The sequence below is a fragment of the Streptomyces sp. JHA26 genome (genome assembly GCF_002005565.1).
Classification (GTDB): Bacteria; Actinomycetota; Actinomycetes; order Streptomycetales; family Streptomycetaceae; genus Streptomyces.
The window spans coordinates 56,474-114,144 of record NZ_BDJC01000008.1; the positions used below are offsets into that span (position 1 = coordinate 56,474).

The 57,671-nt window shown below is 73.6% G+C and carries 49 protein-coding genes (2 of these 49 running past the window's edge); 30 read left to right on the forward strand and 19 right to left on the reverse strand.

Features of this window, described 5'->3' with window-relative positions; genetic code table 11:
• The 5 genes from JHAT_RS07230 to JHAT_RS07250 all read left to right on the forward strand — a co-directional run.
• On the forward strand, positions 1-606 hold the 3' portion of the coding sequence (locus tag JHAT_RS07230; protein WP_077797200.1) for an MBL fold metallo-hydrolase. The gene continues 24 nt to the left of window position 1, outside the view; the window shows 606 of its 630 coding nt (coding positions 25-630); its start codon lies off the left edge, out of view; the stop codon is at positions 604-606.
• Between the two features lie 148 nt (positions 607-754).
• Positions 755-1,669, forward strand: a complete 915-nt coding sequence (locus tag JHAT_RS07235) for an SDR family oxidoreductase (protein WP_077797201.1) — start codon at positions 755-757, stop codon at positions 1,667-1,669.
• Positions 1,670-1,724: 55 nt separating this feature from the next.
• Positions 1,725-2,525 (forward strand): SDR family NAD(P)-dependent oxidoreductase, encoded by an 801-nt coding sequence (locus JHAT_RS07240; RefSeq protein WP_077797202.1) that lies wholly within the window; start codon positions 1,725-1,727, stop codon positions 2,523-2,525.
• A gap of 162 nt (positions 2,526-2,687) precedes the next feature.
• On the forward strand, positions 2,688-3,383 hold the full coding sequence (locus JHAT_RS07245) for a L,D-transpeptidase (protein WP_077797203.1): 696 nt from the start codon (positions 2,688-2,690) through the stop codon (positions 3,381-3,383).
• Between the two features lie 231 nt (positions 3,384-3,614).
• On the forward strand, positions 3,615-3,800 hold the full coding sequence (locus tag JHAT_RS07250; protein WP_077797204.1) for a hypothetical protein: 186 nt from the start codon (positions 3,615-3,617) through the stop codon (positions 3,798-3,800).
• 126 nt (positions 3,801-3,926) lie between these two features.
• Here JHAT_RS07250 and JHAT_RS07255 read toward each other — a convergent pair whose 3' ends face one another.
• Positions 3,927-5,288 carry a S1 family peptidase gene (locus tag JHAT_RS07255; RefSeq protein WP_077797205.1) on the reverse strand — a complete coding sequence of 454 codons (1,362 nt, stop codon included), beginning with the start codon at positions 5,286-5,288 and terminating at the stop codon, positions 3,927-3,929.
• A 180-nt stretch (positions 5,289-5,468) separates the two neighbouring features.
• On the opposite strand from JHAT_RS07255, the gene JHAT_RS07260 reads away from it, so the two are divergent.
• Positions 5,469-6,647 (forward strand): MalY/PatB family protein, encoded by a 1,179-nt coding sequence (locus JHAT_RS07260; protein WP_077797206.1) that lies wholly within the window; start codon positions 5,469-5,471, stop codon positions 6,645-6,647.
• 68 nt (positions 6,648-6,715) lie between these two features.
• Entirely contained in the window at positions 6,716-7,102 is a 387-nt protein-coding gene (locus JHAT_RS07265) for a PPOX class F420-dependent oxidoreductase (RefSeq protein ID WP_077797207.1), read from the forward strand.
• A 9-nt stretch (positions 7,103-7,111) separates the two neighbouring features.
• Here the strand turns inward: JHAT_RS07265 and JHAT_RS07270 are convergent, their stop codons facing one another.
• Complete coding sequence (locus JHAT_RS07270) at positions 7,112-7,525, reverse strand: Zn-ribbon domain-containing OB-fold protein (RefSeq protein WP_077797208.1); 414 nt, start codon at positions 7,523-7,525, stop codon at positions 7,112-7,114.
• Positions 7,526-7,805: 280 nt separating this feature from the next.
• Here JHAT_RS07270 and JHAT_RS07275 point away from each other — a divergent pair, with 280 nt between their 5' ends.
• Positions 7,806-8,642 (forward strand): hypothetical protein, encoded by an 837-nt coding sequence (locus JHAT_RS07275; RefSeq protein ID WP_107481853.1) that lies wholly within the window; start codon positions 7,806-7,808, stop codon positions 8,640-8,642.
• Between the two features lie 22 nt (positions 8,643-8,664).
• Entirely contained in the window at positions 8,665-9,156 is a 492-nt protein-coding gene (locus JHAT_RS07280) for a flavin reductase family protein (protein WP_077797210.1), read from the forward strand.
• Positions 9,157-9,166: 10 nt separating this feature from the next.
• Here JHAT_RS07280 and JHAT_RS07285 read toward each other — a convergent pair whose 3' ends face one another.
• The 3 genes from JHAT_RS07285 to JHAT_RS07295 form a co-directional block, all read right to left on the reverse strand.
• The gene (locus tag JHAT_RS07285) at positions 9,167-11,605 is read right to left on the reverse strand and encodes a GAF domain-containing SpoIIE family protein phosphatase (RefSeq protein ID WP_077797211.1); all 2,439 of its coding nucleotides are present in this window, start codon (positions 11,603-11,605) and stop codon (positions 9,167-9,169) included.
• Between the two features lie 146 nt (positions 11,606-11,751).
• Positions 11,752-12,129: a hypothetical protein gene (locus JHAT_RS07290; protein ID WP_077797284.1), complete on the reverse strand. Its 378-nt coding sequence runs from the start codon at positions 12,127-12,129 to the stop codon at positions 11,752-11,754.
• Positions 12,130-12,426: 297 nt separating this feature from the next.
• Complete coding sequence (locus tag JHAT_RS07295; RefSeq protein ID WP_171990785.1) at positions 12,427-13,344, reverse strand: MurR/RpiR family transcriptional regulator; 918 nt, start codon at positions 13,342-13,344, stop codon at positions 12,427-12,429.
• 184 nt (positions 13,345-13,528) lie between these two features.
• Here JHAT_RS07295 and JHAT_RS34595 point away from each other — a divergent pair, with 184 nt between their 5' ends.
• Together JHAT_RS34595 and JHAT_RS07300 are read left to right on the forward strand one after the other, a co-directional pair.
• Positions 13,529-13,690, forward strand: a complete 162-nt coding sequence (locus JHAT_RS34595) for a hypothetical protein (protein WP_171990786.1) — start codon at positions 13,529-13,531, stop codon at positions 13,688-13,690.
• Positions 13,691-13,778: 88 nt separating this feature from the next.
• A complete protein-coding gene (locus JHAT_RS07300) occupies positions 13,779-14,180 on the forward strand; it encodes a DUF3662 domain-containing protein (RefSeq protein ID WP_077797212.1) in 402 nt (133 codons plus the stop codon).
• Between the two features lie 125 nt (positions 14,181-14,305).
• On the opposite strand, the gene JHAT_RS07305 is transcribed toward JHAT_RS07300, so the two are convergent.
• The 3 genes from JHAT_RS07305 to JHAT_RS07315 form a co-directional block, all read right to left on the reverse strand.
• Positions 14,306-14,986 carry a nucleoside/nucleotide kinase family protein gene (locus JHAT_RS07305; protein WP_077797213.1) on the reverse strand — a complete coding sequence of 227 codons (681 nt, stop codon included), beginning with the start codon at positions 14,984-14,986 and terminating at the stop codon, positions 14,306-14,308.
• A gap of 105 nt (positions 14,987-15,091) precedes the next feature.
• Complete coding sequence (locus tag JHAT_RS35200; RefSeq protein ID WP_253195431.1) at positions 15,092-17,203, reverse strand: TerD family protein; 2,112 nt, start codon at positions 17,201-17,203, stop codon at positions 15,092-15,094.
• 179 nt (positions 17,204-17,382) lie between these two features.
• On the reverse strand, positions 17,383-17,916 hold the full coding sequence (locus JHAT_RS07315) for a GNAT family N-acetyltransferase (protein WP_077797214.1): 534 nt from the start codon (positions 17,914-17,916) through the stop codon (positions 17,383-17,385).
• Positions 17,917-18,186: 270 nt separating this feature from the next.
• Between JHAT_RS07315 and JHAT_RS07320 the strand changes: the two genes are divergently transcribed.
• Positions 18,187-19,674: a serine/threonine-protein kinase gene (locus JHAT_RS07320; protein ID WP_307718347.1), complete on the forward strand. Its 1,488-nt coding sequence runs from the start codon at positions 18,187-18,189 to the stop codon at positions 19,672-19,674.
• 162 nt (positions 19,675-19,836) lie between these two features.
• Here the strand turns inward: JHAT_RS07320 and JHAT_RS07325 are convergent, their stop codons facing one another.
• Together JHAT_RS07325 and JHAT_RS07330 are read right to left on the reverse strand one after the other, a co-directional pair.
• Positions 19,837-21,090 (reverse strand): SLC13 family permease, encoded by a 1,254-nt coding sequence (locus tag JHAT_RS07325; protein ID WP_216353426.1) that lies wholly within the window; start codon positions 21,088-21,090, stop codon positions 19,837-19,839.
• 129 nt (positions 21,091-21,219) lie between these two features.
• Positions 21,220-22,341, reverse strand: a complete 1,122-nt coding sequence (locus tag JHAT_RS07330; RefSeq protein WP_077797216.1) for a PrpF domain-containing protein — start codon at positions 22,339-22,341, stop codon at positions 21,220-21,222.
• Between the two features lie 162 nt (positions 22,342-22,503).
• On the opposite strand from JHAT_RS07330, the gene JHAT_RS07335 reads away from it, so the two are divergent.
• Entirely contained in the window at positions 22,504-23,457 is a 954-nt protein-coding gene (locus JHAT_RS07335; RefSeq protein WP_077797217.1) for a LysR family transcriptional regulator, read from the forward strand.
• Positions 23,458-24,170: 713 nt separating this feature from the next.
• Here the strand turns inward: JHAT_RS07335 and JHAT_RS07340 are convergent.
• From JHAT_RS07340 to JHAT_RS07360, 5 genes are all read right to left on the reverse strand, one after another.
• Positions 24,171-25,604: a cellulose binding domain-containing protein gene (locus tag JHAT_RS07340; protein ID WP_077797218.1), complete on the reverse strand. Its 1,434-nt coding sequence runs from the start codon at positions 25,602-25,604 to the stop codon at positions 24,171-24,173.
• Between the two features lie 129 nt (positions 25,605-25,733).
• Positions 25,734-27,311 carry a beta-N-acetylhexosaminidase gene (locus JHAT_RS07345; RefSeq protein ID WP_077797219.1) on the reverse strand — a complete coding sequence of 526 codons (1,578 nt, stop codon included), beginning with the start codon at positions 27,309-27,311 and terminating at the stop codon, positions 25,734-25,736.
• Between the two features lie 76 nt (positions 27,312-27,387).
• Positions 27,388-28,254 carry a carbohydrate ABC transporter permease gene (locus JHAT_RS07350; protein WP_077797220.1) on the reverse strand — a complete coding sequence of 289 codons (867 nt, stop codon included), beginning with the start codon at positions 28,252-28,254 and terminating at the stop codon, positions 27,388-27,390.
• Complete coding sequence (locus tag JHAT_RS07355) at positions 28,251-29,237, reverse strand: carbohydrate ABC transporter permease (RefSeq protein ID WP_171990787.1); 987 nt, start codon at positions 29,235-29,237, stop codon at positions 28,251-28,253. Before JHAT_RS07355 ends, JHAT_RS07350 begins: the two co-directional genes overlap by 4 nt.
• An 89-nt stretch (positions 29,238-29,326) precedes the next feature.
• A complete protein-coding gene (locus tag JHAT_RS07360; RefSeq protein ID WP_077797221.1) occupies positions 29,327-30,595 on the reverse strand; it encodes an extracellular solute-binding protein in 1,269 nt (422 codons plus the stop codon).
• A 322-nt stretch (positions 30,596-30,917) separates the two neighbouring features.
• Between JHAT_RS07360 and JHAT_RS07365 the strand changes: the two genes are divergently transcribed.
• The 5 genes from JHAT_RS07365 (at position 30,918) to JHAT_RS07385 (ending at position 37,787) form a co-directional block, all read left to right on the forward strand.
• Positions 30,918-31,763: a GntR family transcriptional regulator gene (locus tag JHAT_RS07365; RefSeq protein WP_077797222.1), complete on the forward strand. Its 846-nt coding sequence runs from the start codon at positions 30,918-30,920 to the stop codon at positions 31,761-31,763.
• A gap of 468 nt (positions 31,764-32,231) precedes the next feature.
• A complete protein-coding gene (locus tag JHAT_RS07370; RefSeq protein WP_077797223.1) occupies positions 32,232-33,881 on the forward strand; it encodes a TlrC/CarA/OleB/SrmB family ABC-F type ribosomal protection protein in 1,650 nt (549 codons plus the stop codon).
• A 143-nt stretch (positions 33,882-34,024) separates the two neighbouring features.
• On the forward strand, positions 34,025-34,765 hold the full coding sequence (locus tag JHAT_RS07375; protein WP_077797224.1) for a beta-phosphoglucomutase family hydrolase: 741 nt from the start codon (positions 34,025-34,027) through the stop codon (positions 34,763-34,765).
• Positions 34,762-37,116, forward strand: a complete 2,355-nt coding sequence (locus JHAT_RS07380; protein WP_077797225.1) for a glycoside hydrolase family 65 protein — start codon at positions 34,762-34,764, stop codon at positions 37,114-37,116. Before JHAT_RS07375 ends, JHAT_RS07380 begins: the two co-directional genes overlap by 4 nt.
• 185 nt (positions 37,117-37,301) lie before the next feature.
• Positions 37,302-37,787, forward strand: a complete 486-nt coding sequence (locus tag JHAT_RS07385; protein ID WP_077797226.1) for a DUF5709 domain-containing protein — start codon at positions 37,302-37,304, stop codon at positions 37,785-37,787.
• Positions 37,788-37,852: 65 nt separating this feature from the next.
• On the opposite strand, the gene JHAT_RS07390 is transcribed toward JHAT_RS07385, so the two are convergent.
• Positions 37,853-38,074, reverse strand: a complete 222-nt coding sequence (locus tag JHAT_RS07390; RefSeq protein WP_077797227.1) for a hypothetical protein — start codon at positions 38,072-38,074, stop codon at positions 37,853-37,855.
• A gap of 203 nt (positions 38,075-38,277) precedes the next feature.
• On the opposite strand from JHAT_RS07390, the gene JHAT_RS07395 reads away from it, so the two are divergent.
• Entirely contained in the window at positions 38,278-40,569 is a 2,292-nt protein-coding gene (locus JHAT_RS07395; protein ID WP_077797228.1) for an MMPL family transporter, read from the forward strand.
• Here JHAT_RS07395 and JHAT_RS07400 read toward each other — a convergent pair.
• Entirely contained in the window at positions 40,541-41,650 is a 1,110-nt protein-coding gene (locus tag JHAT_RS07400) for a PP2C family protein-serine/threonine phosphatase (RefSeq protein ID WP_077797229.1), read from the reverse strand. The two genes, JHAT_RS07395 and JHAT_RS07400, sit on opposite strands and share 29 nt — an antisense overlap.
• A 76-nt stretch (positions 41,651-41,726) precedes the next feature.
• On the reverse strand, positions 41,727-42,929 hold the full coding sequence (locus JHAT_RS07405; RefSeq protein ID WP_077797230.1) for a glycoside hydrolase family 64 protein: 1,203 nt from the start codon (positions 42,927-42,929) through the stop codon (positions 41,727-41,729).
• Between the two features lie 457 nt (positions 42,930-43,386).
• On the opposite strand from JHAT_RS07405, the gene JHAT_RS07410 reads away from it, so the two are divergent.
• From JHAT_RS07410 to JHAT_RS07420, 3 genes are all read left to right on the forward strand, one after another.
• Positions 43,387-44,145, forward strand: coding sequence for an SDR family NAD(P)-dependent oxidoreductase (locus JHAT_RS07410; protein WP_375603552.1), 759 nt, complete (start codon positions 43,387-43,389; stop codon positions 44,143-44,145).
• 26 nt (positions 44,146-44,171) lie between these two features.
• Complete coding sequence (locus JHAT_RS07415) at positions 44,172-44,534, forward strand: MerR family transcriptional regulator (RefSeq protein WP_077797288.1); 363 nt, start codon at positions 44,172-44,174, stop codon at positions 44,532-44,534.
• Between the two features lie 289 nt (positions 44,535-44,823).
• Positions 44,824-45,765 (forward strand): hypothetical protein, encoded by a 942-nt coding sequence (locus tag JHAT_RS07420; RefSeq protein WP_077797232.1) that lies wholly within the window; start codon positions 44,824-44,826, stop codon positions 45,763-45,765.
• A gap of 383 nt (positions 45,766-46,148) precedes the next feature.
• Here JHAT_RS07420 and JHAT_RS07425 read toward each other — a convergent pair whose 3' ends face one another.
• A complete protein-coding gene (locus JHAT_RS07425; RefSeq protein WP_077797233.1) occupies positions 46,149-47,033 on the reverse strand; it encodes a Gfo/Idh/MocA family protein in 885 nt (294 codons plus the stop codon).
• 341 nt (positions 47,034-47,374) lie between these two features.
• Between JHAT_RS07425 and JHAT_RS07430 the strand changes: the two genes are divergently transcribed.
• The 8 genes from JHAT_RS07430 to JHAT_RS07465 all read left to right on the forward strand — a co-directional run.
• Positions 47,375-48,286: a dienelactone hydrolase family protein gene (locus JHAT_RS07430; RefSeq protein ID WP_077797234.1), complete on the forward strand. Its 912-nt coding sequence runs from the start codon at positions 47,375-47,377 to the stop codon at positions 48,284-48,286.
• Between the two features lie 228 nt (positions 48,287-48,514).
• Entirely contained in the window at positions 48,515-51,301 is a 2,787-nt protein-coding gene (locus JHAT_RS07435; protein WP_077797289.1) for a helix-turn-helix transcriptional regulator, read from the forward strand.
• 116 nt (positions 51,302-51,417) lie between these two features.
• Positions 51,418-52,683 carry a helix-turn-helix domain-containing protein gene (locus tag JHAT_RS07440; protein ID WP_077797235.1) on the forward strand — a complete coding sequence of 422 codons (1,266 nt, stop codon included), beginning with the start codon at positions 51,418-51,420 and terminating at the stop codon, positions 52,681-52,683.
• Positions 52,684-53,118: 435 nt separating this feature from the next.
• Complete coding sequence (locus JHAT_RS07445) at positions 53,119-53,901, forward strand: ABC transporter ATP-binding protein (RefSeq protein WP_077797236.1); 783 nt, start codon at positions 53,119-53,121, stop codon at positions 53,899-53,901.
• A complete protein-coding gene (locus JHAT_RS07450) occupies positions 53,898-54,698 on the forward strand; it encodes an ABC transporter ATP-binding protein (RefSeq protein WP_077797237.1) in 801 nt (266 codons plus the stop codon). Before JHAT_RS07445 ends, JHAT_RS07450 begins: the two co-directional genes overlap by 4 nt.
• Positions 54,695-55,591: a branched-chain amino acid ABC transporter permease gene (locus tag JHAT_RS07455; RefSeq protein WP_077797238.1), complete on the forward strand. Its 897-nt coding sequence runs from the start codon at positions 54,695-54,697 to the stop codon at positions 55,589-55,591. Before JHAT_RS07450 ends, JHAT_RS07455 begins: the two co-directional genes overlap by 4 nt.
• On the forward strand, positions 55,584-56,729 hold the full coding sequence (locus tag JHAT_RS07460) for a branched-chain amino acid ABC transporter permease (protein ID WP_077797239.1): 1,146 nt from the start codon (positions 55,584-55,586) through the stop codon (positions 56,727-56,729). The genes JHAT_RS07455 and JHAT_RS07460 overlap by 8 nt, the downstream gene beginning before the upstream one ends.
• A protein-coding gene (locus JHAT_RS07465) for an ABC transporter substrate-binding protein (protein ID WP_077797240.1) crosses the window boundary here: on the forward strand, positions 56,726-57,671 show its 5' portion. 335 nt of this gene lie beyond the right edge of the window; 946 of the gene's 1,281 nt are visible here — the first part of the coding sequence; it begins with the start codon at positions 56,726-56,728; its stop codon lies off the right edge, out of view. Before JHAT_RS07460 ends, JHAT_RS07465 begins: the two co-directional genes overlap by 4 nt.

Consider the following 57,671-nt stretch of genomic DNA (forward strand, 5'->3'; position numbering starts at 1 on the left):
GTCACCTCCGGCACGTTCAGCCTCGACGGCGGCACCTGGGACGTCGACAACAACGTCTGGCTCGTCGGCGACGACCACGAGGTCGTCGTCATCGACGCCGCCCACGACGCCGACGCCATCGCCGAGGCCGTCGGGGACCGGCGCCTGACCGCCATCGTGTGCACCCACGCCCACAACGACCACGTGAACGCCGCTCCCGCCCTCGCCGAGCGCACCGGCGCCACCATCTGGCTGCACCGCGACGACATGCCGCTGTGGCAGCAGACCCACCCCGACCGGGAACCGGACGCCTGGCTGACCGACGGCCAGGTCATCGAGGCCGCCGGCGCCGACCTGACGGTCCTGCACACCCCCGGACACGCCCCCGGCGCCGTCTGCCTGTACGACCCGGGCCTCGGCACCGTCTTCACCGGCGACACGCTCTTCCAGGGCGGCCCCGGCGCCACCGGACGCTCCTACTCCCACTTCCCGACGATCATCGACTCGATCCGCGACCGGCTCCTCGTGCTGCCGCCCGGCACGGAGGTCCGCACCGGCCACGGCGACCCGACCACGATCGGCGCCGAGGCCCCGCACCTGGAGGAGTGGATCCGGCGCGGCCACTGACACCGGGCCGCGTGGCATACCCGGCACCAAGCCGGGAGACACGCGGAAAAGGTGACAGAAGATGTCCGGTTTCCCGGGCAGTCTCGATCACGACATCGCTCATCCGCGGTCGGGATGGGCTCGTGAAGAGAAGGAACGGGAACCGGACATGACACATTCACTCGAGGGCAAGGTCGCACTGGTCGCCGGAGCGACCCGCGGCGCCGGACGCGGCATCGCCGTCGAACTGGGCGCGGCCGGCGCCACCGTCTACGTCACCGGCCGCACCACCCGCGCCCGGCGCTCGGAGTACGACCGCCCCGAGACCATCGAGGACACCGCCGACCTGGTCACCGAGGCCGGCGGCAAGGGCATCGCCGTCCCCACCGACCACCTCGAGAAGGCCGAGGTCGCCGCGCTCGTCGACCGCATCGCCCGCGAGCAGGGCCGCCTCGACGTCCTGGTCAACGACATCTGGGGCGGCGAGAGCCTCTTCGAGTGGGACAAGCCCGTCTGGGAGCACGACCTCGACAAGGGCCTCAAGCTCCTGCGGCTCGCCGTGGAGACCCACGCGATCACCAGCCACCACGCCCTGCCCCTGCTGCTGCGCAACCCCGGCGGGCTCGTGGTCGAGGTCACCGACGGCACCGCCGACTACAACCGCGACCGCTACCGGGTCTCCTTCTTCTACGACCTCGCCAAGTCCTCGGTGCTGCGCATGGCCTTCGCCCTCGGCCACGAACTCGGATCGCGCGGCGCCACCGCCGTCGCGCTGACACCGGGCTGGATGCGCTCGGAGATCATGCTCGACGAATTCGGCGTGCGGGAGGACAACTGGCGCGACGCCCTCGACCGCGTCCCCCACTTCGCCATCTCCGAGACCCCCCGCTACGTCGGCCGCGCCGTGGCCGCACTGGCCGCCGACCCGGGAGTGGCACGCTTCAACGGCCTCTCCCTCTCCAGCGGCGGTGTCGCACAGGAGTACGGCTTCACCGACCTCGACGGCAGCCGTCCCGACGCCTGGCGCTACCTCGTCGAGGTCCAGGACGCGGGGAAGCCGGCGGACGTGACCGGTTACCGCTGACCACCGGGCGCCCGCGCCCTACCGCCGGTCCCGTGACCGGCATACGGTCGGTCCCATGACCGACCGTATGCGTTTCGAGGGACACGGCGTGCTCGTCACCGGCGCCGCGCGCGGCATCGGCGCCGCCACCGCCGCACGGCTCGCCGAGGAGGGGGCCGGGGTGCTGGTGACCGACGCGGACCGGCCCGCAGCCGAGGAGACCGCGGCGGCGCTGCGTGAACGGGGACTCGCAGCCGAGGCCCTCGGCTGCGACGTCTCCGACCGGGCGTCCGTCGAGGCGGCCGTCGCCCGTGCCGTCGACGTCTTCGGCTCCCTCGACGTGCTGGTCAACAACGCCTACGCCTGCACCCCCGACGCCCCGCTCTTCGAGGACGAACCGGACGAGGCGTGGGCGCGTGACCTCGACGTCACCCTCACCGGCGCCTACCGCTGCTGCCGCGCCGCCCTGCCCCGCCTGGCGGCCTCCGGTCGCGGCGCGATCGTGAGCATCGGATCGGTCAACGGCGCCCAGGACTTCGGCAACCACGCCTACAGTGCCGCCAAGGCGGGTCTGGCCTCCCTGACCCGCACCCTCGCCGGACACGCCGCCGCGCGGGGCGTCCGCGTCAACCTGGTGGCGCCGGGCACCGTGCGCACCACGGCCTGGGAGGGCCGGGACGAGGAACTGGCGGCGCTGAGGGGGCTGTATCCTCTGGGGCGGGTCGGAGAGCCCGGGGACATCGCGGCGGCCGTCGCCTTCCTCGCCTCGCGCGACGCGTCCTGGATCACCGGGACCACTCTGACCGTCGACGGCGGCCTGACCGCGGTCAACACCGGATTCCGGCAGGCTCTGAAGGGACGGGGCGGCACGGACTGACGGGGCCGCCGACGCGGGCCCCCGTTGTCGTTCGTCACTGTTTCGTCGCGATGCGGCGCGACGGGCAACCGAGGCCACCGGCCGGCTGTCTAGCACGCGGGGATCGCACCACGGGCGACCTTCCGCCCACTCCACCGCTTCGACGCGAAAGGCTGACCGGCCATGGGGGACATACGCAGACGGGGTGCCGTCGCACTCGGACTCACCGCACTGGTGGCGCCGCTCACACTCGCGCTCGGTGCCGCACCGGCGCAGGCCGCGAGCTGCACCACGCAGACGGGCCCGTACCAGAAGAAGGTCGAGAAGTTCCTCGGCCGCCCGGCCGACGGCAAGCAGTCCGCCGCCGACTGCAAGGCGACCCGGGCCTTCCAGACCAAGCACGGCATCACACCGAACATCGGGTACGCCGGCCCCGTGACCTGGGGCGTGATGGACCTGATGAACAAGCAGAAGGCCGTCGGCAAGAACCCGAACAAGTCGGGCAAGTGCCCCACCAACAAGGGTCGCATCGCCTGCGTGGACCTCACGCTCCAGCTCAGCTGGATCCAGGACGGCAAGAAGCTCGTCTACGGCCCCGTCCCCGTCCGCACGGGCCGCAACGGCTACGAGACCCGCACCGGCCTGAAGAAGATCTACTGGCGGCACATCGACCACGTCTCCACGATCTACGACGTGCCGATGCCCTACAGCCAGTTCTTCGACGGCGGCGAGGCCTTCCACTCGGTCGGCGTCAGCATGTGGAACCCGCCGGGCTCCCACGGCTGCGTCAACATGACGAAGACCGCCGCCAAGAAGTACTGGTCGCTGCTGAGGAACGGCGACGACGTCTACGTGTACGGCCGCAAGCCGGGCACCTGACGGACCCGGGCACCCGACGAGCGGGGGCGCGTCCCGTCGGGGGCGCGTCCCCGCCCGCCGTTGTGACCCCTGACACCGGCGCAGGGCGGGGCGTGTGCGTCAGGGCACAGTCGACGGGGACGAACTCGCCGCCGGGTCTTGACAGATGGGGAGATCGACGTGACCAGTAACACGGTCCGTTATGTCCGTTTGGCTCGTGATTACTCACCTCGTCTTCACGTCCGGCCCCGTATGCTTCACAGCATGTCCACCACTGTTGAACCCTCCTCCGAGCGATCGGCTGCCGAGGTCAACGAGGAGATCCGGGCCCTGTGGCTCCGGTCGGGCGGGACACTGAGCGTCGAGCAGCGCGAGGAGTACCAGCGGCTCGTCCTGGAGTGGGCCGCCGCGGCCCCCGAGCCGGCGAAGGCCGCCTGACCGCCTGGGACTCCTCGGCGTACCGCAGCCCCAGCACCCCGTCGGGGTGCTCTTCTCTTACCGTCCGCAGCCGTCCGTCACGGCGCCGACGGCTCCACCCGTCGGCGCCCGCCACGGCTCGGCCACTCAGCCCCACGTGCCCGAGTAGTGCCGCCGGTAGGCCTTGCGGTCCTGTTCCGCGCGCAGCCACCGGGTGGCCGCCAGCGCGACCAGGCTGCCCGCGATCACCAGCAGACCGGGACCGGCGTTGCGGCGGTCCGTGAGCCGCGCCAGCAACGCGGTGCCGTCGAGGCCCGTCGCCGCCGTGGACGCCCCCGGCGACACCGCACCCGCGGCGGCGCCACCGGAGGGCGCCGGCCCGGGCGCGGCCCGCTGCCCGGACCCGTCCGGCGACGAGACGATCATCCGCACACCGAGCGCCGTCAGCGCCTCCGTCACCGGCTGGAAGAACGTCGTGCCGCCCTCGGTGCAGTCGCCGCTGCCCCCCGACGTCACGCCGAGCGCGATCCCCTCGGAGAACAACGGACCCCCGCTGTCCCCGGGCTCGGCGCACACGTTCGTCCGGATGAGGCCGGAGACGGTGCCCTCCGGGTAGTTCACCGTCGCGTCGAGCGCGGTGACCCGGCCGTCGCGCAGTCCGCTGGTGCTGCCGCTGCGGAAGACCCGCTGTCCGACGGCCGCTTCCCCGGTGCCCGTGATCCGCACCCCTTTGCCGTCGCCGACCGCCACCACGCCGGCGCCGTCCCCCGCCCTGCCGTTCGCGTACTCCACCAGGGAGAAGTCGTCACCGGGGAAACTCCCGGCGACCGTCCTCCCGATCTCCCGGCCGCCCCCGTCGGCCCCGAACCACACCGATCCCGTGGGCCCGCAGTGACCGGCGGTGAGGATGAAGTCGCCACGGCCGTCGGTCACGTTGAAACCCGCCGAGCAGCGGCCGGCCGCCGACAGGATCGGCCGCGCCCCGTTCAGCCGCGTCGTGAACGCGCCCTCGGTGCGCTCCATGCGGACGAAACCGCCGATGCCCTCCGCGACCTTCGTCAGCCGTGACCAGTCGGCTCCGGAGACGGTGCTGTCACCCTGGACCACCACCTCGTTGGACCGGTAGTCGAGGGACCACGCCGTCCCCGCCACCCGGGGCGCCGAACGCAGCGCGGCCGTCGCCGACCTCAGCTCCGCCAGGCTGTGCCGGACGACCTTCGCCGCGGCGCCCGCACGCCGCACCTCGTCGGCCGCCCCGTCGTCGGTGACCGCGACGACCGGCCGCCCGTCGGAGCCGACCCAGTGACCCGCCGTGCGGGAGGTGCCGAGGCGGGACACGAGGGCGCTGCCGACGTCCGACACCGGCAGCGCCTTCGTGTGCGGGACGGCCGGGGCACCGGGAGGCTCACCCGCCACGGCCCGGGTGACCATCGCGGTGCCCAGGAGAAGTCCGCCGACGGCGGCCAGCCGTGCCACTCGCCGGACGATGCGTCGTCGTGCGTGCCTCATGCGTGTGCTCCCGGACCCGGATGCGCGGCGTCACCACCGCGGGGGCCGCGGACGTCGAGCGCCCTCCCTCCATACGGGCCCGGCAGCGGCCCCGTTCACCGCCCCGGTGATCCCCTCCCGTCCTCCCGGCACCCCGGTGTCCCGTTTCCCGGTCGCCCCACGGCCTCTATCTTGAGCCCCATGACCAGGATCCCGCAGGACCAGCCCGGTGGACCCGACCCCCTGCGCGCGCTCACCCTCGACCGGCTGCGCCGCCGTACGAGCATGAAGTGGCGCACCCACCCCGACGACGTGCTGCCGCTGTGGGTGGCCGAGATGGACGTGCCGCTCGCCGAACCCGTCGTGCGCGCCGTCACCGACGCCATGGAACTCGGCGACACCGGCTACCCCGCCGGAACCGCCTACGCGGAGGCGCTGGCCGCCTTCGCGGGCAAGCGCTGGGGCTGGGACGACCTCGCCGTGGAACGCACCGCGCTCGTGCCCGACGTGATGCTGGGCGTCGTCGAGATGCTCAAGCTGGTCACCGGCCCCGGCGACCCGGTGATCGTCAATCCGCCGGTGTACCCGCCGTTCTACCAGTTCGTGACCCACATGGAGCGGCGCGTGGTCGAGGCGCCCCTCGGCGCGGACCTGCGCATCGACCCGCAGGTGCTGGAGGACGCCTTCCGGCGGGCGGTCGCCGACGGTGGGCGGGCCGCCTACCTGCTGTGCAGCCCGCACAACCCGACCGGCACCGTGCACACCGCCGAGGAACTGGCCACGGTCGCCGCCCTCGCCGAACGGTACGGCGTCCGGGTCGTGGCCGACGAGATCCACGCGCCCGTCGTCGCCGGCGGCGTGCGGTTCGTGCCGTACCTGAGTGTCCCCGGCGCCGAACGCGGCCTGTCGCTGATGTCGGCCTCCAAGGGCTGGAACCTGCCCGGACTCAAGGCGGCACTCGCCCTCGCAGGCCCCGGCGCCGCCGGGGACCTGGACCGGATGCCCGAGGAGGTCGGACACGGCCCGAGCCATGTCGGCGTCATCGCCCACACCGCCGCCCTGCGCGACGGCGTCCCCTGGCTGGACGCCGTGCTCGCCGGACTCGACGGGAACCGGCGGCTGCTCACCGACCTGCTGGCCGCGCACCTGCCCGGCGTCGTCCACCACCCCGGGGAGGCGACCTACCTGGCCTGGCTCGACTGCCGCGCGCTCGGCCTCGGCGACGACCCGGCGGAGGCCTTCCTGCGACGCGGCCGGGTGGCGCTCAGCCCGGGCCCGGACTTCGGCACCGGCGGGGCGGGCCACGTCCGGCTCAACCTCGCCACCTCCCCGGAGGTGATCACGGAGGCGGTACGGAGGATGGCGTCGGCCCTGACGTGAGCCGCGGCGCCCGGAATTCGTCGCGTACGGGTGACGCACCGGAGCGGGCGGCCCTAGACTTCCGGCCCATGGACGAGGCGTCACTGGCCCGGCTCGGTGCCGGCAAGTACCTGTCGGTCACCAGCTACCGCAAGGACGGCACTCCGGTCGCCACCCCGGTGTGGGTCGTGCGCGACGGGGACGTGCTGGGCGTGTGGACGGCCGCCGACTCCTGGAAGGTCAAGCGCATCCGCAGGCGTGCCGACGTCCTGGTCGGCCCCTGCGACGTGCGGGGCAATCCGACGGGCGACCGGGTCCCGGCGACCGCCGAGATCGGCGACGCGGCCACGGCCGGCCGCTACCGCGCGCTCATCGCCCGCAAGTACGGCGTCGTCGGACGGCTCACCCTCCTCGGGAGCCGGCTGCGCCGGGGACTGGACGGCACCGTGGGGATCACGATCACGCTCACGTCCTGAAGGCCCGCCTCAGGTCCAGGCCCGGTACGGCTCGTCGACCAGCTGGAAGACCGGCTCACCCCGCACCGGGTCCTTGGCCGTGGACAGGCGCACCCGGTCCCCGCTGTGGATGCCGATGAGCGGGCCCGTGACCCGGCCGCGCACGACGAAGCCCTCGGCCATCTCGATCAGGGACACATTGCGCGCGGCGGGGGTGTTGCGGTGCACCACGGTGGCGTGGCGCACCGTCCCGGTGCCCTCGCTGCGCTCCGTGCGCAGGTCGCTGCCGCGGCAGACCGGACACAGCAGCCGGTGGTACATGGAGGTGCCGCACCAGGTGCAGCGCTGGAACCAGATGGCGTCGGTCTCCGGGGTCCCGGGGTCGAGCACGGCCGTCGCGGGGCCGGCCGCCTGCTGAGCGACGCTTCCTGAGGGGTGGTACACGCTGTCAACTCCCTGCACTCGGGCCGGAATCCCGCGTGCGCGGTCGCCCGGGCACGCGTGTGCCCGGCGGACCGTGCCACCGCGCACGACGACAGAGTATGGCACTGAGTGCCACGCGTAAAGACGCTGCGTGCCGCGGAATTCACGGCTCTCGCGGGGGAGATGTCGTGGCTGGCGGAGAACATGTGGCACTGAGTGCAGGGGAAAGGAGGGGTGTGGGCCCGTCGTCCTCTCCACAGTGATCGCATACGATCCCTGCGGCCGTCCCGAGGAGTTCCGTATGCCGTCCGCACGCCCCCGCATCCTCTACGTCACCGACCTCGCCTACCAGGCCCGGGGACGGCGCTACTGCGACGAGGACATCTTCCTCACCTCCCGGCTGCGCGAGGACGCCGACCTGGCCCTGTGCGACCCGCGCGACGCCGCCGCACTGCTGGAGGGCTTCGACGCCGTCGTCGTCCGCAACAGCGGCCCGGTACTGGGCCACCGGGCCGCGTACGACGCCTTCCGCGAGCGGGCGGCCGCGTGCGGTGCCCGCGTCTACAACCAGCTCACCGGCCGGGCGGACATGGCGGGCAAGCAGTACCTGCTCGACCTCACGGCCGCCGGGTATCCCGTCATCCCCACCGCCGACCGGCCGGAGCACCTGGACCGGCTGCCCGCCGCCGAGGAGTACGTCGTGAAGCCGAAGCTGGGCGCCGACTCCCTGGGGCTGCGGTTCGTCCCGGCGGACCGGGTCCGTCAGGCGGTGCGCGCCGAAGCCGGTGACGTCCTCGTCCAGCCGCGCGTCGACTTCGCCTACGAGGTGTCCTTCTACTTCGTCGACCACGACTTCCAGTACGCCCTGTACGCGCCGCACCCCGACCGGCGCTGGCAGCTGGAACCCTACGAAGCCACCCCGGAGGACCTGGAGTTCGCACGGCGGTTCATCGAGTGGAACGGCATCGAGCACGGCATCCAGCGCGTCGACGCCTGCCGCGCCCCCGACGGCGCGCTGCTGCTGGTCGAACTGGAGGACCTGAACCCGTACCTGTCGCTGGACGCCCTCGACGAGCCGCGCCGGGACGCCTTCGTCGCGGCGATGAAGGCGGCCCTGCACCGCCTCCTCGGGACCTGAGCCCGTCCCCGGGCCGCCTAGCATGGCGGGCATGGACGTGTTTCTCGACAGGCTCGACCCGGACATGTGCGTGGTGACGGCGGCCGCGGACGGGGAAGAGGCGGGCTGCCTGGTCGGCTTCGCCTCCCAGTGCTCCATGGAACCCGTGCGGTTCGTCGTGTGGCTGTCCGAGGTCAACCGGACCTTCCGGGTGGCCCGGTCCGCCGAGTACCTGGCCGTCCACCTGCTCGCCCGGGGACAGCGCGGACTGGCCGAGGTGTTCGGCGGGCGGACCGGCGACGACGTGGACAAGTTCCGGCAGGTCCGCCGGCGCCACGGGTACGGCGGGGCGGTCGTGCTGGAGGACGCCGAGGCGTGGCTCGTCGGCCGGGTCGTGGAGCGGGTCGCCGGAGGCGATCACGTCGGTTTCGTCCTCGACCCGGTCGAGTGGGGCGGGCGTGAGACGTCCGGCGGGCCGCTGCTGCGGCTCGGCGACGTCCTCACCATCGAGCCCGGCCACCCGGTGGAGGACTGACCCGCACCGCCTACGGCTCCGGCACCTGACCGTCCGGCACCTGTATGTCGAGGACGCAGACGTCGTCCCGCAGTTCGGCCTCCGGCAGCAGTGCGGCCAGCAGCGGCTCCAGGGCGTTCGCCGGACCGGCCCCGCGAGCCGTGGCGGCCCGCGCGAGCCGCTCCAGGCCCCGGTCGATGCTCTCGGGAGGCCGCTCCACCAGACCGTCCGTGTACAGCAGGAGACGGTCACCCGGTTCCAGGAGGCACTCCGCCTCCGCGAAGACCGGTGTGGCGCTCGCCCCGAGCAGGATGCCCTTCGGCCGGTCGAGGTAGCGGGCCTTCCCGGCGCGCAGCAGCAGCGGCGGCAGATGACCGGCCTGCGCCCATTCCAGCCGTCGCCGCGCGGGTGAGTAGCGGGCCAGGACCATGCTCGCCGTGCCGTGGGCGCCCGAGGAGTGCAGCAGCAGCGTGTTGAGGCGGGCCAGCGCGCCGGTCAGCGAGGAACCCGTGATGACCATGCCCTTGGCGGTGAAGCGCAGCTGGGCCATCGTGGCGACGGCGTCCACACCGTGACCGGCGACGTCGCCGACCACGAACAGGGCGTCCCCGTCGGGCAGTTCTATGGCGCTGAACCAGTCACCGCCGACCTGCACACCCGTCTGCGCGGGCAGGTAGGCGACCTCGACGCGCAGTCCGGCCGGCCGGACGGGCTGCCGGGGCAGGGGCAGCAGCGCGTCCTGCAGTCGGGCGGCCAGCGTCCGCTCGGCCAGCAGCACGTCGTGCTGGGTCAGCATCGCCCGCTCGCTCTCGACCAGCGCCAGTTCCGCCCGGCGCCGCGCGGTCAGGTCCTGGACGAACCCGTGCACCTCGACGAGTGCGCCGTCGTCGTCCGTCACCGCCTCGGCCACGATCCGCAGATGCCGGACACCGGCCGGCGTCCTGGTCCGGAACAGGACGTCGCACGGTCGCCCCTCGTGCGTCAGCGCCTGCACGGCCCGGGTCAGCGCGGGCGCCTCGTCGGGCAGCGCGAGGCCGGGCAGGCCGGTGAGAGCGACCGGGCCGCGTGCGGGGTCCCGGCCGAAGATGGCGAAGACCTGGTCGGACCAGGCGGCCTCGTGGGTGACCAGGTTCCAGTTCGCCCAGCCGAGGTCGCCCAGCCGTTGCAGGTCGGCCAGCCGCTGCTCCTGCCGGTCGGAGGTGTCGTGCCGGATCCAGGACAGGACGAGCCCGTCGCCCAGCGGCGCCGCGCGCACCGAGTGGGTGGCCGGCTCCGCCGCGCCGTACGGTGCGGCACGGTGGGCGAACGGCTCGCTCTCGTACGGCTCCCCGGTGGCCAGCGCGCGCAGGCACCCCTGCCGCAGCGGCCCGGCCACCGTCTCCGGCAGCGACCCCAGGAGCCGCCGCCCGACCGGATCCGTGTCGTCGCCGCCGGTGAACCGCGCCGCGTACGGGGTCGCGGCGTCGACGCGGAAGTCCTGGATCCGCCCCGAGGACGCGCGCACCGGGGTCAGCAGCACCGCCGCGACCGGCAGGGTGTCGAACACCCGCTGCACGGCATCGGCGACCCCGGCCCCGGTCCCGGCAGACTGCGGCCGGCCGGCGAACGTCCGCAGCCACCCGGCGCACAGGCGGGCGACGTCGCGCAGGTGGTCCCGTTCCCCGGGCGTGAAGGGGGCGCCGCCATGCCGCAGCACCCCGAGGCACGCGTCGGCCGACGCCCCCGGCGGCACCGGCAGCCAGGCCTGCGACCCTCCGCGCCCGGACGGGTCGCCGTCCGGCGGCCACCGTTCGCCGTCCCGCCCGGCGCCGTCCCGCCCGGCGCCGTCCAGCCAGCGCGGCTCGCCGGCGCGCAGGGCCTCCAGCGCGGGGATCCCGCTCAACGGCGACACCTGCTGCCACCGGGCGGCCAGCGCGTCGTCGATTCCCGCGTGGCCCACCAGTTCCAGGCCGCCCGAGGGCAGCCGGGCGTAGAGCACCACCGCGTCCGCGCCGATCCCGGGCGCGAGCCGCTCCTGGAGGCGGCGGGCGAGTTCCTGCGGGGAACCGACGCGCACCAGGGCCTCGGCAAGGCCGGCCGGCGCGTCGTCCGGGGGGCGCCCCTCCGGGAGACGGCCCTCGGAGAGATGGTCGTCGGAGAGGTGCGGGGCGGGCGGTACGGCCGTGCCGCCGGGGCCGGCCGGGGCACGGTCCGCGCCGGGCGGCGGGGGCAGGGCGCCGAGCGTGATCCAGCACTCCTCCAGCAGGGTGCGCCGCTCCGCCTTCGCGCGCCGGGCGAGCGTCTCGCGCGCCGCCTCGGCGGAGCCCCCGGTGAGCGCCATCACGGCACCCCTCGCCCGCTCCTCGACGGCCGCCGTCGCGGCAAGGTCGCGCAGCCGGTCGATCTCCGCACGTTGTCCGGCGACGACCCGGGCCAGTGCGGCCGGGTCGGGCGCGGCGCCGGGATCCGTCGGCGTGGCGTGCTCGCTCATCACGGGTCGAGCATGGCACAGAGAGGGGGCCCCGATCACTACTCGTCGGCAGGTGAACGTCTCGCCGCCCCCGCCGCGGGGCCACGGGACGTCCGGCGGCCGCCGGGAAGCACTCCCGGCCGTCCCGCGCCGGCGCGGGACGGCCGTCAGCGCCCGGCCGTACTCCGCTCGGCCAGGGCCTCGGTGACCGCGCGCACGCTGCGCGCGATGTGCTGCAGCTGCCGGAGCTCCGCCGCGTAGAGCTTGATCGTGTGCTCGATGACCGACTCGTGCAGGCCGAGGCGCGGCAGGTCGGCCCGGGCGGTCTGCAGCGCGGTGCGGGCCACCCGGATCTCGTGCTGCACCTGGATCTGTGCGTGGCGGGCGAGCAGGACGGGGTGCCGGATCAGCGCCGGATAACCGGCGTAGCGGGCCGGCACCAGCTCGCGCAGCCACTTGGCAGCCGAGCGCTCCCAGTCGTAGCTGCCGGGGTTCTTGACCTGGCACGGCCAGTCCTGGCTGAGGCGCGTGGTCGTCAGGGGCATGATCATCGCTTCCGGGTGTGCGGCGCCGGCGGGGCGCTGCGACGGGTTGGGGACGGTCCCGGCCCAGGGGATGACCGGGACCGCCGCGGGCGCTCGCACAGGCGATGCCCGACCGAACATCCCGGGGCACGCCGGAGCGGGCAGGAGCCGACGGTCGGGATGTTCGCGCAGATGCGGTCACGGTCCGGGCGACCGGGCGCGACCCGTGAGCAGTATTTATATATGCCATCCGCTTTGCAAGACGTATGAAAACATTCATGCCTGCTTCGACGAGTGCCCGCGCCCCCGCGCCCGGGCTCAGTCCCGCAGGAAGAACTGGTGCTGCTCCGCGAGCTGCTCGTACTCCTCCAGCCGGGCCTGGGTCCGTTCCGGATCGGCGTCGGTCATGGCCTGGAGCAGCGCCGCGCACATCACACCCGGCGCCGCGTACGAGTCGAAGACCAGCCGGGACCCGGTACCGGTGGCGAAGGTGACGTCGGCCTCGTCGGCCACCGGACCGAGCGCCAGGTCGGTGATCAACGCCACCTTCAGCCCGGCCCCGCGGGCCACCCGGACGGCACCCAGGGTCTCCTGGGCGTGCCGGGGCAGGGAGAAGGCCAGCACCCAGGTACCGCCCGCCTCCCGGGACTGCAGCAGGGCGTCGTAGGCGACACTGCCACCACGGGTGACCAGCCGGACGTCCGGATGGACGCGGCGGGCGGCGTACGCGAAATACTCGGCGAGCGACACGGAGATGCGCAGCCCGAGCACGGTCAACGGCACCGACGCGGCCAGTTTCCGGCCGGTCTCGACGACCTGACCGGGGTCGGCGAAATCGCGCCGCAGGTTCTCCAGGTTCTCGATCTCGGCGTCGACGGCCGCCTGCAGTTCGTTGCCGCCGTTCTCCTCGGCCGGAGCACCGCCGCGGCCACCCAGCGCGATCGACTGCAGCCGCTCCCGCAACGCCGGGTAACCGCTGAAACCGACCGCCGACGCGAACCGCGTCACCGACGGCTGGCTCACGCCGACGCGGTCGGCGAGGTCCGTGATCGACAGGAACGCCGCCTCGGTGAGGTTCTCGATCAGGTACTGGGCGATGCGACGCTGGCCCGGGGAGAGACGGGGACGGTCGAACAACGTCCTCAGCCGGGACGTGGGGGAGACCTCCGTGTCCGGGACCGTCCGTCCCGAGGTGATCGCCGATGCCTGTGCGCGTGCCTGCTGCGGCGATGGCACGGGTGCGCCTCCTTTGTCTCCCACGGAGGTCAACATAGCCCACCGGCCGTGCCCGTCAGGGTGCCGTCCGGCGCGATCGGGACTCCCGGGCGGGAGACACCGCGCCCCGTGGGGGATAGCACCGCGCCGGGCGGGAACCCGCCGCCACGGAAGAAACCGGCACCACCGACGAGGAGAGCCCGTCATGACCGTCCCGGAAGAGAACCGGCCGAAGACCGACACCACCGACGACGTCCTCGATCAGCGCGAGGAGGACGCCCAGCACTCGCCCGGCGGCACCGGCCGGACCATGCGCGAGGCCCTGGAAGAGGCCCAGGTGCGGCCCGACGACTACGACGAGAAATGACCGCGCCGTAGCCGCGCGCCGCCCGGGCGCCCCCACGGCGCCCGCCCCCGAGAAGCATCCGACCCCGAACACCGGCAGGTGACACCGCATGGGCGCCATCAGCGCGCTGGAGAAGGCCCTCGAAGACCGCTGGGAAGCGCTGTGGGCGCGGGTACTCGACAAGGAACCCGTCGAGATCCTCGACGCCCTGCGTACCGAGTGCGACAGCAAGGCCGTGGTCTGCGCCGAGGGCCGCGTCATGGTTCCCAACGCCTACGACGTCGAACTCGCCGAGGTCGTCCACGACGAACTGACGCGCCGTGACGGCCGGGTGGGCCAGGTGCTCACCGACAGCCTGGTCCGGCACGCCGAGCGGCACGGCTACGAGTGGGCGGGCCCGCTGGCGGTGCACGTCGGCAGGTCCGCGGACGTGCCCAACGGCCGCTACCGCGTGGCGAGCGGCGTGCTACCGCACGTCAGCGCCGAGGGGTTCCCGAACGCGGCGTCCTGACGACGGACCCCGCGCGCCTCACCACGTCCCGGCGGCGGTGGACCGTCACCGGGTGACCGACACCGCCGACGGGCCGGCGCCGCGGAGCCGGACGGGGGACCGGCCGCCGTCCGACCCTACGGAGTTCAGCGCGGCGATCCCCCACGGGGCAGCGCCGCCTCCGGTACGACGAGGTCGGCGCGGCCACGGGTCGCGGCCACCAGGTCGGCGTTGCGCTGGTCGGTACCCCGCACCCAGGCCACCGCGTCCTCGTGGGACTTGCCGAACTCCTCGTGCCGGGCCACCAGCCGGCGCACCCGCTCGGCCTCGGGCACCTCGCAGAACCACACCTCGTCGAGCGAGGACCGCACCCGTGCCCACGCGCCGGTGCCCAGCAGGAGGTAGTTGCCCTCCGTCACGACCAGCCGGGCCGTCGGCGGCACCGGGACGGCCCCGGCGAGCGGCTGCTCCAGCACCCGTTCAAAACCGGGTGCGTAGACCGTGTCCCCGGCGTCCTCTCCGCCGTCGCCCCCCTGCTCGCGCAGCCGGCGCAGCAGCGCCGCGTACCCGGCCGCGTCGAAGGTGTCCGGCGCACCCTTGCGGTTCCGGCGGCCGAGTCGGTCCAGCTCGGCGTCGGCGAGGTGGAAACCGTCCATGGGAACGTGCGCGACCCACGTCCCGTCCGGGCCGTTCAGCTCCCGCACCAGGGCCTCGGCGAGCGTCGACTTCCCGGCGCCGGGGCTTCCCGCGATGCCGAGGATCGCGCGCCGTCCGCCGCGCAGAAGGGCCCGGGCCCGGGTGAGCAGATCGTCGAAAGTCAGCGGCACACCGCAGAGTCTGTCATCCGGCCCGCCGCCGCCCCCGGCCACCCTCCGCCGGGCGACGGCGGCCGAGGACGCCGCTCCGGTGGGCGGCGGGGGAGGTGCCGGGGCTCACGTCCGGGGCTCCAGGGACCAGCGGCCGGATGTCCTGATCTGCAGGTAGCCGCTCGGAAGGCGCTGCAGACCGGAGGCCGTACTGATCCGGCGTACCGGTTCCAGGCGTTCGTCCAGTTCCCACAGCACCGGCAGGGTGACCCCGCCGAGCGCATCGTGCTGGATCATCACCTCGGTCTCGGGTCCGGCGTGACGTACGACTCCGTAGCCCTGGCCCTCGACCGGCGCCCCGTCCAGCACCGGCGCGGTGGCGAGGGCGGCCGGCTCGATCCGCCAGCCCGTCTCATCGGTGGTCCAGACCTGGACGTAGCAGTGGCCCGCCTGCGTCACCCACAGCGGCCCGGTGACCGGACGGCGGCGCACGGTGTCGGCGGAGATCTTCGACCGGCCGTCGGCCTGGACCGTACGGATGGTCACCATCTGGTCGCCGGAGACGGTCCGGCACAGACCGAGCAGGGCGGGCGGCCCCTCATAGCGGAAGACCGTGCTGCCCCGTCCCTCGACCGGTCCGGTGAGCAGGGGCGCCTGTTCCACCGGCAGCAGGCGCAGGCTCCAGCCGGCCACGTCCGCCAGTCGCAGCCGCACCTGGGACTCGCCCTTGGTGAACAACAGGGTGCGGCCGTGCTCCCCGTGGCGGTGGCCCTGGACCAGGTCCTCTTCGTCGTCGTACTCGTCGACCAGCAGCAGCCGGTGGCCGAGACCGCCGCCGCTGCCCGGACAGGCGTACTCCAGCAGGGCCGGCCGCCCCGGGGTCGGGTTGACCAGCGTGAGCGTCTTCTCGCCGCTGCCGGTGTAGGCGCCGGCGGCCTGCGGGGCAGCCCGGTCGGGCACGACCAGGGGACGGGCGCCGAGCTGCCAGGCGCCGTCGGCCTCCAGGAGCAGCAGGAGCGGGCCGTCGGTGATCGGGACCGTCTGCCGCAGCCGGTCGGTGTCGTTGACCAGCATGTCGCGGTCGTCGAGGTCGTGCAGCTGGGACGCCTCCAGGCTCCACAGGCCGAAGTACCCGCCGCCGTCCTCGTCGCCGGCGAAGTCCACGTCCAGGTCGGCCATGGGGCCGGTGTAGGCGACGACCTCGGGGCCGTAGCCGCTGAGGGGGCCCGGTCCCAGGCGGCGGAGCACCGACAGGGGCTGTACGAGCACCGTCCAGTCGTTGTCCGCCTCGACGCGCAGCCGCAGGGGGCGGTCCTTCGGGGGCTGGACCAGGACGCGGCCGCGGAAGTCGCGCAGGGTGGAGTTGAACAGCAGGTCGTCGTCCTTGTTGCGGCGGGTGAGGGTGTGCATCCCGAAGTAGCCCTCGCCCTGGTGCCAGACCTCGACGACGACCGGCCCCGGCGGCAGGGGAGCGTCCACGGAGACCACGCCGTTGCCCTGCCCGCGCTGGGTGTACGGGGGGAAGTCGGGGCCGAAGGAATGGGGCACGGCGTCCGTCGGTGCGGCGACGGGTGCCGTGACCGACGACGGGGCGGCGGGGTGGGCGGCCGCGGGGACCGGGGCGGATGCGGCGATCGTCGGTGCGGGTGCGGGTGCGGGTGCGGGGGTCGGGGCAGGAACGGCGACCGCCGTGGCGGTGACCGGCGGAACCGGCTCCGCCACGGCTATGCCGAAGTCCGTCGCCAGTCCCGCCAGTCCCGACGCGTAACCCTGGCCCACCGCCCGGAACTTCCACTGCCCGTTCCTGCGGTAGAACTCACCGAGCACGAACGCCGTCTCGTTCCGCGCGTCGTTCACCGCGTAGTGCGCCACCACCGCGCCGTCGGCCGTCAGGGCCTGTACGTGCAGCCCGGGAACCTGGCCGAAGACCCCGCCGTCGCAGGACCCGGCGATCAGCACCCGCTGCACGGCGGGCTCCACGCGAGGCAGATCCACCTCCAGCCACTCGGTGAACTGCCCGCCCCCTTCGGCCGTACCCGCGTGGCGTACGGCCCCCGATGGGTGCGCGGGCTGGTTGTAGAAGACGAGGTCGGCATCGCCGCGCACCTTGTCGGCGGCGTCGAGCAACAGGGCGGAGGCGTCCACGGTCGGCGCGCCCGGAACGCTCTGCCGGCAGACCGCGACCCGTAGGAGAGCTGCGGGGACAGGGGTGTTGGCGCCCTTGGTGATGTGCGTCATGAGGCACATGGTGGCAGTGAAGAAGCTGTGCAGTCGATGGTCGGAATAAGTGGAGATCACTGCTCCGGAAGATCGTTTCCGGGCCGGGCGAGTGGTTCGCGCGCCGTACGTCGCCCTCCCGGGGCCCCGGGCCCGACCGCGGCCTCCGTCGATTCACGGCCGTTGACAGCCCGGTCGGTTCACGCCTGGAACTCGGTGAGATCGATGGCGTGAACGCGCAGCGGATAGCCGTACACCGGGTGGGCCGTCTCGCGCTCCGGCACCATGCCGAGCTTGCGGATGACGTTCTCGGAGGCGTCGTCACCCACCTGGGTGATGCTGACGACGCGGTCGAGGCCACGGTCCTGGAGCGCGAACTCCAAAGTGGCCTGGGCGGCTTCGGACGCGTATCCCTGGCCCCAGAACTGTGAGCCGAGCCGCCAGCTGATCGCCACGGCGGGCAGCACCTCCGGCAGGAACTCGGGCACGGACAGACCTGTGAAGCCGGCCAGTTCGCCCGAGGCCAGCAGCTCGACGGCGAAGAGCCCGAAGCCCTCCTCGTCCCACTCCTCCTCCCACCTCTCGATGGACTCCGCCGTGTGGTCCAGGTCGTGCACCGAGCCGTCGTCGATCCAGTGCATGACCCGCGGGTCCGCGTTGATGTCCGCCATCGGCGCGAGGTCGTCGTCGTGCCAGCGGCGGAGAAGGAGGCGGGGGGTACGGATCTCGGTCATGCGCCCATCCTGCCGCAGGCGCCGGGTCTCATCACGGCGGGCTTCCCGTACGGCACGGGCGTGGCGTGCCGGGTGGAGCAGGCGTCCGCGGGGCCTCGTGGCAGGGGCGCCCTCACCGGCGGTTGTCGGGACACCTCGCTGTCCGAGGCACCTCCGTTGTCCGCGGCGACGAGGGATATGCCGCCGCTCCTCGGGTACCGGAGACCAGCGGTGCGCCGGTCGTGGCTCACCACGGGTGTTCGACCCGATGCGACAGGAGAGGGAATGCGGATGCGCGAGTCGGCCCGGGTCATGGTCTCCCGATGCTCCGCGGAGGTCCTGAGCGGCCGGTACCGCCTCGACGGTCTCCTCGGTTCGGGCGGGGCCGCGGACGTCCACCGCGGGTTCGACCTGCGGTTGCGGCGACCGGTGGCGGTCAAGGTCTTCCGGCCCGACAGCGGTGCCGACATCGGGGACGACGAGCACAGCGAAGCAGTGATCCTGGCCCGGCTGCACCATCCCGGACTGGTCACCGCCTACGACGCGGGCCGGCACAACGGACGTGTCTTCCTGGTCATGCAGCTGATCGAGGGCAGCACGCTGAAGAGCCGCATCGCCATGGCCCCCCTGTCGCCCACGGAGACTGCCGAACTCGGTGCCGGTCTCGCCCGGGCGCTGGCTCACGCGCATGACGAGGGAATCGTCCACCGGGACGTCAAACCGTCCAACATCCTCCTGGACGCCTCCCACCGCCCCCACCTGACCGACTTCGGCATCTCCCGCATCCTGGACGCCACCACCCGCACCGCCACCGGCACCCTCATCGGCACGGCCGCCTACCTCTCGCCCGAGCAGGTCCTCGGCCGGCCCGTCGGCCGGCCCGCCGACATCTACGCCCTCGGCCTCGTGCTCCTCGAGTGCCTCACGGGCAGGCTCGAGTACGACGGCACTCCCCTGGAAGCCGCGATCGCACGACTGCACCGCCGGCCCGTCCTGCCTCACCACTTGCCGGAACAACTGGCGGGCGTACTGCGGAACATGACGGATCCGGACGAGCTGAACCGCCCGACAGCCCACGACTGCGCCCGCATACTGGCGGGCTTGGCCGAGACGTCCCGTCCGGCGGAAACGGGCCCGGCGGCGCACTCCACCAGCCTGGTCGCCGACCACGGGTCCTCGCGGACAGCCGACCGCACCCACAGGAACGTGTTGCCCGGCAGGGAGCGGACCGCTCCGCATCCCACGCCCGCGCGGAGGCGCCCCCTCGTGGCCGGTGCGACCGTCGCACTCGCCGCCGTCATGGCAACCGCCTTCGCCGTCACCGACGACTCCGCGCCACGGGGCGAGGACCGAAGCTCCCCCCAGGTCACGAGCGCCCCCACGGGGGAAGCGGCCCCTCCTCGCGGCACGGAACGGTCGGAGACGGCCACCACGCCGGCCCCGGCACAGTCGTCCGACCACAGTGCCTCCGTCGGCACGCCCCCCGACGACACACCCGGTGGCGGCATCGCCTCCGCTTCACACGGACCGAACCGGCGATCCGACGTCGACGCGCCCCTACGCGGTCCCGCGACCACGGCGGCGCCGACCGCACCACGAGCCACGGACCCACCCGCCGCGGCACCGGAGGACGGCGCGGCACCGGAGGGCGGCGCGGCACCGGAGGGCGGCGCGGCACCCCGGACGCAGCACCGTCCTCCCGGCCATGCGAAGAAGGCCGAAAAGGCCGCGAAGAAGGCGCAGAGGACGAGAGCCGGGGAGGCGACCGCGGAACGCTGAGGGAAGGAACGGAGCACCGGCCGGCCGCACGGCACCGGCACTGTCGCCGTCCGCCCGACCTCGCGTCGGCCGCCCCGGACGCGACGTCCTCGGAACCAGGCCACCACCCGAGCGGGCACCGGGGCACCCCGGTGCCCGCTCGGGCGCTCTGACCGTGCGGGGTCAGGACCAGGGAAGGACGAGGGCCCCCCACGCGACGACCGGGCCGATCGCGACGATGCCGCCGGTGTAGCCCATCACCTGTCGGTAGAAGCGACGGGTGTCCACGCCGCGGGCGTTGCCGAGGACGAGCGCGCCGTTGGTGGAGAAGGGGGAGGTGTCGACGATGGTGGTGGACACCGCCAGGGCCGCGATCAGCCCGGGGGCGCTGAGGTGGCTGGAGAGCAGCAGCGGAACCGCGAGGGGGATGATCGCGGTCAGGATCGCCGTGGACGAGGCGAAGGCCGAGGTGATCGCCACGGTGAAGCAGAGCACCAGGGCGACGGCGAGCGGAGTGCCGAGGTTCGCGGCGTGCTCGGAGAGCTTTTCGATGATGCCGGCCTTCTCCAGCATCGCGATGTACGTCATCATGCCGGCCACCAGCAGCAGGGTCGACCAGCTGATGCCGTCCACGGCCTTCTCCTGGCGCTTCATGTCCACCAGTGCCAGCAGCGCGCCCGCCACCAGGGCCAGGAAGCCGATCTCCAGGTGGAAGCCGAGTGCGCCGATCACCAGTGCGACGAGGCAGCCGAGCGTCAGCCACTGACGCCAGTCGAGCCCCGGATGGCCGGCGACCTCCTCGTCGGCGGCGGCCCCGGCGACCTCCTCGTCCAGTGGAGCGGGCCGTTTGGCGAGGAAGACGAAGGTGAGGACGGAGATCAGCAGGTTGATGGCGAAACTGGCGGTGAACAGGGCCACCGGCGAGACGTGCAGCGCGGTGTCGTCGACGAGACCGAGCACCAGGGCACCGGAGACGGCGAGGGGGGAGAACGCGCCCGCGTGCCCACCGCTGATCACCATCATCCCGGCCACCAGTGGGTTGATCTTGTACCGGTAGGCGAAGTTCATCGCGATCGGCACCAGGAGCGCCACGGCCGCCGGGGTGAAGGTGCCGAACGCCGTGAGGACCGCGGCGACCAGGAAGAGAACCCACGGGATGAGCGCCACCTTGCCGCGCACGAGGCGGACACCGGCCGCGACGAGCCAGTCGATGGTGCCGTTGCGGCGGGCGACGGAGAACAGGTAGGTGACTCCGACGATGGTCACGAAGAGCTCCACCGGGAAGCCCTCGAAGATCTCGTCCTCGGTGAGGCCGAGCGAAGCGGTGCCGACCGCGAAGGTGGCGACGAAGGCGAGGATGCCCAGGTTGATCGGCAGAACGGTGCCGACCACGAACATCACCAGCAGCGCGCCTATGGAGATCACTTCAGCAGACATCTTTGTCCTTGGTGCGGTGGGGACAGGAGTGCGCGCTTGTGAAGGCGCGAGATCTTCCCGGGGCCGGGGCCGGGGCCGGGGCTGGGGCCGGGGTCGCGGACAGGCCCCGGGAGGTGACGAACGTCCCGTTCAAGCCGCCTGCGGCCGACCGGGCTGGGGTACGTAGATCCGGGCGTCCGCGAGCAGACGCGCCGCGCGCTGCACGGTCACTCGGCCCGGCACGCCGTCGCTCAGGTCCGAGCAGCGGACCCCGACCACGCCGGCCGGAGTGCCCAGGCGCAACCAGCCACCGGTGGGTCCGCCCGCGGCCCGGAAGACCACGGAGTCCCTCAGCAGTCCGGCGGCCGCGACGGCGACGGCGGAGGTCAGACCGATGGCCGGATGCGGGGCGTTCATGCTGAGCATGCGCACCGACACGTCGTAGTCCTCGGCCGCCACGGCCTCGCCCAACGTCGTCGTGTAGGGCACCGGCTCACCGACCAGGCCGACCTTGGGAACCGCGTCGCCCGGCGACTGCCCCGGCCGGAGCAGTCCCATCATCGGCGCGGCGGTATGGCGGACGGCGCGCAGCCAGGGAATGTGCGTCCGCATCTCGTCCAGCGTCTCCGAGCCGGTCAGCGCGGCGCCGCGGGCGTCCACCAGGACGACCGGAGCGCCGGCGTCCACCATGCTGACCGGCACCGGATCCGCGGAGCCGACCCGCAACTCCTCGACGACCCGCCCCGTGGGTACGAGAGAGCCGGTCGTGCGGCCGGCCGGGTCGAGGAAGGTGAGGCCGACCGCGACCCCGCCCGCCCGAGTTCCCGGCACCGTCTGCTCACCGAAGTCGTGCACCAGGCCACCGGTGGTGTCCACGACACCTTCCAGGACCGCTCCCGTGTTGAGGTTGCGCATCCGTACGCGGGTCCGGTCGCCGGTGATCGGCACCAGGCCCTTTGCGACCGCGTACAGGGCGACACCGGTCGCGCAGTTGCCGCAGTTGCTCGTCCACTCGACCGTCCCGGTGCCGATGCCGACCTGGGCGAAGAGGTAGTCGATGTCCGTGCCGGGCTCGGGGGAAGCGCTCACGACCGCCGCCTTGGAGGTGGTGGGAGTGGCTCCGCCGACTCCGTCGAGTTCCACAGGATCAGTGGCGCCGTAGGCAGCCACCAGCAGCTTCTCCAGTGAGCCGCGTTCAGCGGGAACGTGGACCTGCTGGAACAGCCAGCACTTGCTGGTGCCGCCGCGGACCAGGGTCGCAGGAGTGTGCACGTCGGGGCTCTTTCTCGATCAACGCATGGGCAGCCGGGGAGGGTTACGGACGCGTTGCCGACGCGTGAACCGTTCCGGCGATGCGAAGACCTTCGCAGAGGCGTGACTTTGGCACAATGGCAGATTGCTTCACCAGGGTTGAGCGGAACTAAACTCGGCGCCATGCTGAACGTCCGCCGTCTGCTCCTGCTCACCGAAGCCGCCGAACGTGGCTCGCTCACCGCCGCCGCCGAAGCCATGGGCATGACCACCTCGGCCGCCTCGCAGCAGATGTCCCTGCTCGAACGCGAGGCCGGGCAGCCATTGATCGAGCGTCTGCCGCGCGGGATCCGCCCCACCCCGGCCGGCGCCGCACTGGCGGAACGCGGACGGACGATCCGCCGCGAACTGCGTGCCGCCCGGGCGGACCTGGAGTCGTTCGCCGACCTCGGCCAAGGCACCCTGCGGCTCGGTTCCTTCCCCACCGCCAGCGCCTCGCTGCTGCCGCTGGCGCTCACCCGTTTCCGCCGCCGCCACTCCGGAGTCCGCATCGAGGTGCGCGCCGGAGTCCTGGCCGAACTCCGCGAGATGCTGCTCACCGGCGAAGTCGAGCAGGCACTGCTGTGGGACTACAGCTGGAGCCGCGTCGACGACCCGGCTCTGAGCCTCACCCATCTCCTCGACGACCCCACGGTGCTGGTGGTGCCCGCCGACTCGCCCCTGTGTGCCGACCCGGCCGTGCGCCTGGGAGACCTGGCCAACCAGGAGTGGATCATCCGGGCCGACAACCACCCCGTCGCCGACGTGCTGCGCCGCAGCTGCCGTCAGGCAGGTTTCGAACCGCGCATCGCCTACGCCTCGCACGACTACCAGGAGGCACAGGCCATGGTGGCGGCCGGTCTCGGCATCGCGCTGGCGCCCCGGCTCGCTCTCACCAGCCGCCGCAGCGACGTCCGTCTCCTGCCCTTCGCCTCCGACGTGCCCGCCCCCACCCGTCGCGTCCTGCTCGCCAGTGCGCGCTCCCGGCCCGCGACCCCGCCCGCGGAGGCGATGGCCCGGGTCCTGCGTGCAGTGGCGCAGCGCTTCGCGGATCCCGGACTGCACCGGGCCCAACTGGGCGCGGTGCGCCGGAGCTGAACCGTTGACGCGACCTCCTGCCGGCGGCCCGACCGCGCTCGACCTCCTCCGGGGAGGAGCAGAGCGGTTCAGCGGTTGCGGTCCGGCTGACGAGCGTCCGCGTGCTGGTGGGCAGGCCGTCGTCGAGGAGGCGCGGTCCGCCGCCGAGGAGGACGGGAAGACGGTGAGGGCCGGCCGATCGATCGTGCCGGCTCCGAGCAGCGCCTTGATGACGCTCGCGCTGGAGAGTACGAGGATGTCGCCGTCCCGGGTGCCCCTGAGGCCTTCGGCGACCTGGGTGGCCGGCTTGTCGACGATCGTCGTCCCTTCCCACGGTGCCGTCGCACCGGGGGCGGACTACACGTCCGTTTCGCCCATCGCGCGTGCGGCGAGTTCTTGCGGACGGGGCCGGTTCAGCCGCGTGCCCGCTCACCCGCACGCCCAGGAGCCCGTAGGCGAGGAGCACCACGCCCGCGATGGACAGGGGGGCCGGGCCCCGAGGCCCGGGCGCGTCGGTCTCGTTCACGGAACCGCACGTCGAACACCTGTGGGTGCATGACGGCCGAACCTGGCAGCTGCCACGGAACGTGCCGGAAACGGGTCATCGTGAGAACGACCGGGGCCGACCCCTGATCACCGGAACGCAGCGCTGTCCGGCGAGACCGCACCCCCGCCCCGCGACCGGCGGGGACGGTCCTCACTCGTCCAGGAGGGACCGTCCCCGCCGGGCCGGGTCAGGAGGTGGGGACCTCGTCCACGAACGACGTGCCGGCGCTGCGGAAGGCGGTGACCTTCGCCGCCACCTGCGCCGGGGTCAGCACCTGGTCCTTGACGTGCAGGACGTAGTCGACCTGCTGGTCGTAGGCGCGCGGTGTCGTCGACGTCTGGCCGTTCAGGTCGATCAGCCACTGGTTGAAGTTGATCGACATCGGCCGCTCGGGCAGGTACTGCGCACCATGCGTGCCGAAGAGCTGCCCGTCCACGTAGTACGTGATCGCGCTGTCGTCGATCGTGACCACCAGGTCGTGCCAGCCCGCGTAGCTGGTCCGGGACTCCGAGTGCTGGTTGACGGCCTGCCAGGGCTCGGGGTTGTAGGTCTCCCAGGACGTCGTGTAGAGGATGTTCGACGGCTCGCCCCACCCGCCGTTGGGCAGGTACTCGAAGTCGTACTCGGCGTAGTCGTCGGCCATCGGGGCCTTGAGGTCGTTGATGGTGAAGAACGTCTGCACCAGGTGGTCCCCGTCCGGCCCGGACCTGGGGGTGTCCGAGAACTTCACGCGGGCCGCGTAGGTGCCGTTCCTGAACTTCATGGACTTGGTGAGGACCTCGGTGTGCGTGGTGGACGCGCCGGTGCCCGCCGTGGAGGTCTCCAGGTTCATCACCGAGTTGCCGCCCGAGGACACGAAGGTGACCTTGGACGGGTCCCAGGTGGCTCCCGGTACGCCGGGGCCGCCGGAGTTGGAGCGCACGCTCCAGCCGTGCGCGGAGATCGCCGGGTCGCTGTGCGAGCTGTAGTCGAAGTCGTCGAACAGGGTCTTCCCGTCGCCGGGCGGGTCCGTCGGATCGGTCGGATCGGTCGGGTCCGTGGGGTCGTTGCCCTCCGGCGCCGTACCCCAGACGGTGGTGCCGGCCAGCTGGGCGGTGACCTTGGTCCAGTCCGTGTACGAGGTCCGGGCCCCGTCGAAGGAGTAGTCGTCGCTCTGGCGCAGGGTCTGCCAGTCGCTCCGGTGGAAGCGCAGTTGCATGTCCCCGGTGTTCGCGCCGGGGGCCAGGGAACCGGCGGCCGGCGTGAAGCCGATCTCCAGGTAGCGGTCGGCCGTCGCGGTCGGATTGCCCAGGGTGCCGAACGTGCCGGTGATGACCGAACACCCCTTGACCGCCCAGGAGCAGGCGAAGCGGTACGAGGTGCTCGGCGAGTCCGCCTTGAAGTAGTAGCGGATCTTCACCTGGCTGAGCTGTACGGCGGAGGAGCCGGTGTTGCGGACTTTGAGCCAGGGCTCCGTCTGGTCCGCGGTGGCCCCGCTCGCGCTGGTGCGGTACTGCACGCTGACGCCGCCGTCGGCGGCCGGCGCGGCCTGGGCGGGCAGCGCGGTCAGGGCGCCGCCGCCCACGAGGGCGGTCAGGGCGAGGGCCAGTCGGGTGCGGCCGAGGGTGGGTCGGTTTCCCATCCGGGTTCCTTTCGGCGGGACTTCCGCGGACGCGGAAGCGTCGGTGGGTGGTGCGGGATGTGGGGGAACGACAAGGGGGGCGGCCAGGGGGAGTGTCAAGGAGGGGGTGGCAGAGGGGGAGCGGCCCGTTCAGCGGACGCCGCCCGCCTGCGGTGGCACCGGCAGGCGGGTCGGCGGTACGTCGTGCGGTACGTTCAGGGCGTCCAGGCGGGCCCGGTGCCCCGCCAGCCGGGCGGTGAAGTCCCCTCGGCCCGACGTGCCGTCCCAGACCCGTTCGGCGAGGGCGCACAGCCGGGGGTAGAGGAGGTACTCGATGTGTTCGGGCGTCGACGCGAACTCCGTCCACAACTGGCCCTGGGCGCCCAGCAGTCGCGAGGCCACCTCCGGCTCGGGTGCCGGCGGCGTGAGGTCGACGTCGTACGCCGCGCGCAGGTCGACGATCACGCCGGGTTGCGCGGGCGGTTCGCCGGGCCCGGGGCCGCGCGCGTAGTCGAAGTAGGTGGCGCGGTGGTCGGCCTGTACGACCTGGTGGCCGCGCCGGGCCGCGGCGCGGGCGCCTCCGCGGTCCCGCCAGCTGATCACCGTGCACTCCGGGGGCAGTGGGACGCCGGTCTCGGCCCAGACCACCGGGCGTCGGCCCGCGCGCACCAGGTGCTCGGACATGCGGCCGATGAACCAGGGGTGCAGCGACCGCGGCCCCGGCAGTCCCTCGCGTGCGGCCCGGTCCCTGGCCGCCGGGCTGCGCTCCCACTCGGTGGTGGGGCACTCGTCGCCGCCGATGTGCACGTACGGCGAGTCGAAGACGTCCATCACCTCGTCCAGGACGGTGCGGAAGAAGTCCAGGACGTGGTCGCCGGTGCCGAGGACGTTCTCGCACACCCCCCACTCGGTCCACACGTCGAGCCTGCGGGCCGGGTCGGTGCCCAGCTCGGGGTAGGCGGCCAGGGCGGCGCGGACGTGCCCGGGCACCCCGGTCTCCGGCATCACCGTCACGCCGCGCTCGGCCGCGTAGGCGACCAGTCCCCGCAGTTCCTGTCCGGTGTACGCGCCGCCGTGCGGTACCCCGTCGAAGCGGTCGCTGCCGGCCGGGCCGACCATCGACTCCGTCCGTCGGCCACCGACCTCGGTGAGTCTCGGGTGGGCGGTCACCGGCATCCGCCAGCCCTGGTCGTCGGTGAGGTGGAGGTGGAAGACGTTCAGTTTGTGCAGGGCCATCAGGTCGATGTGGCGGCGCAGGTAGGACACCGGCTGGAAGTGCCGGGCCACGTCGAGGTGGGAGCCGCGCCAGGAGTGGCGGGGCACGTCGGTGATCTCCACGGCGGGCAGGTCCCACACCGTCCCGCGCACCGGCCGCCCGGACAGGGCCTCGTACGGCAGCAGTTGCCGTACCGTCTGCACACCGTGCAACAGTCCGGCGGGGCGGGCGGCGCGCAGCAGGACCCCCTGCGGGCTCACCGTCAGGCCGTACCCCTCGTCGCCCAGGCCGCTCAGGGCGGCGTCGAGGGCGAGGACGAAGGTGCCGTCGGGGGAGGTCTCCAGGGGCAGTCCGGTGGCCGGGGCGAGCAGGGCGCGCAGCAGGGCCGCGGCCGGTCCGGCCCCGGGGGTGACCCGCAGCCGGGTCGTGGCGTCGAGGCGGAAGCGGCCGGAGCGGGTGGACAGGCGGCGGGGGCGGGGGACGAGGGCCAGTTCGGGGCGTGGCACATCCACGGGGCGGCTCCGGTGGTCGGCGGTGCGCGGCGGGCGGGCGACGAGGGTGGCGGGTCGGGGCGGCGGGCGTACGCGGTCAGCCCTTGACGCCTCCCGAGGCCAGTCCGGCGGTCACGTGCCGTTGCAGGGCCAGGAAGACGACCAGCGCGGGCAGGGCGAAGAGGGTGGAGGCCGCCATCGTGGCCCCCCAGTCGGTGCCGAAGGTCGACTGGAACGAGGAGAGCCACACCGGCAGGGTGCGGTTGTCCTGCTGCTTGATGATGAGGAAGTTGGCGTAGGTGAACTCGTTCCAGGCCGTGATGAAGCCGAACAGCGAGGTCGCCATCAGACCGGGTGCCAGCAGCGGGAACGCGACCCTGCGGAAGGCGCCGGCCCGGGTGCAGCCGTCGACCTGCGCCGCCTCCTCGAGCTCCGGCGGGATGCCCGCGATGAAGCCGCGCAGCACCACCACCGTGAACGGCAGTGTGATCATGAAGTAGACCAGCGTCAGCGTCGGCAGCCGGTCGAGCATGCCGGTGTCGCGGGAGATGATGTAGATCGGGATGATCAGGGACTCCCAGGGCGCCATCTGCGCGATGAACACCGCCAGCATGAACTGCCGGCGTCCGCGCCAGCGCATGCGGGCCACCGCGTAGGCGGCGCCGAGGGCGACCACCAGGGCCAGCAGCACCGCGCTGAGGGTCACCAGGACGCTGTTGCGCCAGAACAGCGCGAAACCGTCCGCACCGACCGCCTTCCGGAAGTGGTCCAGCGTCCAGGTGCGGGGGAGGAGCCGCGGGTCGTACGACTGGATGTCCGTGGACGGCTTGAACGCGGTCGTGACCATCCAGTACACCGGGAACAGGCAGACGACGACGGTGAACGCGGCGGCCGTGTGGAGCGGGAGGCGGCGCAGTGCGCGGTGTCCGGGCCTGCGGCGCGCCGGGGGGTGCGGGACGCTCACAGCTGTTCACCCTCCTGACGGAAGAGCTGACGGAAGTAGAGGACGAGGACGCCGCTCATCAGCAGGAGCGTGAGCATCGAGGCGGCCGAGCCCAGGTCGTAGCGCTGGCCGGCCAGCGCGGTCTGCACGGCGTACACCGGCAGGATGGTGGTGGCCTCGCCCGGCCCGCCGCGGGTCATCACCCAGATCTGCACGAACGCCTTGAACGTCCAGATCACTTCGAGGGACAGGACGAGCATGAAGATCGGCCGGATCAGCGGGAAGGTGACGGAACGGAAGAGGCGGACGGCCCCCGCGCCGTCCATCCGCGCCGACTCGTACAGCTCGGCCGGTACCGTGACCAGCGCCGAGTACAGCGTGATCGCGGCGAACGGCACCGACTGCCAGACGATCAGGACCACCACGATGGCGAACGCGGCCGTGCCGTTCGCGAACCAGGGGTAACCCTCGTAGGAGTCGAGACCGAGCCGGGTGAGGGTCTCGTTGACGATGCCGAACTCCGAGTGGAACAACCACTGGAAGACGGTGGTGGCCGCGACCACGGGCACGGCCCACACCAGCACCAGCGAGCTGAGGACCACCGTCCTGGCCACCCTGCCCAGCCGCTCCGTCATGAGCGCGACCAGCGTGGACAGCACCATGATCGCGACCACGCAGACGGCCATGAACACGAAGGTGCGGCGCACCACTTCCCAGAACTGCGGATCGCCCAGCAGCGTCCGGTAGTTGCGCGGTCCGACGAACTCGGCGTCGCCGAGGATCAGCTGGCGCAGCCGGAAGTCCTGGAAGGAGATGAGCACGGCGCGGGCCAGCGGATAGAGCAGCAGGTAGAGCATGCCCAGCACCGCGGGTGCGATCAACAGGTACGGCCAGAACGCCGCCCGGTCCGCCCCGGCCCGCCGGCCGCCCGGGTGCTTCGCGGGCGGCCGGCCGGGGCGGTGGCCGGTCCTGCGCGGTGCGCTCCGCTCACGGACGGTCGACACGGCGCCTCCTGATCCTCGGTCCCGGTCCTCGGGATGTCGTTCTCGGGGTGTCGTCCTCGGGATGTCGTTCTCGTGCGGTCCGGGGTCGGTCAGGAGCCGCTGTTGAGGGTGTCGGTGATCGTCGCGGACGCCTTCGCCGCCTCGGCCGCGGCGTCCTTGCCGGTGAGGACGGCCGTCATGTACTCCTTGATCGGGTTCTTGGCCTCGATCGCCGCCCACTCGGGGGTGTTGGGCGTGGCGTGCCCGTTCGCGGCGCCCGCCGCCATCGCCGCGGTGCCCGGGTCGCCGGAGACGGCGCTCGCCAGCGTGGTCCTGTTCGGTACGTAGCTCATGGCGACCGCGAGCTTCTTCTGCCAGGCGTCCCCGGTCAGTTCCCGCAGGAAGGTGAAGGCCTCCTCCTGGTGCGCGGCGACGGCCGGGACGATCAGGTCGGAACCGCCGGTGAAGACGGCGCCCGGCTGGTCGGCGGTCTTGCCGGGGATCGGGAAGAAGCCCAGCTTCCCCTTCAGCGCGGGGTTCTTCTCCTCGATCACCTTCGCGCCGCCGGGGACGGCGATGATCTGCGCGATCTGCTCCTTCGCCATCACCTCCGCCTGCGGCGGCTGCGCCTCGTCCGAGTCCTTGGGGCCCTTGCCGAGGGACTGGAGGCGCCGGTAGAAGTCCATCGCCCGCAGGGCCTCGGGGCTGTCCAGGCCGCCCTTCCACGTCCCGCCCGACTCGACGGCCAGGTCGCCGCCCTCGTCCCAGACGAAGCCGGAGAGGACGTACCAGTTCTGACCCGGGAGGTAGATGCCCTGGGTCCCGTCCTTGTCGAGCTTGCGACCGGCCTCCAGCCACTGGTCCCGGGTCTTGATCCCGGCGGCGTCCACCCCGGCCTTCTCGAACAGGTCGGTGCGGTAGATGACGACCCGGTTGGCCGCGTAGTAGGGGATGCCGTACTGCTTGCCGTCGTAGCGGCCGGGTTCCGCGAGGCCCTTGATCCAGTCGTCGCCGCCGAGTTCGGCCACGCGGTCGGAGAGGTCGGTGAGGCCGCCGCTCTGGGCGTACTGGGCGACCTGGGTGTTGCCGACCTCGATGACGTCGGGGGCGTCGTTGCTGGCCAGGGCGGCGGTGACCTTCTCGCCGATGCCCTCCCACTCCTGGATCTGGATCTTGACGTCGATGTCGGGGTGGGCCTTCTCGAAGCCCGTCTCGAACTCCTGCTGGAAGCCGGCCGAGACGCTGTCGCGCATGAGCCACACGTCCAGGGCGGTCCTGCCGCCGCCGGCGTCGCCGGAGGATCCGCCGGACGACGAACAGCCGGCGAGGCCGGCGCCGAGCACCAGCGTGGAGAGCACGGCGAGCGAACGGTACTTCACGGTTCACCTCTGGGGGGGCTGGAGTCTGGGAGGGCTCGGGAGCCGTCGGAGCCGAGATCAGGCGGAGCCGGGTTCTGCCGGAGCCGGGTTCCGGCGAGCCTGCGGAAGCGGGGCGGGGGCGAGGGCGGAGCATCCGTACTTGACCAGTAGGGAGCGCGGTGCTTACCAGTGAGCGTTGGTCGAAGGTGGCATAGACCAATGGGGGCGTCAACCCCCTCTGCGTGAAACGACTTTGGCCGTCCTCGTCCGTCCCGGACGGCTGGATCACGGCGAGGTGGACAGGTAGGGTCGGTTGACCAGCAGACCAGTCAGGGAGTGCCGCATGGAGATCGACGCCGCCGCCTCCGGTGCGGTGCTCAAGCGCGAGCGCGTCCGCGACGCGATCCTGGAGCTGATCGAGGACCGGAGCCCGGGGGACGCGATCCCCTCGGAACGCGTCCTCTGCGCCCGACTGGGCGTGTCCCGCCCCACGTTGCGCGCGGCCGTGGACGAACTGGTCGTCGCCGGGCTCCTGGTGCGCGAGCACGGACGGGGCATGTTCGTCGCCGCCGAGAAGATCACCCAGGAACTCGTCTCCGACCGGAGGGCGTTCAGCCTCCCGCGGCCCGCGGGCGCCTGGACCAGCCGGCTCCTGGAGGTCCGCACCCTCCCCGCCGGCGCCCGGGTGGGCCGCAAACTGCGCATGTCACCGGCTGCGCCGATCCACTACGTGGCGCGGCTGCGGCTGGTCGACGGCTCACCGATGGCCATCGAGTACCTGCACGTCCCGGCCGGTCTCGTCTCCGACCTGACCAGTGAGGAACTGGAACAGGGCGACCTGTACGAGCACTTCGCCGAGCGGCACGACGTCCGGGTCAGCGAAGCCGTGCAGTCCATCGAGCCCACCGTGGTCACCCGCGCCGAGGCCGACCTGCTCGACGTGCCCGAACTCTCGCCGGCCCTGCTCTTCGAGCGCCTGACCAGTGACACGCAGGGCCGCCCCGTCGAGTACGTGCACTCCCTGTACCGCGGCGACCGCTACCGCATCGTCTCCCGGCTCACCCTGGGCGCGCGCGACCAGGCCCCGCCCCCGAGCGGCGGCCACCACCCGGGCATCCCGCCGGGCGACTTCACCACCGGTGACCCCGTCACGCTCTCGACGCGCGGGGTCGTCCAGGACGGCACCTGACGGCCCTCGGCGCGCGGACGTGCTCGGAACGGCCCGGCGCCGAGGGCGTGCCGCACGGGCCCCGTGCGAGCGGGAGCCGGCCGAACCGCCCGACGGGGGCTGCGCGGTCGGGATCGTCCGGTGGGGCGACTGCCGCACGGCCGCCGGCGTGCCCCTTTCCCGCCCCCCCGAACGCCCCGCCGGCACCGTCCCGGCCTCGCCTCCCCGTCGGCGACGGAGCCCTCGCCGGACCTCCGAGGACCTCTCGGGCGCGGGCCCGCGCCGCCCCCGCCCCTGCAGCCAACGAGGCGAGACGTTCCGTCTTGCCAAGTCGTGCGTCGTGGCGTACCGTCCTGTTCATGGGTTCCCTGTGAGATCACCGGCGCCGACCGCGTAGAGCAGTACTCCGCCGTCGCCGCGCCCCGCCGTGCAGCCGTCCACCCCGATCCGGCCCGGGCCGAAGCCCGCGCGGCCAGGAGGGATCCGATCTTGCACACCTCACAACTCACCCTGAGCCACGTCACCAAGCGCTACCCCGGCCGCTCCGTCCTGGACCAGGTCTCCCTCACGCTGAAACCGGGGGAGAAGGCCGGACTGATCGGTGACAACGGCGCCGGCAAGTCCACACTCCTCAGGCTCGTCGCAGGTCGGGAGCGCCCGGACAGCGGCGAGGTGACCGTGACCGCCGCCGGCGGCATCGGCTACCTGCCCCAGACCGTCCCCCTGCCCCCGACCGCCACCGTCCAGGACGCCGTCGACCTGGCCCTCGCGGACCTGCGCGCCCTGGAGGCCGAGCTGCGCCGGGCCGAGCAGGCGCTCGGTGACGGTCGGGACCCGGCCGCGCTCGCCGCGTACGGCCTGCTCCTCGGACGCTACGAGGCGCGGGGCGGCTACGACGCCGACCGCCGGGTGGACACCGCGCTGCACCACCTCGGCCTGCCGGCTCTCCGTCGTGAGCGCCGGCTCGGCACCCTCTCCGGCGGCGAGCGCTCCCGTCTCGCCCTGGCCGGCGTCCTCGCCGGCCGCCCCGAACTGCTCCTCCTGGACGAGCCGACCAACGACCTGGACGACCAGGCCGTGGAATGGCTGGAGACGCAGCTGCGGGCGCACCACGGCACGGTGCTCGCGGTCACCCACGACCGGGTCTTCCTGGAGCGCCTGACCACCACGGTCCTGGAGGCCGAGGGGGGAAAGGTCACCCGCTACGGGGACGGCTACACCGGCTACCGTACGGCGAAGGCGGCGGAGCGCCGCCGCCGGCTCCAGGAGCACGAGGCGTGGCGGTCCGAACTGGCGCGCAACGAGCGGCTGGCCGCCGGCCACGCCGCCCGCCTCGGCACCATCCCCCGCAAGGCACCGCTGGCCAACTTCGGTCACGGCGGCTTCCGGGCCCGCGGCCGGGCGCACGGCGCGATGGCCCGCATCCGCAACGCCCGCGAACGGGTCGAGCGGCTGACCGCGAGCCCGGTGGCACCGCCGCCGGACCCGCTGGCCTTCACGGCGCACCCGGCGACGACGGGCGCCGTCGCGGGAAGGGGCACCGGAACCGCCTCCGCGGAGCTTCCCGCCGCCCGGCTGTCGGACGTACGGGTGGGAAACCGTCTGCGCCTGCGCTCCCTCACCCTCGGCCGCAGCGGCAGGCTTCTCGTCACCGGCCCCAACGGAGCCGGCAAGACGACGCTGCTGAAGCTGCTCGCCGGTGAGCTGCGACCGGACGAGGGCTCGGTGCGGGTGCCCGGCCGGGTGGGACACCTGCGCCAGGACGAGACGCCGTGGCCGCCGGACCTGACGGTGGCCGAGGCGTTCGGGCTGGGCCGCGTGGGCTCCGCCGACGAGCACGCCGATGCCCTGCTCGCCCTCGGCCTCTTCCGCCCCGCGGAACTTCGGCTGAGCATGGGCGAGTTGTCGTACGGTCAGCGCCGCCGCGTGGATCTGGCCCGACTGGTCTCGGACCCCGCCGACCTCCTGCTCCTCGACGAGCCGACGAACCACCTGTCACCGGCGCTGGTCGAGGAACTGGAGGAGGCCTTGACCGGCTACCCGGGGGCGATCGTGCTGGTCACCCACGACCGTGCGCTGCGGGCGCGGTTCCGGGGCGAGCATGTGGAACTGCCGGAGACCGCGGCCCGGGCGGAGTGACGCGGATGCACGCCGGGGCGTGCCGTCGCCGATCCCGGGCCGGCCGGTGGGGCCGGTCTCGGACCGGCCCCTTCCGGAGTGCCGGCCGCCCTGTGTCACGTACCACCCGATGGGACGCGCCCCGGCGGGGAACTGTGTCGGGTATGACGACGCAGCTCGGACTTCCCGACGACATCCAGGCCTGCCTCTTCGACCTCGACGGGGTCGTCACCCGGACGGCGGTGGTGCACGCCGCCGCCTGGAAGGAGACGTTCGACGCCTTCCTGCGCGAGCGCGACGGCGCGGACTTCCACCCGTTCACCGACTCCGACTACGACGAGTACGTCGACGGCCGCCCCCGCGCCGACGGAGTGCGCACCTTCCTCGCCTCGCGCGGCATCGAACTCCCCGAGGGCTCCGCCGACGACCCGCCGGACGCGCAGACGGTCAACGGGGTCGGCAACCGCAAGAACGAGCTGGTCCTGGAGAAGATCCGCACCGAGGGCGTCGAGGCGTACGACGGCACGCTGCGCTACATCGACGCCGTCCGCTCGGCCGGGCTCGCCACCGCGATCGTCTCCTCCAGCGCCAACACCATCGACGTCCTGCGCTCCATCGACGCCGAGCACCTGTTCGACGTGCGGATCGACGGCGTGGTGGCGCGCGAGCGGAAACTCCCGGGCAAACCACGCCCCGACACCTTCCTGGCCGCCGCCCGCGACCTCGGCGTCGAGCCGTCCCGCGCCGCCGTCTTCGAGGACGCCCTGGCCGGCATGGACGCCGGCCGCTCCGGCCACTTCGGCTACGTCGTCGGCGTCGACCGCGTCGGCCAGACCGACGCCCTGTACGCCCACGGCGCCGACCGCGTCGTCAAGGACCTCGCCGAGCTGGGGGGCCACGCGTGATCACCAACCGGGCCTACACGGTCGAGCCCTGGTCGGTGCGCGAGACCGAGCTCAACCTCGACCTCCTCGCCCAGAGCGAGTCCGTCTTCGCCCTGTCCAACGGGCACGTCGGCTGGCGCGGCAACCTCGACGAGGGAGAACCGCACGGCCTGCCCGGCAGCTACCTCAACGGCGTGTACGAGCTGCACCCGCTGCCCTACGCCGAGGCCGGCTACGGCTACCCCGAGTCCGGGCAGACCGTCATCAACGTCACCAACGGCAAGCTGCTGCGCCTGCTGGTCGACGACGAGCCCTTCGACCTGCGCTACGGACGGCTCGTCACCCACGAACGCACCCTGGACCTGCGGCGCGGGGTGCTGGAGCGGCGCTGCGAGTGGACCTCGCCGGCCGGCTCGACCATCCGGGTCCGCTCCACCCGGCTGGTCTCCCTCACCCAGCGGGCCATCGCCGCCGTCGAGTACGAGGTGGAACCCGTCGACAGCCGGACCCGGGTGGTCATCCAGTCCGAACTCGTCACCAACGAGAGCCTGCCCGACCCGGACGGCGACCCGCGCACGGCCAAGGCGCTGAAGTCCCCGCTCGAACCGGAGGAAGACTTCGCGCTCGGCCCCCGGCTCCGCCTGGTCCACCGCACCCGGCGCAGCGGCCTGAGGGTCGCCGTGGCCGCCGACCACGTCGTCGACGGCCCCGAGCAGACCACCACCAGCAGCGAGAGCAACGTGGACGTGGCCCGCCTGACCATCACCTCCGTCCTGGAACCGGGGCAGCGGCTGCGCGTGCGGAAGACGGTCGCCCACGGCTGGTCCAGTGCCCGCTCCCGGCCCGCGATGAGCGACCAGGTCGAGGCGGCGCTGGCCGCCGCCGCCCAGAGCGGCTGGGACGGACTGGTGGCCGAACAGCAGTCCTACCTCGACGACTTCTGGGCCCGGGCGGACGTCGAGGTGCACGGCGACGAGGAGATCCAGCAGGCCGTCCGCTTCGCCCTGTTCCACGTGCTGCAGGCCGGCGCACGCGCCGAACAGCGGGCGATCCCGGCCAAGGGACTGACCGGTTCCGGATACGACGGACACGCCTTCTGGGACACCGAGATGTTCGTCCTGCCCGTGCTGACCTACACCGAGCCCAGGGCCGTCGCCGAGGCGCTGCGCTGGCGCCAGGACACCCTGCCCGCCGCCCGGGACCGCGCCGCCCAGCTGGGGCTGCGCGGGGCGGCGTTCCCCTGGCGGACCATCGACGGTTCGGAGGGCTCCGCGTACTGGCCGGCCGGCACGGCCGCCTTCCACGTGGGCGCCGACATCGCGCACGCGGTGGTGCGGTACGTGGCGGCGACCGGCGACACCGACTTCGAACGGGAGACGGGCCTGGAGCTGCTGGTGGAGACCGCCCGGCTGTGGCGGTCCCTCGGCCACCACGACCACCACGGCGTCTTCCACATCGACGGCGTCACCGGCCCCGACGAGTACAGCGCCGTCGCCGACGACAACGTGTACACCAACCTCATGGCGCGCTCGAACCTCCTCACCGCCGCCGACGCCTGCGAACGCCACCCCGACCGGGCGTCCCGGCTCGGCGTCGACGAGGAGGAGAGCGCCGCCTGGCGGGACGCCGCGGAGGCCGTGCACATTCCGTACAACGAGGAACTGCGCGTGCACGAGCAGGACGCCGGCTTCACCCGCCACCAGCGCTGGGACTTCGCCAGCACCGCCGCGGACCAGTACCCGCTGATGCTGCACTTCCCCTACTTCGACATCTACCGCAAACAGGTCGTCAAGCAGGCCGACCTGGTCCTCGCGATGTACACCTGCGGCAACTGGTTCGACGCGCACTGCGACGAGGACCAGATCGCCCGCAACTTCGCCTACTACGAGCCGCTGACCGTGCGGGACTCGTCCCTCTCGGCGTGCTGCCAGGCCGTCGTCGCCGCCCAGACGGGACACCTGCGCCTGGCCTACGACTACGCGGCCGAGGCCGCCCTGATGGACCTGGCGGACCTGGAGCACAACACCCGCGACGGGCTGCACATCGCCTCCCTGGCCGGGACGTGGATGGCGCTGGTCGCCGGCTTCGGCGGCACCCGCCGCGACGGCGACAGCCTCCGGTTCTCGCCCCGGCTGCCCGAGAAGTTCAGTCGGCTCGCCTTCCGGCTCCAGTTCCGCGGCCGGTGCGTGAGCGTGGAGATCGAGGCCGACAAGGTGACGTACAGGCTGCTGAACGGCGCACCGCTGACGATCCACCACCACGGGAGCCCGGTGCTCATGAACGGGAACGGCCCCGTCACCCGCGCCGTCCCCGCCCCCGAGCGGCGCCCGACCCCCGAGCAGCCTCCGCACCGCCGTCCGAACGCCCGCTGACCGGGCCGGACGCGCGCGGCGCAACGGCCCCGGCCCGACCGGCCGCGTCCCGTCCCTCCTGGACCCCGTGCCGCGTCGGTGACCCGGAGATCCGTGTCGCCCCTCCGGGTTAAAGATCGCGAATCGGGAAACGCGAACCGGACACCGACACGACCGAGCCGACGTGGCGCGCGAAGGAGGCAGTGATGGGCACGGACCCGATGGCCGACGACGTCTACCAGCCCACCGGAACCAACGAGGAGCAGGAGGACGCGGCGCCCCTCGACCTCCAGGACGCCGTCGACGAGCGGGACTACGACGAGACGCTCGACGAGGGCTACTCCCCGCCGGAGAAGCCCCTGGGCGTGACCAAGCACGGCACCACGGCCGCCGAGCAGCACGACGGCGAGACCCTGGACGAACGGCTGTCCCAGGAGGTGCCCGACGTCTCCGCGCCCGACGGGGACGGTGTGGGCGACGAGCCCGGCGGCGAGGGCGAACCGGTCGACCCCGAGGCGGGCACGGAGCGCTCCGGCCGCCTGGTCGCCCCCGACGAGGGGGTGCGCACCGACACGACCAAGGAGACGGTCGCCGAGGACGTGGGCATCGACGCGGGAGCCGCCGGTGCCGAGGAGGCCGCCGTGCACGTCGTGGAGGACGGGACGGCGCTGCCGGACGGCGAGGAGCGGTAGCGGGCGAACCGCCGTGAGGGGACCACCCGGCCCTGTGGCCGGGTGGTCCCCTCACGGCGGTTCGGTCAGGGCAGCAGTTTGTCGAGGGCGGCGGGGCCCTCCTCGGCCAGCTTGTTCCTGGCCCATTCGAGGTTCTTCGGGGTGAGGTCCCGGCCGGCCGCGAGAACGATGTCCTCGGGGGACACCTCGGTGCCGGTGCGGGCGTGGAGCCGGTCGTCCGGAGTGGTGCGGTCCTCGTTCCCGAGGACTTCGGACGACCGGGAGGCATCGGGCTCTGATGTGGACATGTGACTGCTCCTCGGTCCGGATCGCTGCTTCGGTGCCGGTGCCCTGCTGGTGCTCTGGCTATCGGTCCCGACTATCCCGATAACACCATTCAATGCCGCGGCGGCCCCCGCATCCGGAGGGCGGATCCGACGTGCCGCATCCGGCGACGCGGCGTCTAATGGGGGCGTATCGGACGATCCGCCCGGCAGAAGAGGGCAGGTGCATGACAGACAGCCGTACCGGCGCCGAGGGACGGGGGACCGCGGACGGAGCGGGCGGGGCGGTCAGGGCGGGCGGTCTGCGCCGGTGCGGCGAGTGGTGCGCCCGGCACGGCGTCATCGTCGTCGTCGCGTGGCTCGTCGCCCTGGCGGCCCTCCAGCTCGCGAACCGCTCCTTCGGCGGGGACTACTCGGACGACTTCACCCTGCCCTCGTCCCAGTCGCAGCGGGGAATGGACGTCCTGAGCCGCCACGACCCCGCGGCCGCCGGCTCCAGCGCCCAGATCGTCGTGCACGACACCGACGAGCCGCTCGTCCCGCTCGGGTCGCAGATGTCCGCCACCGTGACCGCCCTGCAGAAACTCCCGCACGTCCGGTCCGTGCAGAACCCGCTCACCGCCGCCCCCGCCTCCGGCTCGTCGTCCGGACCGAACGTGGGCCCCCTGTCCTCGGACGGCCGCACCGCCTACCTCACGCTCCGCCTCGACACCTCGCCCTCCCGGCTCGGTGACGGCTACCTGCACGGAGTGGACGACTCCGTGCGGCCGCTGCGCGCGGCCGGCGCCCAGGTCGAGTACGGGGGAGCGCTCGGGGAACTGGCACGCCCCACCACCGACGACAGGGTGAGCGAGCTGATCGGCTTCGGCGTCGCCGTCGTCGTCCTGCTGGCCGGCTTCGGCAGCGTCCTCGCCGCCGTCGCCCCGCTGGTGACCGCGCTGATCGCGGTGATCGGCGGCCTGGCCTGCCTCGGCCTGCTCGCCGCGGCGTTCACCTTCGCCACCGTGTCACCGACCCTCGCCACCATGATCGGCCTGGGGGTCGGCATCGACTACGCGCTGTTCCTGATCACCCGACACCGGCAGGACCTCATGGACGGCGCCGACCCGGTGCGGGCGGCCGGACACGCCATGGCCACCAGCGGCCGCGCCGTCCTCGTCTCCGGCTGCACGGTGATCGTCGCACTGCTGGGTCTGTACGCGTCCGGGGTGTCCTTCATCGGCAAGCTCGGAGTGGCGGCCGCGGTCACCGTCGTCTCGGCCGTCCTCGGCGCGCTGACGCTGGTGCCCGCCCTGCTGGGCCTCGTCGGCCGGCACGTCGACCGGCTGCGGGTGCGCCGTCCCGTCGCCGAGACCGACGCGGAGCGGGGGAGCGAACCCCACGGCACCTGGCACCGCTACGCGCGGCGCGTCGAGCGACGGCCCTGGTACTTCCTGGCCGCCGGTGTGACGGCCGTCGTCGTCCTGGCCCTCCCCGTCTTCTCCCTCCGGCTCGGCCACATCGGGGACGGCGCCGACCCCGTCTCCTTCACCGACCGGCGGGCGTACGACCTGATGACCGACGCCTTCGGGCCCGGTTCCAACGGCCCGCTGACCGTCGTCGTCGACCAGAGCGGAGTACCCGGGACCCAGCGCTCGGACCTCGCCTCCCGGGTCACCAGAGGCCTCGACGACGCGCCGGACACGGCCGTGGTCACACCCGTGACACCGACCCAGGACGGCGACGTGCTGCTCGCCACGGTCTACCCCGCGCAGTCCCCGCAGGACGCCGCCACCTCCGACCTCGTCGACCGCCTGATCGACAGCACCCTGCCGGACGCCGTCGCCGGCACGGACGCGAAGGGCTACGTCACCGGCGCCACCGCCGCCCAGGTCGACTTCCGCGACATCGTCGCGAGCCGGCTGCCGCTGATCATCGGCGTCGTGGTCGCCCTGGCGTTCCTGATCATCCTGGCCGTCTTCCGCGGCCTGCTGGTCGCCGTCAAGGCCGCCGTCCTGAACGTGCTGTCGATCGCCGCCTCCTACGGCGTCGTCGTCGCCGTCTTCCAGTGGGGCTGGGGCGGGCCCGCGCTCGGCGTGTCCGGCACGGTGCCCATCGAGAGCTACGTCCCGATGATGATGTTCGCGATCGTCTTCGGGCTGAGCATGGACTACGAGATCTTCCTGCTCTCCCGGGTGCACGAGGCCTGGCTGCGCACGGGGGACGCGAAGGGGGCGGTGGCCCACGCCCTGGAGATCACCGCGCGGGTCATCACCTGCGCGGCGCTGATCATGGTGAGCGTCTTCGCCGCGTTCGTCGTCAGCGACAACATCGTGGTCAAGATGCTCGGCCTCGGCCTGGCCGTCAGCGTGCTCATCGACGCCACCGTCGTCCGCCTGCTCCTCGTACCGGCCGTGATGACCCTGCTGGGCCGTCACGCCTGGTGGACACCCCGGTGGCTCGACCGGATCCTGCCGCACATCGACGTCGAGGGGGAGCACGAGCGGGATCTCAGCGCGCGGGCGGGGACGAAGGGGTGAGGACGAGCATCGTGACGTCGTCGTCCACGTCCGGGCAGTAACCCGCCAGGTCCGCCCACACACGCGCGGCCAGCGCGGAGGGTTCCCCGGCGGCGAACGCCGCCAGCCGGTCGGCCAGCGGATAGAACGCACCGCTGCCGTCCCGGGCCTCGACCACACCGTCGGACGCGAGGAAGAGCCGGTCGCCCGGGCGCAGCGACACCGTGCTCGGCTCGATCGAGCCGGCGTCCGCCAGGCCGAGCCCGAGCGGCGTCCACGGCGAGACCTCCAGCTCCGTGGCCCTCGTGCCGCGCAGCAGGAGCGGCGGCGGATTGCCGCAGACGACGACGCGCACCTCCCGGGCGTCGGCGGAGAACTCCAGCAGCGCGGCCGTGGCGAACAGCTCCGCCTGCCGCGCCTGCGCCGAGTCCACCAGCAGCCTGCGGTCGAGCCGGGCGGCCACCGACACCAGGTCGGGCTGGTCCAGCACCGCCTCCCGGAACGCCCCCAGCAACGAGGCGACCGTCGCGACCGCCGCCAGGCCGTGCCCCTGCACGTCGCCCATCACGGCCCGTACGCCGAAGGGACCGTCCCGCACGTCGAAGAAGTCGCCCCCGACCAGCGTCCCGCGCTGCGCCGCCCGGTAGAGCCCCGCGCAGCGCACCGCCCCGACCCGCTCGGGCAGCGGGGGCACGACGGCGCGCTGCGCGGCCTCGGCGACCGTGCGCGCCAGGTCCAACTGGGCGTCGCGGCGGCTGCGCACGTAGGACACGAAGACGCTGAGCACGCAGACGAAGACGACGGTCAGCAGATCGGTGCCGCCCGGCCGGTCGAGCCGGAGGGCCGGGACGTTCAGCAGGGCGATGACCACGCCGCCCAGCGCGGCGGTCGCCGGCGGACTGTACGACAGCACGGCCAGCGGCGGGATCGCGCCCAGCAGGAACCCGATGTCGAGCGGGCCGGGGCTGAGGAGCGTCGCCGCGCAGACCGCCACGACCAGGGCGAACGGCAGCGCCCGCACCCAGCGGGGCGGCGGCGCCCCGTGCAGCCAGCCGCGCCGGTCCTCGTCCCGGCGCGACGGCACGGCGGACACCTTTCGCACACCACCACGCTCCTACGGTGCGCTTCCCGGCGCACGCCGGGAAGCGCACCGCCCGGCCCGATCCGGACGACGGGTCTCAGAACGCGGTGAGCGTCAGCCGGATCCCGGTGGGTGCGGTGTCCTGCACGTAGGAGGCGAAGTCGGCCACGTCGTCGAAGGCGAAGCCGTAGGCCTTGCCGTCCTCCGTGGCCGCGTGCACCGCCTTGGCGTAGTGGTTGGTCAGCGCGGTCCGGTAGAACGACGCGGGGTCGGTCGTCGGCTGGGCGGCCGAGGACAGCAGGGTGGTGCGGTTGAAACCGGCGCCGAGGACCGCGGCGACGGGGCCGGTCGTGCCGTCGTTGGGCGCGGCGAGGGCGCCGTCGCAGAACAGCACGTCCCGGGTGGACGGCTTGGCGAAGGACACCTGGGCGGGCCCGTCGAAGGTCAGCCGGTCACCGCGGACCCGGCCCGTGAAGGTGCCCGCGTTGGTGGTGACGGTGAGGTCCTTGCCGGTGTAGGTGCTCCACACCTCGTCGATGTACGGGGCGAGGTAGTCCTTCGGGAACAGACCGGCGTCCAGCGCGTGCCCGGGGGCGATCACGCGCCGGTCGTCCACGGCCAGCGGGGCGAACTCCTCGACCTGCCGGACGGCGGCGAAGACCGCCGCCCGTCCGCCGGGGCGCACGGTGCCCGTCGTCTGGTCCTTCGCCCCGGTCAGCCGGATGGCGAGCGGCACGCTGAACATGTCGACCATGGTGGTGTTGCAGAACATCCCGGCCGCGTTGTAGGTGAACTCGGCGCAGTCGTGCAGCACCCCGTAGTTGGGGTCGGAGGCGACCCAGCCCGCCGGGTACTGCAGCGCGGGGTTGCCGGCGCCGTCCGTGACCACCTTGAACTTCAGCTTCGCGCCGAGCGACACGTAGATCCGGCCGGAGAGGTAGGGCAGTGACAGCGTTGTCGCACCGCTGCCGGCCAGGCTGATCGCGTAGTCGGTGTAGCCGTCGGCCCCGTTGTCCGACAGGACCACGGGCGCGACGGTGCCGTCCGGGGTGACGCGCACCTGGCGGCCGTCCCGGTTGCCGACGATGTAGACGTGCACATCGGCGTTGCCGAAGGATCCGGTGTCGTTGACGATGGTCAGCGGCAGGGCGCCGGCGGCCCGGGGTGCGGCCGTGCCGCTGTCCGTGTCGGCGAGGGCGTGGGGAGCCACGGCGGCGACGGCGGGTGCGGCCACGGCCATGCCGCCGAGGGCGACGAGCAGCTTGCGGCGGCCGAGGGAGCGCTGGTGACGGGGAGTCATGTGGGGGGTCTCCTGTGTGATCGGAACATGACAGTCTGAGGGCGGTCCTTCGAGAGCGCTCTCAGACGGTGGCCCGATGGTACGCAGAACGAATGCCCCGGCCAACCGTCTCGACGGGCCCCAACGGCGTCGTCCCAGGCGGGACTTGGGCGGCGGGAGGGGCGGCCCGGAACCCTTAACCGGCGTTTAAGGCCCGCTTAATCCGAGCGCGGAGAGTGACGGCGGCCGGCCCTGCGCGGCGTCCGCCCCGCCGGCCGGGCACCGGACGACGGCGTCGGCGCCCCCTTCACGGAGGGCGTGCCGGCGGACACGGTGCCCCGCACCCCGGGGGCCCTTGTGCCGGGTGGCGGCGGACGGCGGCGGCGAGGTCACGGGGCGAGCCCTGCCGTGCCGCACACCGACCGGCGACCCGACGCGTTGACCCTGACACCGGCGGCAGGGTTGCACGATGACCGGCATGGACATCAGCACGTCAGGAAGCAGCAGGATCGTCGTCGTCACCGGGGCCGGTACGGGCATCGGCCGGGCGACCGCCCGTGCCTTCGCCGCCGAGGGGGCCCACGTCGTCGCCGTCGGACGGCGCGTCGGACCACTCGCGGAGACGGCGGCCGGGTACGAGCGGATCACCCCGCTGCCCGCCGACATCACCGCCGACGGGGAGCCCGAACGCATCGTCCGGGCCGTGACGGAGGCGCACGGCCGACTGGACGTGCTGGTCAACAACGCCGCCGTCGTGCACAGCGGCGCCCTCGGCTCGCTGAGCCCGGAGCTGATCTCGGCCCAGCTCGGGACGAACCTCGTCGCCCCCGTCCTGCTGGCCCAGGCCGCGCTGCCGTCCCTGGAGGCCTCCGGCGGCGTGATCGTCAACGTCAGCACCTCGGTGGGGCAGCGGGCCTGGCCGGGCAGCTCGGTCTATGCCGCCACCAAGACCGCCCTCGAACTGCTGACGCGCAGTTGGGCCGTCGAGCTGGCCCCGCGCGGCATCCGGGTGGTGGCGGTCGCCCCCGGCGCGATCGACACCCCCATCGGCGAGCACCAGGGCCTGACGCCGGAGCGCAGGGCCGCGGTGCGCGAGTGGCAGCTGGCGCACACCCCGCTGGGACGGATCGGCCGGCCCGAGGAGGTGGCCTGGGCGATCACCCGGCTCGCCGAACCGGCCGCGTCCTTCGTCACCGGGGTCGTGCTTCCCGTCGACGGCGGGGCGGTCGTGGCGTGATAGGCATGGTCCGGGAGGTGCGACCGGTGCGGATAGGTGAACTGGCCAGGGCGGCGGGGACGACCGTTCGGGCGCTGCGGCACTACGAGGAGGCCGGGCTGATCTCCTCCGAACGGGCCCACAACGGCTACCGCGTCTACGACGAGGGGGCGGTGGTGCGGGTCCGCAACATCCGCCGCCTGCTGGCCGTCGGACTCACCCTGGACGACGTCCGCGTGTTCCTGCCGTGCCTGGACGGCGACGTGACCGCGGGCCCGCCCTCGGACAAGGGCCTGCGGGTGGCACGGGAACGGCTGGCGGTCCTCGAGGAACGCATCGCCGCCCAGACCGAGGTCCGCGACCGGCTGGCGGCCGCGCTCCGGGAGCGGACGGGCCTGATGCGGGTCTGAAATTTTGGCTCTGTCCGCAGTTCTGTGAATTGCCAGGCCGACGAGGGGAACGAGGGATCGTTTCGGCAGAGTGTTTTCTGCCATGGCGAGCAAGACGGTCGAGGCCGTGCTGTTTCCTGGGATCAACGTGCGAGTGGAGCGCGTCAGTGACTCCTCCGACGTCCTTATGTGCTCCCGTCGGCTGATTCTCACTCCCCCTGAGTGATGACATGGATGCGCCCGGCGGTTGACGCCCGTGGGAACAGCGGTGAATGAGAATGGAACTCCGTTTCTTGAATGGGGAGTTCAGGTGGCTCGGTGGGATCGGGTCGGGCGAGTCGCGGCGTATGGGGCAGCACTGGCGCTGACGCCCTACCTGCTGATCAAGGTGTCCTGGGTGGTTGGTTCGCTCTTGGGGCTGCTGCCGGTCGGGACCGGGTTCGGCATGGCAGAGTGGGTGGTGCTCAACAGCGCCACGATCGGTATGGCAGGGATCGGGATCGCGGTGGCGCTCGCGCTGGTGCGGCCGTGGGGGATGCGCATACCGGGAGCGCCGTTGGCGTTCTGCGCCTGGGTCGGAACGGGATTCCTCGTCCCGGTGTTGCCGTACGCCGTTCTCAGTTCGCTGCTGGGCTCGGAGGACGGCAATCCGAGGAGCGGGAGCGACGCAGGCCCGTCGATGCCGGTCTGGGAGGCAGCGCTGGTTCAGATCGGGTTTGTGGGCATGGGGCTGGGTCTGGCCATCGCGCTGCCCACGTACTTGCGGCGGCGCTGGCCGGACGCGTTCGCGGGTCGGCTCGGGGACCGTGGGGAGGGCTCGCCGAGGGCGCTGCCATGGATGGCCGTGGTCGGCGTCGCAGCCGGTCTTGTCTGGCTGTACTGGGCGGTGGGCGGCACCGCAGGTGTAGCCCACCGCGGCGAGCGGGACCTCGCTTGGTATGTGCTGTCCGGCGTCTTCGGGCTCTGGGCGTTCGTGGCGTCCGCCGCTACCTGGGCTGTTGTCCGAGGCCGGCCCGCACGAGTCCCCCGCTGGTGGCCGATGGCGCTCGGCTGGCTCGGCTCGGGCTCGTTGTTCGCCTGGAGCGGCTGGAAGCTTCCGTTCACCCTGTACCTGGCGGTCGCGCAGCCGGCCGATGCGGCCCTGCCGGAAAACCTCGCGCTCGCGGCGGTCCTGCACCTTGCAGCGGTGGGGGCGGGCGCCGGGATGCTGCGAGCGCTCGTTCGTACGCGGCTGGTGTCATCGAACTCGTAAACGAAACGTTCAAGGGACACCTCAACCTCGAACAACACCGAGGACGCACACCTCGCGGTGTCATCACCCGCGTCCTGCAGCACATCCTCCGATCAACCTCGGACTCACACGAACCTGCGGCACTTGGCACCTCACCCCCGCCACCCCCTAGCCAAGAGGGGTCACCCGGCTTCCGGCCGGGTGACCCTTCAACAAGATCTTCATGAGCCTTCCAGGCGGGTCCGACGCCCTTCCGTTCGGTGCCGGCGCGGGGCGGTGTGCCGGTCGGCAGGGCGGTTGCCGGCCCGGTCGCCGGCTTCCTCCCGCCCGTTGAGGGGGACCGGGCCTGGTTCCGGTGGAGCGGGACACCGGCCGGGACGAAGGACGCCGGCGGATGACCGGCGTCACCGTCCGTCGCCGAGCAGCGCCTCGGCCTCGGCGAGGATCTCGGTGACCCGGAGACCGAACACGGCGTCGCACGGATGCGGACGACCGGTGCGCGCGGCGGCCAGGAGGGCGTCCACGGCCCGTCGCAGAGCGGGCACCGGGCCCTGCGGATCCTCCGGCATCAGCGTCACCCCGGTACCGCCCCGCAACTCCACCGCGGCGCCCGCCGCGGCGGGCGGTGCCGTCAGGCTCAGCGTGAGCGTGCTGGACACCCCGCCCGCGTGGTCGAGGACCAGGTGCACGGTGTCCCCGGGACCGGGCACGGCCGCCGCCACCCGCCGTACGTCCCCGAGGGCCGGCAACAGGACGGACAGGGCGTGCGGGCCGACGTCCCACAGGGCGCCCTTCTCACGCCGCCACGGCGAGCGCGCGAACGGGCTGTCGCCGCCGAACACCGCGCCGAGCCACTGCGCACGCGCCGTGAACCACTCGCCGGCCTCCGCCTGTTCGGCGATCCACGCCTCGGTCCCGGGCTGGAACCGGGTCGTGAAGAAGACGACGGAGGCGACGCGGGCCTCCCGCACCGCCTCGACCACCGCCCGTCCCTGCGCCACCGTCGTCGCGAGGGGCTTGTCCAGCAGCAGATGGCACCCGGCCCGCGCCGCGCGCACCGCGAGCCCGGCCTGCACGGCCGGCGGCAGCGCCACGGCGACGGCCTCCACGTCGGCGAACAGGGCGTCGACGTCGTCGTAGGCGCGCGTGCCGTGCCGTGCCGCCAGCTCCTCGGCGGCCCGGGGCCTACGTCCCCACACGCCCACGAAGTCCACGTCGTCGTGCCCGTCCAGGGCCGGCGCGTGGGCCATGTCCGCCCAGGGGCCGGTACCGAGCAGTCCGATGCGCATGCCGCCGCCTCTCCGAGATGTCCGGCCCGACTCCGGCCGGCGCACCACCTCGCCGGCCGGTGCCGAGCGTGTCACACGGACCGGGGACCCCCGCAAGCCCGGGCCGAGGGACGCCGCCGCGTCCGCCCCCGGCGGCACACCGGTCCGCCCCGCCGGCCGCCCGCGTCCCACGAGACCGGTGATTCTGCCGATCCCCTCCACCGCCACGCCCGTCGACAGTGGCAACGCCAGCTCATCGGCGAGGCCAGGCCGGCGGATGTCCCGGGACGCGACCCCACGCGTCCCGGGCCGTGTGCGACCACCGGCCGGGCGACCCGCCACGACAGAGAGGACGACTCCCCGTGCAGCAGAACCCCCACACCCACGCCGCTCCCCGCGGCGCGCGCCGGCGGCTGGCCGGTGTCACGGCGGCCCTCGCCGCCGTCGTCGCGCTCAGCACCCTCACCGGCCCGGGCGCCCACGCCGCCGACAACCCCTACGAGCGCGGCCCGGCGCCGACCACCTCCAGCATCGAGGCACTGCGCGGCCCCTACTCCGTGGCGGACACGAGGGTCTCCTCTCTCGCCGTCACCGGCTTCGGCGGCGGCACGATCTACTACCCGACCAGCACCAGCGACGGCACGTTCGGCGCCGTCGTGATCGCGCCCGGCTTCACCGCGTACCAGTCCTCCATCGCCTGGCTCGGGCCGCGCCTGGCCTCGCAGGGCTTCGTCGTCTTCACCATCGACACCCTCACCACCGTGGACCAGCCCGACTCCCGGGGGCGGCAGCTGCTCGCCGCGCTGGACTACCTCACCGAGCGCAGCTCCGTGCGCGGCCGGATCGACAGCAGCCGGCTCGGCGTGATGGGGCACTCGATGGGCGGCGGCGGCACCCTCGAGGCCGCCAAGTCCCGGCCCTCGCTCCAGGCCGCGATCCCCCTCACCCCCTGGAACCTCGACAAGACCTGGCCCGAGGTCAGCACCCCGACCCTGATCGTGGGGGCCGACGGCGACACCATCGCCCCGGTCGCCTCCCACTCCCAGCCCTTCTACTCCAGCCTGCCCTCCACCACGGACCGCGCGTACCTGGAGCTGAACGGCGCGACCCACTTCTCGCCCAACACGTCGAACACGACGATCGCGAAGTACAGCATTTCCTGGCTCAAGCGGTTCATCGACAACGACACCCGCTACGAGCAGTTCCTGTGCCCGCTGCCGCGGCCCAGCCTCACCATCGAGGAGTACCGGGGCAACTGCCCGCACGGCTCCTGACCCTCCACGGCACGGTCCGGCGGCGGCCGCGCGTACGGCGCGGCCGCCGCCGGCGCGCTGTGCCGCCGCACGGCACCGGGCCGCGCACCCTGGGCGACCGCACAGCGCTGCCCCGCGCACCTCACGAAGGAACCGCAGGTGGAACGGCCGGCACCCGGCCCGACCGGTGCGCGGCGGGCGTGGACCGGCGCCTTCCGCCTCTGGTTACGCACGCGTAACCTCACGGGAATGAACGGAGAGACGACCGTACGTACGGCCGTGCGGATCCACGGTCACGACGGGCAACGGCGGGCGGTGGGGGAGCTGCTGGACGGGCTGGCCACCCGCGGAGGCCACCTGGTGGTGACCGGGGAACCCGGGCTCGGCCGCACCACTCTCCTCCGGTGGGCCGCCCGCTCCTTCACGGCCGGTCCCGTCCTGCACCTCGACGCCCCGGCGGGCCGGTGCGCGCCCGCGCCGGCCGGGGAACTGCTCGCCGGCCTGCGGACCGCGGCGGGCGACGGCCCGCTGCTCGTGTGCGTGGACGACGCGCACCTGTGGGACCCGCCGGCCCGGGCCGCCCTGGGCCGTGCGGCCGAGCGCCTGCACCCGGCGGACCGGGTCGGCCTGCTCCTCTCCGTGGCCGGCCACCGCGCCGTCGACCCGGAGTTCGCCCACCTGCCCGCCGTACGCCTGGACCCGCTGACGCCGCCGCAGGCCGACGCCCTGCTCGACGACGCGACCGACGGCACCGCCGACCCGGCCGTGCGCGCCCAACTGCTGGCCGAGGCGGAGGGCAACCCGGGTCTGCTGCTCGCCCTGGTCCGCCGCCTGTCGCCCGCCGAACTGCGCGGGCACCGGCCGCTGCCCCGACCACTGGCGGACGCCGGCACCCTGGAGGACGTGGCGGGCGCGGCCCTGACCGGGCTGCCGCCGGACGTACGGGACCTGCTGCTGACGGTGGCGGCGGCCGCCCGGGTGCCGGACGCCCCGGACGTCGACGCCGACCTCGTCCTGGACGCCGTACGGCACCTGCGGCCGGCCACCGCGCCCGCGCCGTGCCCGGAATCCGCGCCCGCGCCGTGCCCGGAATCCGTGCCCGGGCTCCTCGCGCTCTGCGAGGGCCGGTTCCGTTTCCACAGTCCGCTGGTCGGCCGCACCGTCCACGCCACCGCCGCACCGGACCGCCGTCACGCGGCCCACCGCGCGCTGGCCGACGTCCTGGAGGCCGCCGGGCAGCGGCTCCCCGCGCTGCTCCACCACGCCTGGTCCCTGGCCGGCGCCGGTCCCGCGCCGGCCCTCGCGGACCGGCTCGCGGCCCGGGCGGCCGACGAGTCCACCGCATCGCACCGGCTGCGCGCGACGGCGTACGCCCGGGCCGCCGACCTGTCGGCCGACGGCCCGGTCCGGGCGGAGCGGTACACGGCCGCGGCCGAGCAGGAACTGCTCGCCGGCCGGCCGGACCGCGCGCGTCCGCTGCTCACCACGGCGCGGGAGGGCGCCGCGCCCGCCGTGGTCCGGGGGCGGGCCGCGCTGGTGCGCGGGCTGACGGAACTGGGGGACGGCCCCGTCGGCGACGCGCACCAGTCCCTGCTGCTGGCCGCTTCCCTGCTCGCCGCCGAGGCCCCCGCCCAGGCCGCGACCGCGGCCCTGGCCGCCGCCGACGCGGCCTGGGCGGCCGGAGACCTGCCGGCGTGCCTGGCCACCCTCGGCCCGGAACCGCCTCCGCCCGACCGGATCGCCGGCCCCGACGTCGCCGGACAGCCGCGTGCGTCCGCCGCCGCCGCCCCGCACACCGATCCGGTGCGCGACCACCTCGTCGGCATGCGGGCGCTGCTCGAAGGACGGCTGGACCGCGCGGCGGCACCGCTCGGGCGGGTCGTGGAGCGGGCCGGCACCGGGGAGCGCCCCGAGGGCCCGCTGCGGGCGGCGGCGGCAGCGCTGCTGCTGGGCGAGGTGGACGTCGCCCGCCGGGCCGGGGCGCGGGCCCTCGCCGCCGCCCGCCACCTCGGGTCGGACGCGCTGGTCCCGCAGGCACTGGAGTACCTCGCCTACGCCGAACTGCGCGCGGGCCGGCACCCCCAGGCCCGCGCCCACGCCGAGGAGGGCCTGCGCACCGCGGCGCGGGCCGGGCAGCGCAACACGGCGGCCCACCACCGGGCGGTGCTGGCCCTCGCGGCGTCGATCGAGGACGAGCCCGACGTCGTCGCCCGGCACGTGACGGCGGCGCTGGCCACCGCCCGGCGGCACGGACTGGCCCAGGCTGCCACCCTGGCGGAGTGGGCGGCGGCCCGCGCCGACCTCGGGCGCGGCCGTCCCTTCGACGCCGCCGACCGGCTCGGCCTCCTGGTCCTCCCCGGGCCCCGGCGCGGGCACTTCGCGGTGTGGCGGCTGGCCGTGCCCTGTTTCGTGGAGGCCGCCGTCCTCACCGGCCGGCACGAGGACGCCCGGACGCTCCTGACGGACTTCGCCGGCTGGGCGGCCTTCGGCGCCGACCCGCAGGCCGCCGCCCAACTGGCCCGCTGCCACGCCCTGCTGGCCCCGCCGGAGGACGCCGACGCGCTGTACGTGCGCGCGCTCGCCCGGCACGACGAGGCGGGCGGCGACTTCGAACGGGCCCGCACCGCCCTGCTGTACGGCAAGTGGCTGCGCCGGCGACGCCGGCCGCGCGAGGCCCGCGACCGTCTCGGCAGCGCGCTGGCCGGCTTCGAACGGTCCGGCGCCGGTGTCTGGGCCGAGCAGGCGCGCGACGAGCTGCGGGCGCTCGGGGCCGCCTCGCGCGGCTCCACGGGGACCGGCACGCTCACCCGGCTGACCCCGCAGCAGCTGCGCATCGCCCGGTACGTCGCCGGGGGCGCCACCAACCGGGAGGTCGCGCTGACCCTCGCGGTGAGCACCCGCACCGTCGACTACCACCTCCGCAAGGTGTTCGCGGCCCTCGGCGTACGGTCCCGGCTGGAGCTGGCGCGCGTGGTCGAACAGGCGGAGCAGGGGGAACAGGGGGAACGGGCCGAAAAGACCGGTGCACGACCCTAGGGACCGACCAGACGGTATGTCATCCTTCGGGGCAGGACGAGTCAGGGGGCAGGCCGGGCGCGGGCGCACGCCCGCTGCGGGCCTCCTCCGTGAGCCCTGGCCTGGGGAGGACCGCGATGCACCACGCCGTACGGTCACGAGCAGCGATCCGCACCGCCGGACTGACGCCCGTTCCGCGCCCGCGGACACCGGGCGTCGCCTCGCTCATGGACGCCGACGCCCTGCGGGTCCTGCACCGGGCGGCCCGCGGGCTGCTCGACGACCTGCCGGGGCTGACCGACCGACTGGTGGCGCTGCTGCGCGAGCTGGAACCGGCGTACCGCGCCGTCCTGGCGAAGGACCCCACCGCGACCTGGCAGGAGGCGCACCGCTCGCTGCGGCACAGCGTGACCTCGCTGCTCGATCCGCGGGGCTCCCGGGACGCGGCCCGCCGCTGCTCCTGGCGGATCGGCGCCACCCGCGCCGAACAGGGACTGCCGCTGGACGCCCTGCTGCACGCCTTCCGCCTCGGCGGGTCCCTGGTGTGGCAGCGGCTGGTGGAGGAGACCTCCCGCACCGCGCCCGAGGACGTCCGGCTGCTGGTGCACGTGGCCGCCGACGTGTGGAACTTCGTCGACGAGCACTGCACGCTCGTCGCGGACGCCTACCGGCAGACCGAGTGGCAGCTGAGCCGGCGCCGCGAGAACCGGGCCCGGCTGCTCGCGGCCGGTCTGCTGGACGGCACCAGCCGCATCGCCGACCTGCCGGAGGCGGCACAGGCGCTGGACCTGCCGGAGCAGGGCCGGTACGTCGTCGTCGCCGTCGCCGGCGTGAACCCCGCCCGCGCCGCCGCCCGCGCCGCCGTCGTACCGGACGGGACCCGCGTCCACTGGCACACCGGGGCGGAGGTGGACTACGGCATCGTGCTGCTCGCCGCCGGGGACGGCGATCCGCCGGTGCCGGGCGACGTGGTCCCGGGACCGCGGATCGGCGTCGGCAGCCCCGTCGAGGGGCTGGCCGCCGTCGGCGAGGCCCGCGGACACGCCGACACCGCTCTCCGCATCTGCCCCGAGGACGGCGGCGTGGTCCGGCTGGCCGACCACCTCCCCGCCGCCCTGGTGGTGGCCGGCCCCGATCTCGGCCGGACCCTCGCCACCAGGGTGCTCGGCCCGCTGCTGCGGCTGGAGCCCGCCGACCGGGACGTCCTGCTGGACACCCTGACGACGTGGCTCGACTGCGACGGCTCGGCGCAGCGGGCCGGTGAACGTCTCTACTGCCACCGCAACACCGTGCTCAACCGCCTGCGCCGCTGCGAACAACTGACCGGCCGCTCCCTGGCCCGCCCGGCCGACCTGGTCGAGATCACCCTCTCCCTGACCGCCCACCACCTCCTCCCGACCTGACCCCCACCCCCCAGCTGTGGGCAGCCGCACAGCCCCGCGCCCTCCCCCCAGCCGCGGGCAGCCGCATCGTCCCGTGTCCCCCCAGCTGCGGGCAGTCGTGCCTCCCCCAGTGCCTGAACGGCCTGGGAGGTACCCCCAGGGCGATGGGGGTCCCCCCGCTCGAGCGAAGCCGAGAGTGGGGGAGGGTGGGCGCTGGGGGTACACCCCTCTGGGGAAGGCACCCCGTCAGCGCCGGGCCGCGCACCCCCGCCCCGCACCCACACCGGCCACCCACCCCACCCACACAGAGTGGGCATCCGCACAGACTCCCCGCCCCCCGACTGGGACACCGCAGCGACCCACCCCGCACCCCCTGTACGCACCCCGCCCCCCGTGCTGTGGTGAGCGCCCCTTCCCCGTCACCGTGCCCTCCCGGCACGGTCCTCAGGAGCCGCGATGCCCGCAGCACCACCGGACGGTGAGCCCGCGCTGCACGTCGAGAACCTCGACGTGACGTACGGCCGCGCCCTGTCCGCCCTCCGTTCCGTGTCCCTGACCGTCCCGCACGGCGGCGTCGTCGCACTGCTCGGTGCCAACGGCGCCGGCAAGACGACCCTGCTGCGCGCCGTGTCGGGCACCCTGCGCCTGCACCGCGGCGCGATCACGGCCGGCCGGGTCCGCCACGGCGACACGGCCCTCGACGGCCGCGACCCGGTCGCCGCCGTCCGCGCCGGCGTCGTGCAGGTGCCCGAGGGCAGGCGGGTGTTCGCCGGACTCACCGTCGACGAGAACCTGCGGGCCGGCGGCCTCGGCCTCTCCCGGCGCGCCCCGGCCCAGGTCCGCGAGGCCCGGGACCGCGTCTTCGCCCTCTTCCCGCGCCTCGCCGAACGCACCCGTCAGGCCGCGGGCCTGCTGTCCGGCGGCGAGCAGCAGATGCTGGCCATCGGACGCGCCCTGATGGCGGCCCCCCGCCTGCTCCTCCTGGACGAGCCCTCCCTCGGGCTCGCCCCGCTCATGGTGGACCGGATCGCCGAGGTGGTCCGCGAGATCAACACCCAGGGCACCGCGGTCCTCCTGGTCGAGCAGAACGCCGGCATGGCGCTCTCCCTCGCGAGCCACGCCCACGTCCTGGAGGTCGGCGAGATCCGCCTGTCCGGCCCCGCCGCCGAACTCGCGCGCACCGACGCCGTACGCCGCCTCTACCTGGGCGAGACCGCCGACGACCAGGGGGCCGCGTGACCACCCGTACCACCGCGCCCCCCGTGCTCGAGGTCCGCGGCGTGACCGTGCGCTTCGCCGGCCTCACCGCCCTCGACGACGTCTCCTTCACGGTCGCCCCGGGCACCGTGCACGCCGTCATCGGACCCAACGGCGCCGGCAAGTCCACCTGCTTCAACGTCCTGTCGGGCCTGTACCGGCCCGCCGCCGGCACCGTACGGCTCGGCGACGCCGAACTGACCCGGCTCGCCCCGCACCGGATCGCCGCCCTCGGCGTGGCCCGCACCTTCCAGAACATCGTCACCACCCAGGGCACCGTCGCCGACAACCTGATGCTCGGCCGTCACGCCCTGACCCGCGCCGGCTTCGCCGCCAGCGCCCTGCGCCTGCCGCGCGCCGTGCGCGAACAGCGCGAACACCTCGCCAAGGCCCGCGAGATCGCCGAACTCACCGGGATCGGGGCCCACTTCGACTCGCCCGTCGCCCTGCTCCCCTACGGCGACCGCAAGCGGGTCGAACTCGCCCGCGCCCTCTGCCTGGAGCCCCGTGTGCTGCTGCTCGACGAACCCGTGGCGGGCATGAACGCCGCCGAACGCGTGCGCATGACCGAGGTCGTCCGGGAGGTCCGCGCCGAACTCGGCCTCTCCGTCGTCCTGGTGGAGCACGACATGGGCCTGGTCATGCGGCTCGCCGACGACGTCACCGTCCTCGACTTCGGCAGGGCCATCGCCCACGGCACCCCGGACGAGGTCCGCCGCGACCCCGAGGTGCTGCGCGCCTACCTCGGCACCGGAACCACGGGGGAGGACGCGGCATGAACGGTTTCCTCGACAACCTCCTCAACGGCCTGGCCCTCGGCTCGGTCTACGCCCTGATCGCGCTCGGCTTCGTCACCATCTTCAAGGCCTCCGGCGTCCTCAACTTCGCCCACGGCTCCCTGCTGCTGCTCGGCGGCTACCTCGTCGCCGTCCTCCACGACGACCTCGGCTTCGCCGGTGCGCTGGCCCTCGCCGTCGTCGTCACCGCCGCCGTGGCCGGCGCGCTCGACCGGCTGCTCCTCCAGCGCGGGGAGCAGGACGCCCACGGCGCCCACGTGCAGACCATCGTGACCATCGGCATCGACATCGTCCTGGTCACCGACCTGGCCCGGCGCATCGGCGGCGACCTGCTGCCCCTCGGCGACCCCTGGGGCGACGCGGTGACCGACCTGGGTCCGGTGACCGTCGCCGACAGCCGCGTCGCCGCGATCCTGGTGTCCGCCGTGGCCATGGGCGGCGCCTTCGCCCTCTTCCGGTTCACCCCGTGGGGCCTCGCCCTGCGCGCGGCGGCCGAGGACGCCGAGGCCGCCGCCCTCATGGGCGTACGACTGACCCGGATCCGCACCGTCGCCTGGTGCCTGGCCGGCGGACTCGCCGCGCTCGCCGCGGTCTTCCTCGTCGCCTTCCCGGCGCCGGGCCTGGAGCGCACCACCGGGCAGATCGCCCTCAAGGCCTTCCCCGCCGCCATCCTCGGCGGCATGGCCTCCCCGGTCGGCGCCCTGGTCGGCAGCATGCTGATCGGCCTCACCGAGGCGTTCGTCGCCGGCTACCAGTCCGACCTGCACGTCCTCGGCGAGGGCTTCGGCGACGTCGCCCCGTACGCGGTGATGGTGCTGGTCCTCCTGGTCCGCCCGGCGGGACTGTTCGCGGCGAAGGGAGCGGCCCGTGTCTGACCTCCGCGAGGCGAACGGCCTCCTGCGGCGCGGTCCGCTGCTGCTGTCCGCCCTCCTCCTGTGCGCCCTGCCCTTCTACCTGGACGCCTTCTGGCTGCGCATCGGCCTGTTCTCGATGGCCGCCGCCATCGGTGCCGTGGGACTCGGCCTGCTCAGCGGCACCGCGGGACAGCTCTCCCTCGGCCACGCCTTCTTCCTCGCCGTCGGCGCCTACGGCTACGTGTGGCTGGCGGGCGAGCCCGGGCCGGGGCTGCCGCCGGCGCTCGCCGCGGTCCTCGCGGTCCTGCTCGCCGGGGCCGCGGGCGGACTGTTCAGTCCCGTCGCCGCCCGGGTGAAGGGCATCTACCTGGGCGTGGCCACCCTCGCCCTCGTCTTCCTCGGCCACCACGTCCTGCTCACCGCGGACTCCGTCACCGGCGGCTTCAACGGCCGCTCGGTGCCGCCGCTGGAGCTCGGCGGATTCACGTTCGCCGAGTCCGACCCGGAACTGACGGTCCTCGGCGTGCCGTTCGGGTCCGAGGAACGGCTCTGGTACCTGGGCCTCGCCCTGTTCGCCGTCACCTGGTTCACCGCGCGCGGGCTGCTGCGCGGACGCCCCGGGCGCGCCCTGGCGGCGCTGCGCGACAGCGAGACGGCGGCGTCCGTGATGGGCGTCCACGTGGCGGGGTACCGCTCGGCGGCGTTCGTCGTCTCCTCGATGTACGCGGGCCTCGCCGGCGTGCTGCTGGCGCTCTCCTTCCGCCGCGTCGTGCCCGACTACTTCTCCCTCGCCCTGTCCGTCGACTACCTCGCCATGATCGTCATCGGCGGCCTGGGATCCGTCGCCGGGGCCACCGCCGGGGCCGTCTTCGTCACCGCGCTGCCCCTGCTGATGACGCGCTACGCCGACCAGCTGCCCCTGGTGGCGACCCCCGGCTCCGGCGACGGCTCGATCGGGCCCACCGAGGCCGCCCGCTACCTCTACGGCGCGGCGATCGTCGTGATCCTCCTCTTCGCCCCCGACGGCCTGCACGGCCTGGCCCGCCGCGCCCGCGCCCGGCTGCGCCACAGGCCCCCGGTCACCGGACCTCCCGACCCCGGGGCCACGCCCCGGACCACCCCTGCCACCACCGCACGAGCCGAGGAGCACACCCCGTGAACGTCACGCACCCCAGGCCCCGCGCCACCCGGACCGCCGCGCTGGCCGCGGCCCTGGCCGCCGTGCTGCTCGCGGGCACCGCCTGCAGCTCCAAGGCGGATGGCAAGAGCACCACCGACGGCGCCGACGGCGTCAAGGCCGGTCCCGGTGTCAGCGACAAGGCCATCAGGCTGGGCGCCCTGACCGACCTCACCGGCCCCTACGCCACCCTCGGCAAGAGCATCGTGCAGGCCCAGCAGATGTGGGCCGACGAGACCAACGCCGCGGGCGGCATCTGCGGACGCAAGGTGGAGATCGTCGTCAAGGACCACGGCTACGACGTGCAGAAGGCGGTCACCGCCTACGCCGACATCTCCCCGGACGTCGTCGCCCTGCCCCAGGTCATCGGCTCGCCGGTGGTCGCCGCCCTGCTCGACGACCTCGAACGCGACCACATGCTGACCTTCCCGCAGGCCTGGGCGGCCTCCCTGCTCGGCAAGGACTCCGTCCAGGTCCTCGGCACCACCTACGACCTCGACATGATCGCCGCCGTCGACTTCCTGACCCGCACCAAGAAGGTCGCCGAGGGCGACACCATCGGCCACGTCTACTTCGAGGGCGACTACGGCGCCAACGCGCTGGAGGGCTCGACGTGGGCCGCCGAGAAGGCCGGGATGAAGGTGGTCGGCCAGAAGATCAAGGCCACCGACACCGACCTGTCCGCGCAGGTGTCGGCGCTGGACAAGGCGGGGGTGAAGGCCGTCCTGATCAGCGCCGGCCCCGCCCAGACCGCCTCCCTCGCCGGCGTGGCGGCCTCCAAGGGCCTGACGGTGCCGATCGTCAGCAGCGCGCCGGGGTACGCCCCGCAGCTGATGAAGACGCCCGCGGCGAAGGCGCTGGAGGCCATGGTGCACGTGGTCAGCGCGGCACCGGCCGTCAGCTCGGACCTGCCGGGCGTCCGGA

Excerpts from the sequence above, each read along its gene's own strand:
- JHAT_RS07235 (WP_077797201.1), top strand. The coding sequence starts at position 755 with ATGACACATTCACTCGAGGGCAAGGTCGCACTGGTCGCCGGAGCGACC.
- JHAT_RS07240 (WP_077797202.1), top strand. The coding sequence starts at position 1,725 with ATGACCGACCGTATGCGTTTCGAGGGACACGGCGTGCTCGTCACCGGC.
- JHAT_RS07245 (WP_077797203.1), top strand. The coding sequence starts at position 2,688 with ATGGGGGACATACGCAGACGGGGTGCCGTCGCACTCGGACTCACCGCA.
- JHAT_RS07250 (WP_077797204.1), top strand. The coding sequence starts at position 3,615 with ATGCTTCACAGCATGTCCACCACTGTTGAACCCTCCTCCGAGCGATCG.
- JHAT_RS07255 (WP_077797205.1), bottom strand. The coding sequence starts at position 5,288 with ATGAGGCACGCACGACGACGCATCGTCCGGCGAGTGGCACGGCTGGCC.
- JHAT_RS07260 (WP_077797206.1), top strand. The coding sequence starts at position 5,469 with ATGACCAGGATCCCGCAGGACCAGCCCGGTGGACCCGACCCCCTGCGC.
- JHAT_RS07265 (WP_077797207.1), top strand. The coding sequence starts at position 6,716 with ATGGACGAGGCGTCACTGGCCCGGCTCGGTGCCGGCAAGTACCTGTCG.
- JHAT_RS07275 (WP_107481853.1), top strand. The coding sequence starts at position 7,806 with ATGCCGTCCGCACGCCCCCGCATCCTCTACGTCACCGACCTCGCCTAC.
- JHAT_RS07280 (WP_077797210.1), top strand. The coding sequence starts at position 8,665 with ATGGCGGGCATGGACGTGTTTCTCGACAGGCTCGACCCGGACATGTGC.
- JHAT_RS07285 (WP_077797211.1), bottom strand. The coding sequence starts at position 11,605 with ATGAGCGAGCACGCCACGCCGACGGATCCCGGCGCCGCGCCCGACCCG.
- JHAT_RS07290 (WP_077797284.1), bottom strand. The coding sequence starts at position 12,129 with ATGCCCCTGACGACCACGCGCCTCAGCCAGGACTGGCCGTGCCAGGTC.
- JHAT_RS34595 (WP_171990786.1), top strand. The coding sequence starts at position 13,529 with ATGACCGTCCCGGAAGAGAACCGGCCGAAGACCGACACCACCGACGAC.
- JHAT_RS07300 (WP_077797212.1), top strand. The coding sequence starts at position 13,779 with ATGGGCGCCATCAGCGCGCTGGAGAAGGCCCTCGAAGACCGCTGGGAA.
- JHAT_RS35200 (WP_253195431.1), bottom strand. The coding sequence starts at position 17,203 with ATGACGCACATCACCAAGGGCGCCAACACCCCTGTCCCCGCAGCTCTC.
- JHAT_RS07315 (WP_077797214.1), bottom strand. The coding sequence starts at position 17,916 with ATGACCGAGATCCGTACCCCCCGCCTCCTTCTCCGCCGCTGGCACGAC.
- JHAT_RS07320 (WP_307718347.1), top strand. The coding sequence starts at position 18,187 with ATGCGCGAGTCGGCCCGGGTCATGGTCTCCCGATGCTCCGCGGAGGTC.
- JHAT_RS07325 (WP_216353426.1), bottom strand. The coding sequence starts at position 21,090 with ATGTCTGCTGAAGTGATCTCCATAGGCGCGCTGCTGGTGATGTTCGTG.
- JHAT_RS07335 (WP_077797217.1), top strand. The coding sequence starts at position 22,504 with ATGCTGAACGTCCGCCGTCTGCTCCTGCTCACCGAAGCCGCCGAACGT.
- JHAT_RS07340 (WP_077797218.1), bottom strand. The coding sequence starts at position 25,604 with ATGGGAAACCGACCCACCCTCGGCCGCACCCGACTGGCCCTCGCCCTG.
- JHAT_RS07365 (WP_077797222.1), top strand. The coding sequence starts at position 30,918 with ATGGAGATCGACGCCGCCGCCTCCGGTGCGGTGCTCAAGCGCGAGCGC.
- JHAT_RS07375 (WP_077797224.1), top strand. The coding sequence starts at position 34,025 with ATGACGACGCAGCTCGGACTTCCCGACGACATCCAGGCCTGCCTCTTC.
- JHAT_RS07385 (WP_077797226.1), top strand. The coding sequence starts at position 37,302 with ATGGGCACGGACCCGATGGCCGACGACGTCTACCAGCCCACCGGAACC.
- JHAT_RS07390 (WP_077797227.1), bottom strand. The coding sequence starts at position 38,074 with ATGTCCACATCAGAGCCCGATGCCTCCCGGTCGTCCGAAGTCCTCGGG.
- JHAT_RS07395 (WP_077797228.1), top strand. The coding sequence starts at position 38,278 with ATGACAGACAGCCGTACCGGCGCCGAGGGACGGGGGACCGCGGACGGA.
- JHAT_RS07405 (WP_077797230.1), bottom strand. The coding sequence starts at position 42,929 with ATGACTCCCCGTCACCAGCGCTCCCTCGGCCGCCGCAAGCTGCTCGTC.
- JHAT_RS07410 (WP_375603552.1), top strand. The coding sequence starts at position 43,387 with ATGGACATCAGCACGTCAGGAAGCAGCAGGATCGTCGTCGTCACCGGG.
- JHAT_RS07425 (WP_077797233.1), bottom strand. The coding sequence starts at position 47,033 with ATGCGCATCGGACTGCTCGGTACCGGCCCCTGGGCGGACATGGCCCAC.
- JHAT_RS07435 (WP_077797289.1), top strand. The coding sequence starts at position 48,515 with ATGAACGGAGAGACGACCGTACGTACGGCCGTGCGGATCCACGGTCAC.
- JHAT_RS07440 (WP_077797235.1), top strand. The coding sequence starts at position 51,418 with ATGCACCACGCCGTACGGTCACGAGCAGCGATCCGCACCGCCGGACTG.
- JHAT_RS07445 (WP_077797236.1), top strand. The coding sequence starts at position 53,119 with ATGCCCGCAGCACCACCGGACGGTGAGCCCGCGCTGCACGTCGAGAAC.
- JHAT_RS07455 (WP_077797238.1), top strand. The coding sequence starts at position 54,695 with ATGAACGGTTTCCTCGACAACCTCCTCAACGGCCTGGCCCTCGGCTCG.